This window comes from Treponema bryantii NK4A124, from assembly GCF_000421345.1.
Taxonomy (GTDB): domain Bacteria; phylum Spirochaetota; class Spirochaetia; order Treponematales; family Treponemataceae; genus Treponema_D; species Treponema_D bryantii_B.
Genome location: NZ_ATWV01000005.1, coordinates 55,066 through 112,736 on the forward strand (window position 1 = coordinate 55,066; position 57,671 = coordinate 112,736).

Genomic DNA, 57,671 nt, shown 5'->3' on the forward strand with positions numbered 1-57,671 from the left:
TGCAAAGATAGGCCCACCTGCGGAAACAGGCAGACCACAAAGCGTAGTGCTACTGCGAAGCAGATGCACGTAGCGACTGGGCTGACTGTGCTTTCATTGCTCTCTTGCGAGCTTGAACAAAGGCCACCGTGCGAGCCCACTAGTAAATGCAAACAGTGTGTGAACGAAAGAAGCGTAACGAAGTGAAGCTGAATGAGTGAACACTCTGTTTGCTACCTTTCTTCACCGACGCACGCTTCCTGATTAACAAGAAATGTAGTGAGCGGAAACGGTACGAAGTACGGTTGGAGCGAACGGCTCTAACCGATACCTTTTTATTTATGCGCTTAAAATATTGTCCCAGGTAACCTGCATAATGTTTCGCATATTCTGAAGCTTCTCTTGTGTTTCGTGATCTGAATAGTGCTTTGTCATGTCTTCGCTTCTGTGGCCCATTACTGCCTGAACTGTTTTGAGGTCTGCACGCTGACTTAAAATGGTTGCGCAGAAATGTCGGAGGCTGTGGAATACAATGTTTCGTTCTTTGCGTTGTTCCTTGCTTATGCCGATTTTTTCTAGAGCTTCGTAAAGTCCGTCTACATAGTATGACGGCCAGTAAGGCTGGTCCGGTTTTACCGGTGAGAAGAATACATAACTTAAATCGCTGAATAAAGGATTTTGTTTTGCCATTATATAAATCTGTGTCAAAGTTTCATGGTCGATTGGTAAGTCTCTGATGTCTGAATTCTTTGGACACTTTAAGCCATCTGTATCGTTCCAGCTGTGGCGTACATGAATTATGTCTGCATCCAGATCCAAATCGCAGACACGTAGTCCGCTTATTTCTCCGGCTCTTAAGCCACAGAAGGCACCAAGCTTAAATGCCAGCTTATAGACTTCGTTGCTCCATTCAGTTTTGAGTAATTGTTTTACTTCGCTTTCTGTCGGAATTCCTCGCTCAAGTTCTTCCGGATTAAAGCGTTCAATGCCTGCCATTGGATTTGTTGTGATTTTTTTGTTTTCGAAAAGATAGCGGTAAACTCGACTGCCACAATTTATAGCCTTATTGACGGTTCCACCTTTCAAGCCTTTTTCTGTATGCAGGTAGAAAAAGAAATCGTCTAAAGCTGCGCGGTCCAATTCTTCCACTGTGATTTCGTTTCCAAAGTACGGTTGCCAGTAATTGCGTACAAGGCTGAGCATATTGTCTGTATGGCGTTTTGTCATGTTGTGGCCGTGAGCAAGATAACGCTGGATGAATTCTGATTTCTCGTAGTCCCAGAAGTTGAGCATATATTCTGAAAGCGGGATGCCTTTTGTTTGAGGTTTTGCAACTACAGTTTTTGTAGGCTTTTTGATTTCTACAGGAGCCGGAGTTTCTTGTGTTTGTGGGATTGTGATTTGCTGAGGAGTAGAGAGAGTGTACTTCTGGCAAAGCATATTGATTAAAGTCTGAGCTTCTTCCTGGGAGAGCCTTTCACAAATGTCTTTTAGATTTAGTGGATTATCTGTGCTTGTGGCCGAGAAGTTTCTTGAATTACTTCTGGTTTGAGGAGCTCCTGACTCAATCCATTTTTGCGCAATGATTGTTGCCTGGATTTTGTCTTTGGTGTGAGTGCTTTTGTCTGTGCCTTTCTTTCCGCTGATAGGGTCAACGAAAACCGCATTGTAATAGCCGGAACTGTTCTTGTAGAGATAGAACTGACGCATAAAACCTCCTCAGAATAACTGAAGTTTGACCACAAGAGGCTTTGTGTCTTTCTGAAATGATTTCTGAAACTTTTACTGAAATCATTACTGAAATCCACACCTTTTGTGGAGATTCTATCGCCCGTTCCAGAAAGGTAGGGAAGATAAAATTGTTATACAAAATCGCCTAAATACTAGTAATAACAGGATTTAGGCACAAAAAAAGCTCATCCTACGATGAGCTATTAAAGTTGAGACTGACACGATTCGAACGTGCGACCCCCACCTCCGCAGGGTGGTGCTCTAATCCAGCTGAGCTACAATCTCATTCAAATGTGTGCAGTAGAACTGCTTTCTCGGAAGCGACAGGAGTTGAACCTGCCCACCCCTTACGGAAGTGACGGATTAGCAATCCGTTGTATTACCGCTCTACCACGCTTCCATTTTAGCGGAGCGAGAGGGATTCGAACCCCCGGACCCGTGAAGATCAACGGTTTTCAAGACCGCCCCAGTACGACCGCTTTGGTATCGCTCCATTAAGTGTTATTAATTTATAGGTTTTATGGGGTTATGTCAAGCGGTAAATGAGAAATTTATTAAAAAAGTCAAAAAAACATTTTTCTTGACTTTATAACCTTATGAACATAAATTTGTTAATATATAGTAGAAACTCCGGGACAAGCCCGGAATGACAGTGGAATTGGAGGAGCATTTATGAAACGGTGGTATCTTTTTTCGGGTATTCTGGCAGCTTTACTTGGTATTCTTATTATAATTTTCCCTGCTTTCTGGATTAAGCTTGTAGTTATTATAATTGGACTTGCGGCTATAGCTTATGGAATTTACAGCCTTAAGTTTACAAAGGTAATTTCTGAGGATATATACTATCGCAGGACAATACTCATAAAAAGCATTGTAAGTATTATTGCGGGCCTGATGGCAGTGCTTTTCCCTCTGGCAATAGGAGGGGCAGCATGGACAGCAATGATCTGGATGCTGATAATCTATCTGCTGGCATCTGGTGCAATAGGCTTTTATGCTGCTGCTCTTTTAAAGGATGCCGGAGTTGAAAGAAAGCGGTATATAATAGAAAATCTTTTGCTGCTTGCAATTGCTGTTGTATTAATCCTGATTTCGCCAAGAGCACTGGGTAATGCAATTATCCGCCTGATTGGAATTGTTGTACTTATTGCAGGCCTTGGACTGATTCTTTTTGATGTATTTTCAAACAAAGGTGAAGTTGAAGTAATCATAAAAGATGAAAGCCCCGCAGCTGCTACTGAAGAAAATGTAGTAAATCATGATGGCGACGCCGCGGTAGATACCGGCGCAAATGATACAGACTTGTAAACTTATATAGAATCTTCTTTAATTAAATTCCGCTGAGATGATTAAAAATGATTTGCGTGAGCAGAGGCAGGGGCGAAACGCACTCTTGAAGTTTTTGGCGCTTAGCCATAAAAATAAAAAATCACTTTTGCTTGCAAAAGTGATTTTTTATTACCCAAAAAACTGAAAGCCGCGCGATTTCGCTCATGCCGCCGCGGAAGCAAATCATTTTTAATGAGAACTCTTGTAATTGATTACAACGAAAATTTAAGATAAAATACAAAAATAATTTTGATTAAAGAGGATTAATATGGCACATTGTATCGTTCCTGAAGCAGAAGAAATTTTGGATAAAGAATACCCGGTTTTGGACAAAGGTTTTGTACGACTTGTAGATTATTATGGCGGAGACCAGAGAATTGTTCAGTCGGCACGTGTTTCTTACGGTGAAGGAACCAAATCAGTGAGCCAGGATGGAGCGCTCATCGATTATCTTTTGCGCCATCAGCATACATCTCCTTTTGAGCAGGTTGTAATGACCTTCCACGTAAAGATGCCTATCTTTGTTGCCCGCCAGTGGGTACGCCACCGCACAGGTCGTATGAACGAGGTTTCTGGACGCTACTCAATTATGAAGGATGAGTTCTATGTTCCGGAGGCAGACAAGGTTGCTCCACAGAGTACAGATAACAAGCAGGGCCGCGCTACTGAAGCTTTTGATAAGGCAACTGCAGATAAGATAATCGGACAGCTCGAAGCAGGTCAGAAGGATGCTTACGAAAATTACAGCGAACTTATTGATTCTGGTCTTGCCCGCGAAATTGCCCGCATCAATCTTCCTCTTTCTCTTTATACAGAATTCTACTGGGAAATGGATTTGCACAATCTCTTCCACTTCCTGAAATTACGCCTCGACAGTCACGCTCAGTATGAAATCCGAGTGTATGCAGAGGTTATTCTTGAGATGTGCCGCAAGGTTGCTCCTATGGCAACTGAAAGCTTTATTAATCATATGAATCATGGTGTAAACTTCAGCGGCGAAGAAATGGAAGCTTTGCGTGCCGTTATGGAAGGAAAGCCAAATCCTCTCGAAGGCAAGAAACTCGACCGCTTCAACGAAAAAATCAGAACTGGGGTTCAGCTTTAGAAATCCGTCATCCTGAAACAAGTTCAGCATGACGTAATATGTATACTATGAAGAAACTTTTTGTACCTTTATTTTTCTTATTATCTCTGATATTCACATCCTGCGCCGATAAAATTATGGGTTATTCTGTTGTGCTCTGGACTATTCCTGAACAGCAGATTAAGAGCGGCGATATTGTTCCGGTTTACATCAAATCAAATATTTCTCATGTATATGTAATTGGAACAGCGCAAGGGGAAAAAATCGAAGTTGCTCTCTGGCAGCTTACTGACCCTGTAAAAAAGGGAAAGGTAAAATCGATTGCTGCAAGATATGAAGAAAATGCTGCAACCTATGCATCAGTAAAACTCGATGGACTTCCTTGTCGTGCAGAACCGGTGAATACTGCAAAACAGGTTTACCGCTTGCGAAAGGGTGAAGTTATTAAAATCCTTTACAAGGGAAAAGGTCAGGCTCCTATGGCAGGTAAAAATGCTCTGGAGGGAGACTGGTACAGAATCCTTACAGACAACGGAACTCTGGGCTGGTGCTTTTCTTACAACCTTAATCTTTATGAAACCGATGCCAGCGGCCAGAGAGTTGGTGGCGCGGAAATTGTAGAGGAAGTAGAAGAGGATAAGCACTGGCAGACTATTGCGGCAAGTGTATGGTATCCGGATTATTTCCGCACTATGATTGATGGCGGCAATATTGACCTTGCACTTATTCATCCGCTTTATAAATTTACAATTGATGAAGAAGGCAAAAAGGTTTCTCTTAATACTGCTGTTATTCATGAGAACTGGGATTATGACGGCTTTACAAAAACTGATGATAATGAATATTCGTTAAACGGTATTTCATTAAAAATAATCTACCGCCGGGCAAACTATATTGTTCTTCGTTATACAGATTCCAGCGGTAAGCCTCAGGATCTGAACTTTGTAACTTTGTCTGAAAACGTTGCTGATATTGTGAATGCAGAAAAGACCCGCCGTACTCAGGCTTACATGCAGATATACACACATGGACCGATTTTCTCAAGTTCAAGCTATGGAAAGGTTGAGTTTAAGGAAGACGGTTCTTTCCGCTGGACAGGCTTTAAACTGCTGGTTCCTTCTGTAATAGATGCCGGTACAAAGTCTACCGGTTCTGCTCAGGTTAAGTATTCACTTTCTAAGGATCTGGCAACATCTTACGATGGAGTTCTTACAATGAAGTTTGATGGAATGAGCCGTGAGGTAAACTTCCTTTATAAGCTGGATGGCGGTGCTTTGCGTATGGAAGATACAAGTGGTGCAGAGTTCAGCGGAAGTCAGCTTAGAAGCCGCGGTGTAAGCCCGGTAATTATTTACTTAAAGAAATAGAAATCCCGGGAAGGGCACGATGGCATTTGTACAATTCTCACAGGTGTCGCTGGCATTCGGCGACCGCGATATTCTCAAAAACGTTACAATCAATTTACAGACTGGTTCTAAGGTTGCCCTTACTGGTGCAAACGGAGCCGGTAAATCTACTCTCATAAAGGTTCTTGCTGGTCTTACTCCACCTGACAGCGGTAGCCGAGCCGTTCAGAAGGATAGCCGCATTGCTTATCTGCCACAGAGTGGTCTTACTCACCACGGCTGCACACTTCTCGAAGAAGCTGATAAGGCTTTTGAGTTTGGATATGAAATGCAGCGTCAGATAGACGAAATCGGTTCTCAGCTTGAAAAGGGCGAGGGTAATACAGACGTTCTAGTTGAAAGGCAGGCAGAATTAATTCAAAAGCTGGATGATTCCGGCTGGCATCGCCGCGACGCTATGGCAGAATCGGTTCTGCTTGGTCTTGGTTTTTCGCGCTCTGATTTTGACCGCGACACTGCAGAGTTTTCCGGCGGCTGGCAGATGCGTATTGCACTTGCTAAGGCTCTTATGCAGGGACCTGATATTCTTTTGTTAGACGAGCCTACCAACTATCTTGATATTGAAGCAAGAAGCTGGCTTGAACAGTTCCTGCAGAATTTTAAAGGCGGCTTTTTACTTGTAAGTCACGACCGTTATTTTCTTGATGTTACAATCAACGAGGTCTACGAACTTTTCAACGGCGATCTTAAGCGTTATCCTGGCAACTTCAGTCACTATGAAAAAGTACGCGAGGTTGAGCTTAAAACTCTGATTGCCGCTTACGAACAGCAGCAGGAAGAAATCAATAAGCTGGAAGATTTTATCCGCCGTTTTGGTTATAAGGCTACAAAGGCAGCTCAGGCTCAGGAATATCAGAAAAAACTTGAGAAGATGGAGCGGATTGAGATTCCTGAATCGCTTAAGAAAATACATTTTTCTTTTCCGCCGGCACCTCACTCAGGTCGCCTTGTTTTGAGACTTCACGATATAATAAAGTCTTACGACGGTGCGCACAATGTTCTCGACAAACTCGAGCTTACTCTTGAAAACGGCGAGCGTCTTGTTGTTGCAGGACGTAACGGTGCGGGTAAGTCTACCTTGCTCAGAATTATTGCCGGTCAGGATAAAGACTTTACAGGTGAGCTTGTGCCGGGCGCGGGTGTACAGATAGGCTACTTCTCTCAGGATAACGCGGAGACAATTAAAGGCAAGGAAACAATTTTAGATTACCTCGAAGCCCGCGCGCCTCTGGAGCTTATTCCAAAGCTGCGTGATATGCTGGGCGCTTTCCTCTTCCGCGGCGACGATGTATATAAGTCTTTGGACGTTTTGTCGGGCGGTGAAAAATCCCGCATTGCTCTTTTGCAGCTTTTGCTCAGCCCTGTAAATCTCCTCGTTCTCGACGAACCTACCAACCACCTCGACATTCATTCAAAGGATGTTCTTTTGCAGGCCCTCCGCGATTTTGGCGGTACCGTAATTTTTGTAAGCCATGACCGCGGATTTATCGAGCAGCTTGCTACCAGAGTCCTTGAGCTCAAGCCTGGACAGTTTAAGAACTTCCCGGGAAACTACGAGTTTTATATGGAGCAGCTGGCAAAGCTTGAGGGCCAGGAAAATAATCAGCCAGTAGTTGAAATTCGCGAAGAAAAGCCTACAAGCTGGGAAGAACAGAAAAAAATCGAAGCGGCTCGCCGTAAGGCAGAAAAAGAAGTTGCTAAGCTTGAAGAAAAAATTACTGAGCTGGAAGATAAAAAATCTGAGCTTGAAAATAAACTTGCCGACCCGGCCGTATATTCTAACGGCGAAAAAGCAAAGGCTGTTCAGCGAGAAATAGAGGCTGTGGCTGCCGAAATAGAAGAAACTACGGCCGCCTGGGAAGCCGCCGCTGAAAAGTTGGGATAAGAAACGAGCGTAGCGAAGCAATCTATATTTATGTTATACTACTTCCAGGAGGCTTCTTATGGATAACAAGGCACTTTATAGTTTGCAGTATGGTGTTTTCCTTTTGGGAACTAAATGTGGTGACAAAATCAATGCTTGTATAACCAATACATGTTTTCAGGCTGCTAACGGGCCGACCCGAATTGCAATTTCAGTAATTAAGCAGAATCTCACCTGCGAGATGATAGAAGAAAGCGGTATTTTTACTCTCTCTGTATTAGCAAAGACCTGCAGCCTTGAAACTATAAAACGCTTTGGTTACCAGAGTGGCCGTACAGCAGATAAATTCGAAGGCTTTGAATATTCTACTGCCGCTAACGGTTGTCCCTATATCAAGAATGAAGCCTGTGCTGTAATTGAGGCAAAGGTCTGCAATAAAATGGATCTTGGAACCCATATGCTTTTTATTGCCGAGGTTACAGATGCCCAGCTTTTGAGCGACAAAGAAGCTCTTACTTATGCATACTATCAGAGTGATATAAAAACAAAGGCCGCAGTTACTACAGCAGGAGTTGGGCCTGAAAAAAAGATAAAGGGCTGGCGCTGTAAAATCTGCGGTTATGAATATGTGGGCGCAGAATTACCGGATGGATTTGAATGCCCTATCTGCGGACATCCTGCTGATGATTTTGAACCGATTTATGAAGAATAGATTGCTACGCATCCTGTGCTCGCAATGACGAAGCAATCTGAATAGGAATATTATTATGGAAACTGCACTTTATCTTATTCCCGTGACACTTGGTGAAACCGAGATTTCTCAGGTATTGCCACCTTACAATCACGACATCATAGTTGGAATCAAACATTTTATTGTTGAAAATATCCGTTCGGCACGCCGCTTTTTGAAGAAAACAGAAAAGGCCATTGATATAGATGAGCTTACTTTTTATGAACTCAACCGTCACACAGACCGAAAGTTTATAGGCGAATATCTTGAGCCGCTGAAAAAAGGTCAGCCTGTTGGTATTATCAGCGAGGCGGGCTGTCCTGCCATTGCAGACCCTGGTGCCGATGTAGTTGCAATTGCTCAGCAGCGGGGCTATAAGGTTGTTCCTCTTGTAGGACCTTCTTCTATTATAATGTCTGTTATGGGAAGCGGCTTTAACGGCCAGAGTTTTGCCTTTAACGGTTACCTGCCTGTGGAAGTGCCACAGAGAATTAAGGCGCTCAAAAAACTTGAGCAGAAGGTTCAGAACGAAAATCAGACCCAGCTTTTTATTGAAACTCCGTATCGTAATGCCAAAATGATTGAGACAATTCTTGGCGCCCTTAATCCTAAGACAAAGCTTTGTATTGCAGCCGGAATTACCTGTGCCGAAGAGTATATTAAAACCCGCACTGTTGCCGAATGGAAAAAAGAAAAACTGCCGGACCTGGGAAAGATACCGGCAATCTTCGTTATCGGTAAATAAGCCGACTCCGGTGGTTGAGTGCCGCGAAGCGGCGTATCGAAACCACCTTTATATACTGGTCAATTCTTCTGCCTTAGCCCGGACTGCCTTGTAAAGCGCATCCGGGTTATTTTTATTTTCTGTAATAAGGCGGACAAAAACAGAACCTGCGACTATAGCTTCTACCTGGTCTGCCAGTGCTCGGGCCTGACTGCCACTAGAGATTCCAAAGCCTCCGTAGATTTTACTGCCACCGGCTGCAACTGCTTCGAGGAAGCGGCAAGTGTTGTCGTTGATTGTTGTATCTGTGCCGGTAATGCCGGTGCGAAGGGCTGCGTAGATGTAGGGGAAGCCGGCGCGGGCGAGAAGGTCTAAGCGGGCCGGAGACATACTTGGAGCGGCCACGGGAATGTTTTCCATTCCGTTGGCGCGGCAGGCGGCGGTAAGGCCTTCGTCGTGGTCGAAAGGAAGGTCTGGAATAATCATTCCTCTTACGCCTGCGGCTGCTGCACGTTTACAGAAATTTTCTACTCCAGGAGTATAAACGAGAGAACCGTAACTCATAAGATAGATTTTTACCTGTGGAAAGCTTTTGTGGAGGCGCTCAATAAAGGCGAGTCCGTCTGCTGTGCGGTAGCCGCGCTTTAGGACCTCGGTGCAGGCTCCCTGAATGGCTGGGCCGTCTGCGCTTGGATCTGAAAAAGGCAGCTGAATTTCGAGTATATCTGCTCCGCCGTCTACCAGGGCACGGGCTGCTGTAAATGAAAGTTCGTCTGTGGGGTAGCCGGCAACTAAGTGGCTCATCAGTTTTATTTTGCTCATTTTGATTCTCCTTTGATTGGATCCCCCGGTCAAGCCGGGGGATGACAGTGTTTGTCATTGTCGGGCTTGACCCGACAGTCTATTTTGCGCTGTGAATATCTATGTTACTCTCTAATCGTTCAATTTCTTCGTGAAGGAATTTTATCCATTCATCTCTTCGGAAAACGGGGCAGGTAATGAATACATCCTTGTCGCCGCGGCCGCTCATATTTACGATGATGGCTTTGTTTTTTGGCAGTGTCGGTGCAAGTTTAATTGCTTCTGCTCCGGCGTGGGCACTTTCCATTGCAAAAAGAACTCCTTCATTTCGCGCAAAAAACTTTACCGCGTTTAGAGCTTCTTCGTCGCGCGCGTATGTAAACTCAACGCGTCCCTGTCGGCCAAGTGTCGCAAGCTGTGGTCCGATTCCGCAGTAGTCCAGACCCGCAGAAATTGAGCGGGTCGGCAATGCCTGTCCATCTTCATCCAGCAAAAAGCGAGACTTATAACCGTGCATTATTCCGTCACGGGCAGCTTTGCCGCTCATACGAACTGCGTTTTCACCGATACCAGGTCCTATTCCGCCTGCCTCTACACCAATAAGGCGGGGAGCAGGCTTATCAATGAAAGGCGCAAAAAATCCGATTGAGTTTGAACCGCCGCCGACGCAGGCTATCATAGCCGCTACGTCGAGCTTACGGGCAGCGGCCTGTCGTTCAACCTCGCGGCCAATCACAGACTGGAACTCGCGGACCATATCCGGGAATGGGGCAGGGCCCAGGGCACTTCCAAGTACATAATGGGTTGTATCCGGATTTGCAGCCCAGTCTCGCATTGCTTCGTTTACGGCATCTTTGAGAGTGCGGCTTCCACTTGTTACGGCGTGAACCTTTGCTCCGTAGAGCTCCATTGCGGCAACGTTTGGCTGCTGACGGCGAACGTCTACCTCGCCCATATAAACTGTACAGTCCAGCCCCAGCTTTGCGCAGGCTGCGGCAGTTGCAACTCCGTGCTGACCGGCACCTGTTTCTGCAATGATTCTTTTTTTACCCATGCGCTTTGCAAGCAGACACTGGCCGATTGCATTGTTGATTTTGTGAGCACCTGTGTTTGCGAGGCCTTCGAGTTTTATGTAAATTTGAGCGCCACCGAGCAGCTTAGTAGCAGTTTCTGCAAAAAGCAGTGGTGTTTCGCGGCCTATGTAGTCCCGTTGAATTGTTTCGAGTTCTTCTATAAAAGACGGATCTTTCATTGCTTCGTTAAAGGCAACTTCGAGTTCGTCGAGCGGGCGGCGTAAAACCTCCGCTACATATTTTCCGCCAAAGCTGTCGAAAAATCCATTATCTGAATGTGTCATTTTTACCTCCGTTGTCATTGATTCTGAATATCGTCATTGCGAGCGCAGCGAAGCAATCCATTTAATAGATTGCTTCGTCGCTACGCTCCTCGCAATGACGAAATTAATTGTTTCATCTTATTTAAATTTTTAATTCCGGGTTTGTCTTCATCTTCTATACCACTGGAAATATCTATCAGCTCTGGTTGAAACTTTTCTGCCAGCCCTGCTGCATTTTCCGGAGTTACGCCTCCAGCCAGCCAGAGCTTATGTTTGATAGCATAATTCTGAGCTTTTGAATCCTGCAGAAAGCGTGGCTCTCCCATAAGAAAAAGCTCTTCGGCTGCCTCTTCCGGATTGCCGGATTTTTCTGTGATTGCGAAATAATGGGGCAGGTCCAGAAGCTGCTGTGGTACTTCCCTGTATGGAATCCCGTGAAACTGAAGGCAGTCTAAGATTCCCTCTTCAACATAGCGGGCAGCCATTTCTGCTTCGGGTGACAGCGGGTCTGTAATTACGGCGACCTTTTTTGCCCGGATATTTTTTAATGACGGTAAGATTTTTTCAAATCTTTCTCCGCAAACATTTCTTGCAAAGCCTGCGGCAAATATAAAGCCCACGAAATCTACACCAAGGGAGTCTGCAAAGACAAGATCTTCGGCGCGGGTGAGGCCGCAGATTTTTATGAGTGGACGATAACTGTCATTCCGAACTTGTTTCGGAATCTCATTGGAAGGAGATGCTGAAACAAGTTCAGCATGACTTGTGGTTGCAGAGTGACTAGCATAGCTGTTCCAGAAGTCTGCATTTTTGGTTGGCGCGGCATCTACAAAAGATTTTACCAGTTGGCTACGCAGCTCAAGATTTTTTGTCGCAGCTTCTCCCAGCAGCATTCCACAAAAGCCGAGGCTGCCGGCAAAAGAGGCTGCCTGTGGGGTGCGGATTCCGCTTTCAAAAACAACCCGGGCATCGTCTCCGAGTATTCCACGGATTTTTGCCAGCAGACTAGAAGGCTTCAGTAAATCAATTTTGAAAGTTGCCAGGTCGCGTGAATTCACGCCGCAGACGAGATATTTTTTATCTACGGTCTCCGCAATAGCGGACAGTTTCTCAAGATCAGCTGGGCTTCGAACTTCTACCAGACAAGTCATTCCAAGAGAGGTTGCCTTCTTTGCCATTTCAACAATCACAGCTTCGTCTAGAATTCTTGTAATCAGAAGAATTGCATCGGCACCGGCGCGGTATGAAATTTCCACTTCTTCCGGATATAAAAGAAAATCCTTTCGTAAAACTGCGGGGGCTGGCTTTCCGCTTACTTTTTCAAAATCATCTGCTCCCTTGCATACCTTCATCAGATCTTCCAGATTTCCCTTAAAGAAATTGCTTTCTGTAAGACAGCTGATTGCGGCAGCTCCGGCACTGGCATAAGAGCGGGCTGTTTCAGCTGAATCCAGATCCGGTGCAATATCGCCCTTACTTGGAGAGGCTCTTTTTACTTCGAGGATAACTCCCTTGTTCGTAAGAAAATCATGCACAGGACGCTGGCGTTTTTCCGGAATCTCAAATCCAAAAGTCATGCCCAGCTGCTGGATATCAGCTTTTCTTTTTTCTACTATTGTTGTAAGGATGTCCGCCATTATGCGCATTTCTCCCCGTTGAGTTCTGTGCTTACTCTCTGAATTTCCTGGAGTTTTGCCAGAGTGTTTCCGCTTGAAAGTGCGGCAAGAGCCATATCGTAGCCTTCTTTAAGTGTTTTTGCTTTTCCGCTTAAGTAAAGTACGGCACCGGCATTTAAGCCCACAGCGGCGCGAATCGTCTTACGTCCACCACCTTTCATTACCTCCATAGCAAGTCTGGCGTTATCTGCGCCGCTGCCACCTTCGAGCTCTTCTTCAGAAACTCCGTTGATTCCAAATTTAGCCGGATCAATTACATAGCGGTACTCTTTTCCGTCTTCGTTAATCTGGAAAACGTCGGTTGGTTCAATAGGTGAAATCTCATCAAAACCGTCACGGCTGTGAATTACCATAACACGTTTTGCACCCAGAGCCTTTGCAGCCCGGGCATAGTCCTGCATTAAATCTGCACTATAAACTCCAAGTACTTCATATTCAGCTCCGGCCGGATTCAAAAGAGGACCTAGAACATTGAAAATTGTTTTAATTCCAAGCGCCTTTCTTACCGGGGCTGCAAAACGCATTGCCGCATGATAAACAGGAGCCATCAAAAATCCAAAGCCTGTCTGCTCTACAAGGCTTGCAGTTTTTTCCGGTTCTGCCATAATCTTAATTCCGAGATTTTCAAAAAAGTCTGCAGCACCGCTCTTAGAAGAAACAGCTCTGTTGCCGTGTTTTGCAACATTCTGACCGCAGCTTGCTGCAACAAGTGCCGCCATTGAAGAAATATTAAAGCTGCCTTTTTCGTCTCCACCAGTACCAACAATTTCTGCAAGACCGTTATGAGAGAGAGGGAATGGAGTTTTCTTTTTAAGCAGGGCATCTGCACAACCTGCCATTTCATCTGCAGTTGGCAGACCACGGCAAGCCATGGCTGTAAGAATAGATGCAGTTGCTTTTTCGTCCATTGTGCCGTCTGTAAGATTTTCCATAAAGAAGGAAGCCTGCTCCTGAGTTAAAGGCTTTTTCTCGTCAATCAGCTGGCGAAGGTATTCTGAAACAGGAAGATTGTCGCGACGGTAATTTAAGAAGGCTTTAAAAAGTTCCATGCAGGCCTGGCTTGCAATACTTTCCGGATGGAACTGAACTCCTTCGATTGGCATTGTCTTATGGCGGATTCCCATAATGTCTCCGTCCTTTGCACGGGCAGTTACTTCAAAATCTGCCGGCAGAGTCTGCTCATCAATAACTAACGAATGGTAGCGTGTGAATTTTGCAGACTTACCGATTGTGCGGAAAATTCCGCGGCCGTCTAAATCAATGTCTTCTACGATTCCGTGCTTAATGAATTTTGCACCAACGATTTTCGCACCAAAGGCTTCACCTATTGCCTGATGTCCAAGACAGATTCCAAGAATAGGAATTTTTCCTGCAAAGCTTCTGATGGCTTCTACGCTTACGCCAGCCCCTGCAGGATTTCCCGGGCCTGGTGAAATAATCAGCTTGGATGGATTCATTGCCACTAACTGTTCAATAGTAGCCTCGTTGTTTCTTACAACCTTAATTTCTTCTGAAGTTGCGCATTCAAGAGCCTGCACAACATTAAATGTAAAACTGTCATAATTGTCGATTACTAAAATCATAAAAAATCTCCTTATTTTGTCAAAGTATCTATTAATGCACCAAGCTTTTCGCAGGTTTCTGTGAACTCGCGCTCCGGGTCAGAATCATTTACAATGCCGCCGCCAGCCTGCAGGTTCCAGACCTTTCCCTGGCGCAGTGCACATCTTATTGAAATACAGAAATCCAGGTCTCCGCTTGGCTGAATGTAGCCTACAGCACCCGCATAAAAACGGCGCTTTGTTTTCTCAAGACCGCTTAAAATCTGCATGGCGTTAATCTTTGGAGCACCGCTTACGGTTCCTGCCGGGAAGGATGCTCGCAAAACCTGAATAGGCTTTACACCTTCGCGAACCAGACCTTCTGTTGTACTTACAAGATGAATTACATGACTGAAAAGCTCGCATTCCATATACTGGGAAACTTCAACGCTTCCCTGTTCGCATACACGGCCAAGGTCATTGCGCGCTAAATCAACAAGCATCAAATGTTCAGCCTGCTCTTTTGGATTATTGCGAAGTTCAAGCTTAAGCTTTTCATCTTCGGCCTCACTCTTACCACGGCGGATAGTTCCTGCAATCGGGTGAATTATTGCCTTACCCTTGCGGACTCTTACAAGACTTTCCGGTGAAGCACCTGTGAACTGGAAATCACCAAAATCAATATAGAAAAGATATGGAGAAGGATTTACCTTGCGGAGCTTTCCGTACACAGCCAGAGCCGCTGCCTCGCATTCAATCTGAACGCGGCGGCTTGGTACAGCCTGAATCAGGTCACCGGCTACAATATGTTTTTTGAGCTCAGTAACTTTCTGAATGTATTCGGCCTTGCTGGCTTCCATATCAGTAAGCAGCTTATATTTAAAACTCTGATTATCTTCTTCGACGTAGGAAAAATCCATATCGTTCATGCGCTTGAGAATGCGGTCCATAGCGGCACCTAGATCAATCTGATGCTCGTTATAGTTGAGACCAAAAATATGAATCTCTTCGGTAAAGTGATCAAAGATGATGTAGATGTGTCCGGTAATAAAAAGACTCTCCGGGATATTCAGATCATCCTTCTGTTCAAAAAAGCGGATGTTATCGCAGTGTTTTGCAAACTCATAGCTGAGATAACCAAGTCCGCTGGCAGGGAGGGGGAGCTCGCATAAAGGTCCCGGTGGAAGAACGTTCTGACGGGCAATGTAGAGCAGAGCATCCAGAATATCCGGAGCCTTTTCGTGCCCAAGGGCATCTAAACTCTTTTCGCCTTCCATAGCCTTTTCCATATCAAAGGGCTCTTCCTTTCCGTCTACAATCAGCGAAATGCTTTCTTCATCCTGCTTAATTTTGAAGGCTTCCTCTGTCATCAAAATTGAATAGCGTTCGCGTCCCTTTGCAAAGCTTGCAGATTCCAGAATCGCGGTGGCTCCAATTTTCTTTGCAAGAAGATATGGTGTGTAGCGCGAGTTCGGAATGCATTTATAAATCAAGTCCATCCGATTCTTCATTTTTTACCTCTCTATTTTTTTAACATCTCATCGAGTAGTACAGTGTTTCTATAAGTAGAAACGTTACTATATGTAGTAACATAACATGAGATGATGTTACTGTCAATAGAAACATCTATAAAAATTTGTTATTCTTATTTTTTTTAGCAATTTGAATTCCTTGACTCTGGGCGCGATTTTATGTTACATTTTTATTGGACCAGATGCCCTTCAAGTGTCTTGCGCAAAACCCCGTCAGAGGAGGAATCCAGCAGCGGTATGCGTTTAGAGCTGTGCTTGGGATTATCTGGTCCTTTTTTTTTATCTATTGAATTCAAATAAAAAAAGCGTTAAATTATATCTTGGTGTACGAGGGTCTCTTGGAGAGGCTTTAGTACATACAGAAAATGGTCCGGTTTTTCCGGGCTAACAGGAGTTTTTAATGAACGTTTCTGATATTAAACATGCTGGAATTAAAGCATGGGTTGAAGAATGTGTTAAGATGTGTGAACCTGACAATGTTGTTGTTGTTGACGGTTCTACAGCTGAATATGACCGCCTTATGAAGAAGTGTGTAGACGCTGGTCTCGCTACTCCTTTGAAGGCAAAAGAGAACTGCTTCCTTTTCCGTTCTCTTCCAAGCGACGTTGCTCGCGTTGAATCACGTACATTCATTTCTTCTAAGAAGGAAGAAGATGCTGGTCCTACAAACCACTGGATTGACCCAGTAGAACTCAAGGCTACAATGAAGGGACTTTACACAGGTTGTATGCACGGTCGTACAATGTATGTAATTCCATTCTGCATGGGTCCACTCGGTTCTCCAATTGCTAAGTATGGTATTGAACTTACAGACTCTGAATACGTTGTATTGAACATGGACATCATGACTCGTGCCGGTGAAAAGGTATGGCAGTACCTCGGTACAGACGGTGACTGGGTTCCATGTCTCCACTCTGTTGGTAAGCCACTCAACAATGGCGAAAAAGACAACGGAATCTGGCCTTGTGCTGATGTTGAGCACAAATACATTTCTCAGTTCCCAGAAGAGCACCTTGTTTGGTCTTACGGTTCTGGATACGGTGGAAACGCTCTTCTTGGTAAGAAGTGTTTCGCTCTTCGTATTGCAACTGTTATCGCTCGTGAAGAGGGATGGCTTGCAGAACACATGCTTATTCTTAAGCTCACAAACCCTAAGGGCCAAGTAAAATACGTAACAGGTGCTTTCCCAAGTGCCTGCGGTAAAACAAACCTCGCTATGTTGATTCCTACTATCCCAGGATGGAAGGTTGAAACTGTAGGTGATGATATTGCATGGATGAAGTTCGGAAAAGACGGACGTCTCTACGCTATCAACCCAGAAGCAGGTTTCTTCGGAGTTGCTCCAGGAACTTCTGCTGAATCTAACAAGAACGCTCTTATTTCTGCTGAAAAGAATACTATCTATACTAACTGTGCTCTTACTGAAGACGGTGATGTATGGTGGGAAGGAATTGGATATCCTGCAAAGGGTAAGCTTGTTGACTGGAAGGGAAATACTCGTGATGCTCTTCCTAAGGACAAGTCTCCTAAGGGTGAAGAATTCGCTCATCCAAATGCACGCTTTACAGCTCCTGCTAAGCAGTGTCCATGTATTGCAGATGAATGGGAAAATCCAGAAGGTGTACCTATTTCTGCTATCCTCTTTGGTGGACGCCGCCCTTCAACTGTACCTCTCGTACATCAGGCTCGTTCTTGGAACCACGGTGTATTCCTTGGATCTATCGTAGGTTCAGAAATTACTGCTGCTTCTACAATCAACGCTGCTGAAGTTGGTAAGATCCGCCGTGACCCATTTGCTATTCTCCCATTCTGTGGATATAACATGGGTGACTACTTCCAGCACTGGATTGACGTAGGTGCTAAGGCTGATCAGGACAAGCTTCCTAAGATCTTCTACGTTAACTGGTTCCGCAAGGACGAAAACAATGCTGACCTCCCAGGTGGATTCATGTGGCCAGGATACGGTGACAACAGCCGCGTTCTTGAATGGATTTTCGACCGCTGTGACGGAAAAGACAACTACGTTGATACACCAATCGGATATATGCCAAAAGAAGGTGCAATCAATACAGACGGTCTTGCTGACTGCTACAAGAAGACTCTCCCAGAAATCCTCAAGGTTGATGTTGAAGGATGGAAGAAAGAGGTTAAGGATATTCGTGAAAATCATTATCCTAAGTTCGGTAAGCACCTTCCAAAGGAACTTACAGCTATTCTCGATGACCTCGAGTCACGCTTGAACAAGGCTTAGACTGACACCTGCGGTGCAGTCTAACCCGCTATGATAACGACAAAAGGGGAAGCCTCTGGCTTCCCCTTTTGCGTTTCAAACTAATTTCGTGCCGACAAACTCGCTGCGCTCGTTTGCGGTACAAATCATAGAGTATATGCGAGTTTTGCGAAAACTTTTTGTCTGCTTTTCACTTTCTTTTGTTTTTCTCTTTGCTGGGTGTGCCAGTCTGGCGCGGCCGGAGCTTTCTGCTGAGGAAGAGGCTGTCTTATATCCTGTGGCGTCTTATGTGCCGGAGTTTTTTGATTGGGAAGAAGTCTGCCACGGCATTTCGCGTTTTGATTTTGATAACTCAGAAATCCCACTTATCTATCATGCAGTAAAAATTGACCTGACTCTTGCTGATGTCGTTTGCAGCCGCAATGAATCTACCGCACAATTTGCCGCCCTCACCCAATGTGCTGTGGCGGTCAACGCCACACCTTTTACGAGAAGCGGCCAGCTGGCTGGTATTCACAAGGAGGAGGGGGAGCTTTTGTCACAGCCAGTGTCACGATATGGAGCAGTTGCTTTTAAGGTTGCCGGGAATGATGGGGACTGTGGTTATGTAGCCCGTATTTTTGCATCTCAGGCGGATGAGGAAATAGAAGACTTCGATTATGCTTTTGGTGGTTTCTTTGTGGTACTGCGGGATGGCCTTGTTTGTACGGAATTTATCCGCCGCGGGGATTCGCGGACGGGAGTGGGGCTTTCTGCAGATGGCAAAACACTTTACCTGCTGGTCGTAGAAGGTGAGCGGCTAGACCAGAGCAGGGGCTTGTCTTATCCTCAGTGCGGAGAGCTTTTCCGTGCCATGGGCTGCAGCGATGCCCTTGAATTGGATGGAGGCAGTTCATCTGAACTCTGCATTAATGGAAAATCAGTTTTATCTTATAAAGTGCATACACGGCAGTCAAATTCTTTTGGATTCAAAGTTAAATAAAATTGCCCGGTTTTTTATTACCGGGCATTACAATAAATCTACGTTTTTAACTGAGGGTTGAAGCTAAGCTGTCTGACAGTTGTAGAGATAGAACAGTGTGAGCTGGAAAATCTCTTCAGGTGAACCGCAGTTTGAAATAAGTTTTTTGATGTACTTCTTCATGTTCTGTGGGTAGTTTGTGTTGTCTACAGCCAGATAATAAGCTTCCTTTTTTGCATTTAAACTCTGCATTTTAACTCTCCTAATTACCTACATATATTATCGGAAAATACAGAGAATTTCAATAGTTAAAGTTAGTTAAAGTTAGAACATGTGGTTTCGATACGCCCTCCGGGCTACTCAACCACCGGAAAACGGTTAATGCGTGTGAATCCAGGTGAGCTCGTGCTTGTTGTAATTCAGGTGTACAATGCGGCTGCCCGGAATATCAGCAAATTCCTGAATAAGCGGCCAGTTGATTTCGCCCTGCATTTTAATTGTGCAGATCATATTGAGTTCCGGCTTATATTCCAGCCACTTTTTAATCCATTCAAGAAGGCGTTCCGGATAGCAGATTACATCAGAAAAGACCCAGTCTACAGGGCCAAGCTCTTCCGGCTTAAGGGTAAAGGCATCGTGGGCCTGGAAGGTTACCAGCGGATTATTCATCAGAGATTCAGCGAGAGGGGCACGGTCAACGGCGTATACCGAAGCTCCCAGTCCAACCAGAACCCAGGTCCAGCCACCAGGGCAGGCTCCGGCTTCAAAACAGCGCTGACCGGCCGCAGGTAATTCTGTTCCGTTCAGGATGTTTGCCATGGTAAGCGATTCCTGAATTTTTAAGTAGGCGCGGCTTGGCGGATTTTCATGGTCTTCTATAAAGTGCAGGGTACCTGCCGGCAGAGTGCTGTTTGTGCGGGCACTTGCAATCATGGTGTGTTCATCAATTAAAGTGTAAAGGCCCATCGGGGATGAAGGGATTTTTACGGGGAAGCTGCGGTCTTTAAGATTGATGTAAGGCAGCTTTTCCTGAATCAGCTGGGCACGGCGAAAACAGGTGTACTGATAAGGTGCCCAGTTTCTCTGAAGCTTTTTGAGTTCTCCGGCGGCTTCTCCAATCGAATCAAACTTTAAGAAGAAAGGCTCCAGCATAACGGTGCGGGCCCAGTAGGGCAGGCGATTTTCTGACATGCTGCTGCCGTTGTCGCCGTTATCATCAAAATCAAGATTTTCATAATAGAGAAGGTCGCCGTAGCGATTGTCAGGTTTTCGGGTAATTCCAAATCGGCCGGCCAGTTCAGAAATAAGTAAATCAGCCTGCTCAGGAAATGCAAGAAATGCAAGGTTTCTGGTATTCATAAGGTGTCCGTTTTAGACTATATCCGGTAAATCATCTTTTAGAATTGATTCAAGATGTTTAATAAAATCTTCGAGTTTATGTGCGTCCGGGGAATAGTTGATTTTAAAACCGATAAAGGTATTGCCTTCCTGTTCTTTTACCCACTGAGGTGTGCAGATTAAATTGAGAGGAGTTCCGTTAGCACCGTGTAATGGGGAAAGCTTTACATCATATTCATTTTCCAGATCTACAACTACAGGAAATGAATAATGAACTTTGCATCCTGTGAGACTTATATCGTCCAGAATGCCAGGGAGAGCGCAGATTTCCGGTGCAGTGATGCGGCCGATTTCTTCATACCGTGTATGCAGTCGGTTTTCTTGTTCCATTCATTTAGTATAGATGATTTTTCTTATGTCGGCAAGCACAGCGAACTTGTTTACTTGACAACCATAACCTTACGGGTCTCGTCTATACCGCCACCCAGGACTCGAACAAAGTACATACCTCGGGCAACTGCTTTGCCGTTTCTGTTTTTACCGTTCCAGGTGTAGTAATATTCTCCGGCTTTTGTGTTGCCCCGGTTCAGGTAGGTAATGATGTTTCCATCCAGAGTCATAACACAGACGGTAAGGTTTCCATCCTCCGGCATATCAACTATAACTACAGTTTTTTCTTCATTACTTGCGTTGATTACATTGTTCAAAATGGTAACGCCGCCACGCTGAGAAGTAATTGCCTTTATCTTGAATGACCACAAATCAAGCGTGTTCAAATCAGTTGTGTCCTGCATTCGCAGACTGTAAAGAGGAACCGGTATGCTGAGTGAAAGATTAAATTTATCTGTCGAAACATCATAATAAGGATTGTTGTAAATTCTAACAGGATTGTTCTCATCTTCCATAAGACCAAACATAAAACTTATCTGACTTTTATTTTCCCAGGCAGAAACAGTTTCTTTTGAGAGATTGAATATTGAGTTTGCAGAGTTTTCTTGTGTCAGGCTTCCGTCTGTGTAAACAAAATTTGTGTTGTTTGCAGCCGCAAGAGCTCGGAAAGATCCGTCAGTCAAATCCGGGAGCCAGATTCTGAAATTAGTTCCAAAGTCTGTATTCATCTGGCTTGAGACTGATTCTGCATCCGGAGAAGGGGAGAGGTAAATTCTGATTTTATCATTTGCCTTTGTGTCTGCAACAATGGAAGCTGGATATCCTGCCGGTAGAGTTCCGTAATTCTGCTGGTCTGCATTCCAGTTGTGTACGGCCCAGCTGCCCGCTTCATAAAGACCATTCATAATAGGCTCGCCTTCATAAATCATGTCGGTAGAATAAGCGTATAGCGGATTTACATAATTAACTGCAAAATCCGAAAGGGCGTGGGCACTGTACATGCTCATGTAGTTGCCAAGATAATCTTGGATAAGAGTTACTCGTGAACCGGTGTTGTTGGTGAGTGGGTCGGAACCGGTCTGTGGATATTCTGCTGGTGTAATTAACTGCACGTAACAATTCTTAAGACTTTCAATATCAATTTCTTTTATCGTAGCGAGCTTGATACAGGTGAATGAATCATTTGAGAAGTTTTCAATGATTTCTGCAGGCACAGAAGTGTCTATTTGATTTTCTGTGCTGACAATTGTATTTCCGCCGGCATCAATTGAGATTATGCGGAAACATCTTGGAAGAATGTTTGTAAAATCAGGATAAGGGGTATTAAAAATAGCTGTTCCTGAGTCATCTCGGAATTTTACTTTTGAAGAATCTGTGACAATCTGCTTTACAAAAATAATGTAAATTGATTTTGAATCCACAGGACTTATAATAACATCGAATGACGGAGGCGTTCGGTCAATTGTCTTAGAGGTCTTGTTACGCAGACGATTTCCGGCAAGGTCTGTAAGATAGCCAAGTAAATCATTATAAGAGAAGGCAAAAGTTGTATCAACAGAAAGATTTGAGTCTGAAAGACCAAGACCAAGATAAAGTCCATCAGGATCGTTTGCAGGACGCATTGGTGCTGAAGATCCTGTAAAGAGCTGAGAAACTACAGTTGTATGAAGGTTTGCAATTCCAGTCTGGAAGTCTGTCGAAGGCGATGGATTATTCGGGCTGGTTGAATATTTGAAAGCAGGAGAAATATTTGCCTTTGTTGAGAAGCGGATTCCTCCGGTGGTACGGACTGCGTCTGATGCGAATGGACGGGCTCCACCGATTATGTCGGCAGCATAGGAGTAGTCTGGTGCTTTAAGATTTGCCTTTGAAGCTTCTGAGCCAGGATTACACCATCCGATTTCTGTAAACCATTCTGCCTCATCACTTGTGGTGTAGCTAGGCGTATTATCAAAGAAGTGGAAGTCAATTCGGTCGAGGGTAGAACCAGAACCGTTTGTGTTTCCGATTGCCTCTGACATTTCCTGTTCACCCCATTCTGTTTCCTTTGAGAAGCGGAGTGGGGTAAAGACTGGTGAAGAGAGGTCCCATTCACTGTAAGTATCTGGAGAAGGTGCTGCGAGTAGTCCTGTAGAGTTTGCTTGTACATGAGGTTCTGTTGGATTCACAGGATATTTAATCTGACTGTTTGGAATGACAGCTTTGTCTTGTACCATAGTATTTGTATCAGAAATTGCAGAAACGACTTTTCCTGTAAACTGACTTGCATACTCAATATAACCCGGCCATTTTTTGTATTCGTTTCCAGCGTAATCTGTAACTGTTCCATCCGTCCAGCCTGCAATAGAAAGACGAATGGAATAGTCATCATTACGGTAAAGGGCATTCATGTATTTATTTGCTGAACCCTGAGAGCCGGTGTAAAGAATACTGTCTGAAATTTTTGCAAGTCCTGCAAAAGAAAGAGTCTGTGGTGAGCTTGTAGCAATGTTTTCCTGAATTGCTCCAAAACTGTCTGTTACCTGAATGTTTTCAGCATTGTTTGAAATACTGTCAGAGTTGAAGGTAACCGGCTCTGAATATCGGAATTCCAGGAAGTTATGTGAATCATAAGAGTGCTGGCTTGCTTCGCCGGTGGCTGTGTCGTAGGCATCGTGCAGCTCCTGGCCGGTACGGACTGTCCAGAGAACAGGACCGGTTTTGTCTTCAACGTCGTGAGTTGAACCTGTACCACCATAAGCAGGTTCTGTTGCAGTAGCGGAGGGTCTTACGCTGTAGTTGTTGAGACGCTTGCCCCAGATATCTGTAAGGATAAATGGCATTGTTGAAAGTGCACGCGGGAAGTCGAGGCAAGGACGGGTAGTGTGATGTACGCCATTGCGGTCTGAGCTATTGCTGTTTGGTTCTCCGTTCTTTCCTGTTGCATCTGTGTTCCAGGCTCCAAGAGGAGAAGAGTTCTGATTGCTGGCCTGGATATAACAATAGTAGTAAGTTGTTCCTGCAATTTCTTCATGAGGGAAACTTGCTCCTACTGCGAGTGAACTTGAACTTGTGCAATCCGGCTGAGAGAAAAATCCTGTGAAGGTTCCATTTGCGTTATCATTCTGGTCATGGAATTTCAGGTTCTCTATAGTATGTGAATGGAAACGTACCGGTCTGTTAAAGTTTATGCGGATTGCATTGTCGCGAACGGTATAGGCTGCTGTGATTATGAATTCATCAAAATCTACATTATGATTTGAGTTCGCAACACCTTCTGTACAATCAAGCGTAACGAGGCGAGCCTTTGAGCCATCAGTATATTGTGTAGATGTACCGCCATTGCAGATAACATTACAGTAAGAAACTACCGAATGGTAGGCTTCTGCAAAACCGTTTGTCGGAGTTGTGAGGTCCGGAAGTTGAAGTTTCCAGGTTCCTGTACCAGTAAGACTTGTTCCATTTGCATAAAAGTTTTTGCCGGCAGAAATTGTTGTTCCGGCAACAACCGAAAGTGTAGCAGAGTAAGTTGAAGTTGCCGGCAAGCTTGAACCATCTGGAAGGTTTGGATAGCTTTCAGGTATATAATTTGCCTTGCTCCAGCTAAGACCCTCGGTCCAGCTAAGACTTGATCTGTTTGCAATATACGAGTATTCATTAGCAACACCAGTGGTGTTGTTGGTTTCTGAATAAGGGTGTCCTGTTTCATTTCCTAAAACAAGAATATCTTTTGTTACGTTTATATCAGCATTTGCTGTTACCGGGCCTTTGTACAATACAAGATTTTCGCTTACGTTTGTTTTTCCCTTAATTGTAATGCCTGCAGTAGAGCTGCCGGTAATTATAAGGTTTTCACTGATGCTGATGGTGTCGTGTGTAGTTCCAACAGCTGCAACGTTTCCAAAATCAGCATTTGAAGAAGGTGACAGCTGAACAAAGCAGTTAAGGTTTGCAGTACCGTTACCCGAAGTACTTCCAAAGCTTCCGCTGAGAATCAAATTGCTGCAGTTGATTGTAACTGGAGTTCCTGTTGTATTTGCGAGATAAATATTTTTGCCGGTAGCGGTAAGAATTCCTGTGATATTTGTTGGACCGGCTGTGTGTGTAAAGTTACTATCGAGCGTTAGTGTCGGTGTTGTTGAATCACCAATGGAAACTGTTCCGTTTGTATAAATTGTTCCGGCGGCACCAGTTCCAATTGTTGTAATGCTTCCGCCTTTGTTGAAACTGATTGCACCGGTGTGTGAAGCATCATCCTTGAAGTTGCTGATAGTTACTGAACCGTTGAAGCTTGTACTTGCTGCAGTTTTTATAGAAAGGGTAGAGGCATTAACTGTGCTTCCAAAGGTGATGTCTGTGGCATTATCCAGATTAAGTGTTGCAGAGTTAACTGCACCAGTGTAATTTTGAGTTGTTGTTGTACTGATTGTTGCAGTGCCTGTTGTAGTGAGGGCTGCTGTTGTAAGGGAACCAGTAACCGAGAAGGAATTGGTCAGATTAATTAATCCACCAGTATAAGAAAAATCGCTGCCAAGATTTCCGCCCTTAGAAAATGTCAGATTTCCGGTAGTTCCGGTTATTACAAGCTGATTAAGCTTTGCAGCTGCAGTACCGGCTGTTCCACTAAAGGTTATTGGTTTTGTTCCTGAAGAAATGGTAAGTGTGTTAGCTGCACTTGAAACATTTGCTGAAGCGTTTGTGAATGAAACTCCACCGTTTGCTGCGTTTATTGCAGTAAGCGATAAGTCTTTATTGAGATTAAGAGAATTCTTAAAAGTCAGGCTGCCACTGGTTGAACTGATGGCTGGAGCTGACGTTGCAGTTGACTGAACAGTTACCGCATTATTATAAATCTGATTTCCAGAGGTAGTAATTGTTGAGCAGCTTCCATCAATAAATACTGCGCCAACAGTTTCCAGAGTTGTTGAAGCAGCAGTACCATTAATATTTCCCTTAAAGGTAATGCTTGTGCTTGCATCAATTTTTGTTGTACCGGTTAAAGTCAGAGCGCCGGTTTCTACGGTGCCGGTAACCTTAAGAGTTTCTTTCAGGCTTGTAGGGCCAGCTGTGTATGTAAAGTTGTTTCCAAGAACTCCGCCCTTATTAAAGGTGAGGAGGCCGGTAGTGGTATTGGTTATTACAAGCTGTCCAAGAGAAGCCGTTGTAGTTCCTGCCGTGCAATCAAATGTAATTGGTTTTGTTCCTGATGAAATTGTGAGAATCTTATTTCCGGAAACATTTTTAGTTGCATCAGTAAAATAAACTCCGCCGTTTGTTCCGTCAGTTGCCGAAAGAGTAAGGTCCTGTGCAAGTGTAAGTGAATTATTAAAACTAAGCTTACCGGCAGAAGAGCTGATGGTTGGCTCAGAGGTTGTCGTACTCGCAATACTAACCGCCCCATTATAAGTCTGGTCGCCGGTGGTAGTAATTGCAGTACAGTTTGCATCAATAGTTAGAGGACCTGTTATTGAAAGTTCTGCTGATGAACCTGACGCTTCTGTTACAGCCCCATAAAAGGTTGTGCTTGAAGCTGATATTGAAACTTGTGGAGCTCCTAAGCTGACTGTTCCATCATAAATTTGTGTTCCGGAGGTAGTAATTGAAATATCAGAAGCACTGTCAAATACCACATTCTTTGTAGAAAGCGAAACAAGACTGGAAACATTTCCTTTGAAGGTGGTTGCTGCTGCTGTGCTTCCCCCTGCAGGATCTGCAATTGTAAGGGAAGCCGATGAAGCTCCTGTAACTGTGCCATTAAACTGAATGGTTTTAGATGCAGGTGCTTTGAGTGTGGTAGTACCAGAAATTGTAACGGCGCCGTTATATGTATGGTCTCCGGAAGTTGTTACATTCTGGATTTTGATGACAGCACAATCAATATTCAGACTGTCGGCATTTGCTTTGTCTGCTATCGTAATTGATGTTGCTCCCTTTAATGAAACAGCACCTGCAATAAAAGCAGGGGAGTCAGTTGAGCCAGCAGTCACGGTTCCTGAGAACTGGTTAGAGCTATTACTTAATTCTACGGCTTTTCCAGTTCCCGCTTTAATTGTTGTAGTTCCATTTACAGTTAATGCGCTGTTAGTGGTTACAGGTTTTGAAATGATGAGATTGTTGAATACTCCGCTGTTCCAGTTGGTAAGAGTAGATGAAACAGCGTCATCATAATATTCTACAGAACCGGTTCCGTTATTTATTGTACCTGTAACAGAAACAGTTTCATTTCCCTTAAGAAGAACTTTTCCGTTATTTGTGATGCTGTTTACTGAGAGGTCTTTACCATTCAGATTCAGGCTGCCGGTATCGGCAATAGTTATTGTTCCAAAATCATCGGTAGCATATGAGATATCAACATCATCCGCTAATTCTGGTGTTCCGCCAGCCGGTATACTTATGATTGTGCCTTTTCCTGGAACAGAAGCAGGTGACCAGTTGCCTGCAATAGCCCATGAGGAATCTACATTTCCTGTCCAGGTATAAGTATTGCCAGGGAAAGCCCAGTTTGAGTTTCCGCCGTTATCTGTACTTCCAGTTGTGGTAAAGATAACTCCACTTGTAGTAGAGTTGTTGTTGTATGAGTTTGTTACAGAAAGATTTTCTAAGGTTGCTGGATTAGCACAAATAATGTTCCATGTTCCTGATCCTTCTGGAACAAGATTCAGTTTATTTCCGCTGGTTCCTGAAAGTGCAAGTGTACCATTTACAGTTTGAGTTTTTCCTGCTTCAAAAGAAATAGTTTTTCCACCAAGACCTGTAGCCGTAAAATCATTAAAGGAATTATCGCCGTTAATGATAAGAGAACGTGATGTTGAAAAATTATAAAAACTTTGAGGTGAGGCGGGGCCTGTAACAGTTACGGCGCTGTCAGCTGTTCCTCCAATCTGGACTGTGCCGCTTGAGTGTGTAAAAGTTGTTCCCGATAAATCAAGATTTGATTCAAAAATACTTGTGCCGCTGGAAAGGGTGAGATTTGCGCTTGTTCCAGAATAAGCGCCCTTAAAGATTGCAGCACCGTTACAGGTAATTGTTCCACTTGAATTGTTAACAGCGTCACCAAAAGTAACTGCTCCAGGACAAGTAATTAAACCACTGTTTGTTACAGCAGGTGAAACAGTAATTCCAGCTTTAAGCTCTGCTTTTGAACCAGAAGAAAGAGAAATAGTTTTTCCTGTTCCACTTATAGCAGAAACATCAAAAGTAAGTTTTTGTGAATTGGTCTGAATTGAAGTAGTAGTGGCAGCAAATTCAATTTCATCAAGGGTGATGCTGTTATCACTTGTAGCTGTGCTTTTAAAAAGCGGTGTGTCTATTATTAGTTTTTGGCTGCCTGTTATGGTATTTGCAAAATCAATTTCTGAATCTGATTTTATTGTAGCAAGATTATTTATCTGAAGAGTATTGTTGTAAGTTTGAGTACTGCTTGTTGTAATGCCTGTACATCCGGAAGCAAGACTAGCCGGGCCGTTTACTTCAAGACTTGTAATTGCCGTGCTCGCACCAACAACTCCGTTGAAACTAATCGAAGAAGATCCTGAATTGAGGGTCAAAGAGCTGGCGCCATTAATGGCAGAAAAAGCTTGAGTTCCTGTAGTAGTAATTGCGTTGCCGCTTCCGGCAAGTGAAAGACTTCCAAGTTCAACTGAAGTTGAATCAATTATTCCTGATGAAAGAATTACTTCTTTTGTTGTGCTTCCTAATTGAACAGCCTGTGCCTGTAAAGTTCCTGTAATTTGAGTAATACCATTTGTGTGTGTAAAATTACCGTTTATTTCAGCACCAGCATTAAATGTGATTTTTCCTGTATGAGTTGCGGCATTTGTAAATGTAGTAAATTCCGGAGTGTTGGCAAATATGGTTTCTGTACCACGTGTGATTGTAAAAGCATCAATCTCGCAGCTGCCGTTTATTGTAAGTGTACCGGAACCTGTTTTGTTTTCCTGTATGTTTGAGTAGTGATTATTTCCAGCCGCGAATACCTGATTTTCGGTTCCTGTAAAAATCAGATTTCCTGTACCTGTAATATCTGCGGTAGAAGTTACATCCTTTGAAACAGAAATATTTCCAGAATTATTTATTGCTGCGTTATTTGTAAAGTCTCCGGCTGTGATGCTTCCGGAATTTGCGAGTGTGCCTTTATTAATTAAGGAGTCTGTTTTGATTTTTCCACCGGCTCCTATGGTAAGTTCAGAGCCTGTTGCATTTAAGTTTACAGATTTTAATGCAACTGCAGATATATCACTTGTAAGATTTGGATAGGAAGAAACGCCGCCTGGAATTATGGCATTCATATTCTTTGCAGGAATACCATTTGTCCAGTTTGAAATATTATTCCAGGCGTTGTCTCCGGCCGAACCAGTCCAGGTAGTATCTGCTGACTGTTGTGTGTAAAAGAGCGGAGTTCCAAGAAGCGTTGCTGTTGTTGTTCCTTCGTATAAAGCAAGACTGATACCATGACCTGGTTCTATTGATTCTGGCAATTCTACAGTAATTGTCATTGTGCTGGCAGCCGGGGAATTTGATAAAGTTGTTGCATCGGTGTTTATTGCTGTTCCATTGACTTTATAAGTTTCTCCTGTGCCGGTAAAAGTTGCCTTAAAAGTAATATCTGTAAAATCTACAGGTACTGGAGGTGTGTCTGAGGTCTGACTTGAAATAGTGATTGTTATAGTGGCACCTGGGGCAGGTACTCCGCTTGAAGTAATAGTGTAAGTGCCGCTCGCAACTGTAGGTTGTATAGCACCTGTAAATGTGAGTGTATTACCTGTTCCGTAAGAAGTATTATAATTAGCTGGTATTGTAAATGAGCTTGAACCGGTTCCATCAACAGTTGTTTTTCCTTCACCATTTGTAAGCAGCATATCCGAAACCGAAATATTTGTGTTATTAAGATAAAGGGAGTTTTCTCCGTCATCATTTGTATCGAATTGAGATGTGGTCAAAGAACCGTTTTGTAAAACCAGATTTCCGACGTCAGTTTGTCCAAGTCGAAGTCTTGTATTGATATCTAAGGCTTTCCCATTAAGATTAAGAGTTACTGTATTAGCAGCTCCTGTTAAAATAAACAGATTGTCAATTTCTACATAATCTGAAAGTGTGATAGTTACATTAGCTGATAATGTAACAGTATCAGTAGCTTGAGGAACACCAGTAGGGCTCCAGTTTCCGGCAGTATTCCAGTCGTTATTACCAGCATTACCGGTCCATGTTCTATCTGCTGCGCTCAAGCTCACACACAACATCATAAAAATGGTGATAAAAACGAGGAGTTTTGTTGAGAAATGAGCTTTTATTTTTTGCAGACAGTTATCCATATCTTCTATATTATTATCGGCTATTTATTGTATCATATATAGAAGATTTTTCTACAATTAACAGGGGAAATAGGGGACTTTCCTTCTATAAAAATAATTCAGATGGTGGTATTCTAGTATTATACAAAGTCATTCCGAACTTGTTTCGGAATCTTTTATAATAGATCCTGAATCAAGTTCAGGATGACGCCTGAATCAAGTTCAGGATGACGGTTATTTTGAGGATGTCATGGCCACACGTATTATCAATCCAATTCTCCCGGGATTTTATCCGGATCCTTCTATATGTGAAGCGGGGGGGTATTATTATCTTGTATGCTCTTCTTTTTCTTATTTTCCGGGGTTGCCGGTATTTAAGAGCAAGAATCTTGTTTCCTGGGAGCAGATTGGAAATGTGATTGACCGGCCGGAGCAGCTGGATTTTACCGGTCAGGGTGTTTCTCGGGGGCTTTTTGCGCCTACAATCCGCTTTCATGAGGGAAAATTTTATTGCATTTGTACTCAGGTTGATAAAATCGGGAACTTTTTTGTTACGGCTGATCATCCGGAAGGTCCCTGGTCTAATCCAATCCAAATTGAAGGCGCGGAAGGTATAGACCCGTCTCTTTTTTTTGATGATGACGGTACAGTCTGGTATGCGGGAACCCGGCCTGCTCCGGAAGGTCCTAAGTATGAAGGCAACTGGGAAATCTGGATTCAGAAAATTGATTTGAATACGGGTAAGCTTTACGGCGACTCAAAAGGAATCTGGCGGGGGGCGCTGAAAAACTGTGTCTGGCCCGAAGGTCCGCATATCTATAAAGTAAATGGAATGTATTATCTGCTGCATGCGGAAGGCGGCACAGGGGCTAATCATGCTGTTTGTGTTGCCCGCTGCCAGACTATAGACGGGGAGTGGGAAGGTAAGCCTTCTAATCCGATTTTGACCCATCGAAATCTTGGAAATACTGCCCGCATCCGCAATGTTGGCCATGCCGACCTTGTCTGCGCTGATAATAAATGGTGGATGTGCTGTCTTGCAAGCCGGCCTTATGGTGAAGCTGGACACCGTTTCTGTAATATGGGACGGGAAACCTTCCTTGTTCCTGTTATCTGGGAGGATGACTGGCCGGTTGCGAGCTGGGAGACAGGCCTTGTTGAAAATGCCTACAGTCTTAGCGGCCACGTTGTAGCGCGTGATTATGATGATGCGGATGCTGTTTCTTTCCCTGCTGTAGATGATTTTAATTCAGATGAACTTGATTCTTACTGGTTGAGTCTTCGCAGACCTGCCGGCGACTTCTGTAATTGCAAAGAAGAATCAGGAATGCTAAGAATTTATGGCGGAGAAAGTGTTACAGGAAATGGAAATGTTTCTATGATTTTACGCCGGCAGACAGGTTTCAGTTATGAGGCTAGTGCAAAGCTTACAGCTCATTTTGATGAAAATGAAGATGCTACGGGTCTTATTCTCTTCCAGAATGAAAGTTATAACTACCGCCTGCAAATTGTTCTTAAGGGAAAAATTATTGTTCTGCAGCTTGTAAGAACTCAAGGCGGGGAAGAGACTGTTCTTGCAGAAGAGGTAATGACTGGGGGACGTAAGGTTGCACCAATTACTCTTCGTATAGTTGCAGAGCATCAGAAACTGCGTTTTGAGTATGGCCCTGATGAACGTAACCTTATGCTGCTTGCAGAAAATATTGATGCTACAATTTTGAGTACAGAGGTTGCTGGTGGATTTGTTGGAACTGTTGTCGGTATGTTTGCAGTATGTGGCGGCGACTATAAAGAAAAAAAGTTCTATGCAGATTTTGACTGGTTCCGCTACGAAAATAGTGGCAGAGAATGGATTTGTTAATGTATAATGATATATGGTGGTTGAGTAGGCGAAGCCGTATCGAAACCACCATTGTCCTATAGGAGAAAAAACGTGAAAGGTACTTTTAAGATTAAAGGAATTGTTGGCTCTGGAATGGTTCTGCAGCGAAATAAGATTAACTGCATTTATGGAACGGCGGAGGTCTACTCTGACGTTATTATGGAATTCCGTGGCACTACTTCAATTACTCAGTCAGACGAGGACGGAAATTGGAAAATCGAATTCAGTCCCGGAGAAGCTGGGGGACCTTTCAGCATGAGAATTAAATGCGATGAGCATACCGTTGAGTTTAAGGACATCTACGTAGGCGAAGTCTGGGTAAGCTCGGGACAGTCGAATGCACAGCTGCCAATGGAGCGCCTTAAGTTTTCTTATCCGGAAGAATTCATGCAGCCAAGAAATGAGCGAATCCGCATGCTCACTGTGCCAATCAACTGGTCTCTCGATGGCGAGAAAGATGAAATAGTTGATGTTGGCTGGCAGTCTAATGCGGACGAAGGCACTAAAGCAGAAGGCTTAAGCAGCGGCGTAAACTGGATTTGTGCTTCTCCGGAAACTCTGGGCGGAATGTCTGGTACCGGTTACTTTTTTGCAAAAAGACTTTCCAGCGAACTTGATGTTCCTGTTGGAATTATCAATGCCAGTCAGGGCGGTTCTCCAATTGCATCCTGGCTTAGTCAGCAGGCCCTGGAAGAAATGGGCGATAAAAAAGAATATTTGAGTCAGATTGTTGAATATCTGGCAGAAGGCCGTGCTGCAGCAAAGCAGAAGGAAATGACCGAAAATAATGAGGAGTGGAACAAAGAGCTTTACGGCGCTGCTAGCGCTCCTGAAAAAATGTACGATGAAGTTTGCGAGGAAGTTGACGGCTGGCGTGCTGTTCAGATTCCGGGTAATTTTGATGTTGAAAGTGCAGGCTTCTACTGGTTCAAAAAAGTAATTGAGCTTACAGCAGAACAGGTTCAGCATTTTAATACATTTAAAACCTGGCTCTGGATGGGAACTATTGTTGATGCTGATACGGCCTGGGTAAATGGTGTAAAGGTTGGTGAAACTCCTTACTGTTATCCTCCTCGCCGCTACCTGGTTCCGGCCGGTACTTTGCACGAGGGTAAAAACGTAATTGCACTTCGTGTTCAGAAAAACAGCAAAAACGGGCCTCTCCGCTTCTTTACAGAAAAGCCTTATTACTTATTTACTGATAATACTTTTGTTGCTCCTTGTGCTTACAGAAATCTTGAGGAGCGTACAGAATCCTTGTATCCGCTTGATGGGGAGCGAATTGATTTGAGCGGCGAGTGGAAGATGAAAGCAGATGCTCAGGTGCGAGATTGTCCTCCGGGGATGTTCTTTGAATGGCTTCCTACAGCTCTTTACAATTCTATGCTGGCACCTTGTTTTAAGCATGCAATTGCAGGCGCCCTCTGGTATCAGGGAGAATCTGATGCCGGCCGTCCTGCTGAGTACAAGGATCTGCTCCTTAAACTGATTGATTTGTGGCGTCATAAGTTTGTTTACGGTTCAAAGAATCTTCCATTTGTGATTGTTCAGCTTCCTAACTGGAGCGATGGCTGGAATGAAGATTCTGCAAATAAAGATGGCGGCTGGGCAAATATCCGCCAGGTTCAATCTGATGTTGCAGAAATTGCTGGAGACACAGGCCTTGTTGTCGCAATTGATGCGGGTGAATGGAACGACCTTCACCCGGAAAAGAAAAAGACTATCGGTTCCCGTGCGGCTAAAGAGGCCTTGAGAATTGCCTACGGTAAGAGCTTTATCTCTCCTTCGCCAAAGGCTGACTACTGCGAATATAAGCATGGCCGCTACCGAGTTCGCTTTGACTGCGGAAACTCTGCCTTAGTGGCTCACACTGTGCGCGGCAAGCGTGCCGACCTTAATACAGAAAGCAAGGATAAGGCTGTTTACGGCTTTAGCCTTTTGTACAGCAAGAAGGGCGTAGAAGGTGTAATCGAAGCCGATGCCAAACTGATTGATGATTACACAGTTGAAGTTGATGTGCCTCGCGGAATCGGCGACGTGCTCGAACTCCGCTACCTCTGGGCAGACAGCCCGGCTCCGGTAAACCTCTATTCAAGAAACCAGCTGCCGGCCGTACCGTTTAGAATCATTCAGAAGTAAAAAAAATAGCCGGCTCACATCAGTGAGTCGGCTATTTTTTACTCTTTACCATTCCAGCAGTAAGTACACAACTTCTCATGTGGAAGACCTGTACTGTCCAGCATGTCGTCGAGGCGATGGAAGCGCAGGGTTGTAAAGTGCAGCTGCTTGCGGATTTCTTCTACCATCTTTGCATACTCAGGAGTGTCTGGGTCGCAGTATTTCTGCAGAGTCTCTTCGCTTACATTGTCGCCTTCAAACTGCTTGATAACTCGTCTTGTAATCAAATCCATTTCGCTCTTTGAACGGCTGAAGTTTAGATATTTACAGCCGTAAACAAGAGGAGGGCAGGCAGGACGGATGTGTACTTCCTTGGCACCGCTTCTGTAAAGATAATCTGTAGTTTCGCGAAGCTGAGTTCCGCGAACAATCGAATCATCAATCAAAAGAATCTTCTTGCCTTCAATCAGCTGCTGAATAGGAATCAGCTTCATATGTGCAACCTGATTTCTGATATCCTGATTTGTAGGCATAAAAGAACGAGACCAGGTTGGAGTGTATTTAATGAAGGGACGGGTGAATGGAATTCCGCTTTCGTTAGCGTAGCCTACCGCGTGGGCAGTTCCGCTGTCTGGAACACCGGCAACAGCATCCGGGTGAACATTGTCCTTGTCACGGCGGGCAAGGAAGCGGCCGCAGTTGTAGCGCATGGCCTCAACGTTAACGCCTTCGTAGCAGGCAGTAGGGTAGCCGTAGTAAATCCAGAGGAAGGTACAAATCTTCATCTCTTTACCAGGCTGCTGAAGAACTTCCATTTTGTCGGCATTAAAGAAAACAATCTCGGCAGGGCCAAGCTCGTGGTAATCCTTGTAGCCAAGATTCATGTAAGCATAGTTTTCAAAGCTGGCACAGAAAGCGCCGTCCTTGTGACCAATTTCAACCGGGGTACGGCCAAGCTTGTCGCGGGCAGCATAAATACCATCGGCAGTCAAAATCAGCATGGAAATGGAACCCTTGATTTTTTCCTGAACAAACTTGATTCCCTCAACGATTGTGTCCTTGTGATTAAGGAGGGCAACAATGAGCTCGGTCTGGTTGATTTCGCCGCCGCTCATTTCCAGGAAGTGTGTGTAGCCCGAGTTGAGAACTTCTTCAACAAGCTCGTCTTTATTAGTCACGATTCCGACAGTTGTAATTGCAAAGTTTCCAAGGTGAGAGTGCACCAGCAGAGGCTGTGGCTCAAAATCAGAAATACAGCCGATTCCCATTTTGCCGTGCAGGTCTTCCATATCATTTTCGAATTTAGTTCTGAAAGGTGAGTTCTGAATATTGTGAATTGAGCGCGAAAAGTGGCCGTCCGGAGTAACCACAGCAATACCGCCGCGTCGTGTGCCAAGGTGGGAGTGATAGTCCACTCCAAAAAACAAATCCAACGAACAGTCGTCTTTAGATGCAACACCAAAATATCCGCCCATTTCAAATCCTCTTATAAAAGCCGCGTCATCTGCGGTAAAAAATATGCGGATAGTATAGTGATTTTGATGATTTATTTCAATTAAGCGTCTATCTGGAAAAGTTCTCCGGCCATAGGCTGAGCCCCGGCAAGAAGGAAAGACTGCTGAGCTACTGTCTGCTGAATCTGCTTCTGGTACTGTTCGATGAGGGCCTGAGCCTGGTCGTCGCTGATGTCAGAAATTGATTCTTTTGGCTTATTCTGAATTGCAGAAATGCGGTCTATAAGAGAGTTTAAGATTCTGATTTTGCTGATTGAAACACCCTGCTGTCCGTTGCCTGCTGCAACGCCTGAAACATGGTCAAAGTGTGAATAAAGGAGTGCATTGCGGCTTACAGGAACATAAAGCTTACCTGCCGCACCACCAATGGCACCGCTGTATGAATAAGCATTGCTGAAATTTCCTATTGCACTTGTCATGATATTCTCCAGTCCCTTCCACTTTTTAGATTCTACCTAAATTGTCGGAAGCTGAAAAAAAAAGATTAGAAAAATATCATCATAACATCTGGACTGACAGTCAGCCCGCAATATGATATTATCATCTCATGTTTTCAGATACTCACTTTCATTTTAAGATGATGACTACAGAGCGGGGTGTGGATGGCGTAGAAACTCTTTCTGCCATGGCGACCCGTAATGTTTTTTTTGGACTTGATATAGGAACTCATTCTGATGATTTAGCAGAGCGGCAGGCTTGCGTGGAGAAGGCTATTGCAGGAATTTCTGACAGCAAGCTGGCTGCAAAGGCCCGCGACTTTATGTATTTTACGGCTGGAATCTGGCCGGATGTTGGCGCAATTCATGACAGGGAAAATCAGATGAAGATTTTGCGTCAGTCGATTGAAACTGCTGCTGCCGGCGCAGATCAGGACACCTTGCACCGCCGTATTGTTGCAGTTGGCGAGTGCGGACTTGACCATCACTGGAACCCGAGCGGGGAAGATGGCCGCTGCGAATCTGATTTTGATGAGGCAACCTACCGTGGTGAGCGCGAAATGTTTGAGGCTCATCTTGAACTGGCCCGCGAACTTAAACTGCCCGTAATTGTTCACAGTCGTGATGCCTTTGAAGATTCTCTGGATTGTATAAAAAATGTCGGTTACGATAATGGAATCATTCACTGCTATAGTTATGGAATTGACGAGGCCCGTGCCTTTCTTGACCGGGGCTGGTACATTGCCTTTGGCGGCGCAATCACCTATAACAAAAAGGCAAAGCTTGAAGCGATTAAAGAACTGTTGCGTTTTGTTCCTGCGGACCGCTTTTTGTGTGAAACAGATGCGCCTTACCTGGCGCCTGTGCCATTGCGTGGCACAGTAAATACACCGGTAAATGTTGAGCATGTTTACAAGTTTGCAGCAGAGGTGCGTGGTACAAGTCCGGAAGAACTCAGTAATCTTGTGGATGAAAATATAAAACATCTTTTTTTCGACAAGTAAAAATATCTGTGCTATCATTAGTATATATATTGAAAAAAAGGAGTTTATGATGAAAAAGTTAATTTGTTTTTTCAGTGTTTTGATGGTTGCAACTTGTCTTTTTGCGGCAGGTGCAAAATGGAAGTCTGCAGATATTTATCATCAGAAAAAGCTTGATAAATTGATTGAAACTTATAATCTTACAAAGACTTATGAGAATAAGGGTGTTCAGCTTTATAAGAATGAAGAGACTTCAGATTATATATACATCATGAAGGATGGCAGTGAAGAGAATAATGATAAGCGTACTTTCTTTGTAAGCTTTGCCTCTCTTGGAGGAGTATTTGATTCCTGTTCAGTTTATGGTGGTTTCACAAATTTTTCTCAGAATGTAAAATATATGTATTCCTTTATTAATGAAGGTAATACAGCAATCCAGAAGGGTGATTTTACCGGAAAATCTACTTATGTGTGGAAAGATCCTCAGTATGTTTATTATATTATCTTTGTTAGAAGATTGATGGCTTTCCGAGATATGCAGACTCTTCAAAATGAATTAGGTATTACTCCTCCAGAAGATGTTGCTGAAAGATATGCTTATTTTGGAAACTGGCTTACTGAAAACAGTAAAGATGAAAAGGTTCATATAAAACTTGCAAATGAGTATAAAAAATACTTAAAGGAACATAAGTAATTCTTTTTCGTCATCGGTAAGAGGACGCCACTGGCCGGCTTTGAGGTCTGGCGGCAGTTCGAGTTTACCGATGGCAAGACGTTCGAGTTCTGTGACCTCGTTGCCGAGGGCACGGAAAATGCGGCGCACCTCGTGGAACTTTCCTTCGGTCACGGTAATTTTGCAGATTGAAGCAGTTTCGAAAATAATTGTGGCGGGCAGAGCTTTCTGCTCGCCATATTTTTTTTCTGGGGGAAGGATCAGGCCGGTGGCGGCGCGGTTTATGTATTCTTTTTGATTTTCCACAGAGACCGGCGCTGCAAGTTTTGCCCGATAGGTTTTTGTTAAACGGTGGTTGAGTAGGCCAGAGGCCGTATCGAAACCACCCGGGGGTACGACTTTTTCGAGGTTTACGGTGGTTTCGATACGCCCTGTCGGGCACTCAACCACCGTACTTTCTGGCTTAACCACCGCACCGGCGGTAATTTTGTTTGAAAAATTTCCGTCGTTAGTTATTAATAACAATCCGCTGGTGTCGCAGTCCAGGCGGCCTACGGTGTGAAGCCGGCAGCCCCGCGGCGCCTCGCTAACCAGCTCCTGCAGTTCCGGTGTCAAAAGTTCGTAAACTGTTTTATGAGAATCCGAAGCCGCCGCACAAACATAACCGCAGGGTTTATTCATTATGAGATAATAGTATTGTGAAGGCTTTGTGCATTTTCTCACGGGACAGACTCCGCGGGTCGGGCCGCTTATTTCTTCTGCAGTGCCGCAGTGTTTCTTTCCCAGAAGACCCCGTCGCTGTAGCCCTGAATTGATTTATCGCTTTCTGCCAGTTCAAGTCTTTTTTCCGCAAGCAGACAGTACTCTTCGCTCAGTTCAACTCCGCACCAGTGGCGGCCGAGTTTTTTTGCAACAACGCTCGCTGTACCGCTTCCGAGGAATGGATCAAAAACTACATCACCCGGCTTTGACGAAGCCAGAATCAGTTTTGCATAAAGCTTTTCCGGCTTCTGGGTAGGGTGGTCTGTGTTTTCCGGCATAGACCAGAAGGGCACGCTTATATCATCCCAGAAATTAGAAGGGCAGGTTAGTCTGAACTTACCGTCTTCGCTGTCGTCCCAGTCCTTTGGCTTTCCACCGGCGCCGCCCTCTCTGTAAGGCGCAATTACCCGGCGCTTAATCTTTACGGCTTCTAAATCAAAATAATAATCAGCCGGATTTTTTACTGCATACCAGATATCTTCCATTCCGTTTTTCCAGTTGGCCTTTGCGCCCCGGCCTTTTTCTCTCTGCCAGGTGATGCGGTTTAAAATTGTAAGCTCGCGCTCAATAACCCGCTGCAGGGCGGCAGTGCACTTCCAGTCGCCGCACATGTAAAGAGAGCCGTTTGGCTTGAGCTTGCGGCAAACTTGAGGAAACCAGGTCATAAGGTATTCTTCATAAGCGTTATCCTTGCGCTCGTTAAATACCTTACCGCCAAAGTTCTTTGTGAGGTTGTAGGGAGGATCAATGATGATTAAATCTGCAAAGGAGTCCGGCAGGTGGGGAAGGGCCTGTAAGAGGTCGGCATTTATTGTACGGTCGAGTACTGTACGGTGGTTGAGTAGGCCAGAGGCCGTATCGAAACCACCCGGGGGTACGACTTTTTCGAGGTTTACGGTGGTTTCGATACGCCCTGTCGGGCACTCAACCACCGGATTCAACGTAACCAGCCGCCCACGCAGCCTTGTCCTGTCTTCATCACTTAATGTAATTGTCCGGTTTCTTCCCGCTCGGATTTTTTCTTCCATAAATATCAGCTGGCCGCTACTTTAGCTGGAAGTTCATATAAACCGGATTATGATCTGCGTTCTGGAAATCTTCATCAATAACATTCATAGAAAGCTTTTCAACATTCGGCGAAATGATAAATCCGTCAATTACATAATACTGCCACTTGTGGGCACGGGCATTTTCATCATTGTAAGGTGCTTCGAGAGAACGGCAGGTAGGTTTTGAATCATCATAAACAAAAGCCCAGCCCGGAGCGAGCATGTCTGCATCGAGCTGTCCCGGAATCCAGCCGTCTGGTGCAATTACAGGGAAGGCTTCAGAGCCCGGGAATTTCTGATTAAAGTCGCCGCCGGCAATTACATAATTTCCCTTTGCATATTCCGACTCAAGGAATTCCTTAAGCATATTAGTCTGAGCAATTTTACCCTCTCCGCTGTCATAAGCTTCCAGATGGAAGTTTACAAGCACAAGCTCGCGGCCGGAATCACCACCGTTTTCATAGACAGGGATGCGGGTAACCAGCATACAGCGCTTGAGGTTTGCAACGCGGATAGGCCACTTAAAAGGAACCGGAAGGGCACGGCGCTGGGCAGAAGTTGTTTCAAAGCTTGTGTGAATTGAAACGCCGCTTCCAACGAGTCCCATAGGAGGGAAAGGAATAGGAACAAAAAGACATTTGTAGTTGTAGGCAAAGGCACCGCCCTTTCCTGTAAGATTATTGATTCCTTCAAACTGATTGATTTTATATGAACGTTTTGACTTTACATCAATTTCCTGAATAAAAAGAATATCAGAATAATGAGTTCCAATAGTTTCTTTTATTCCTTTATAATACTGCTCTACATTTTCTTTTGATTTTGGCAGACTTGTCTTTCCGCCATCCATAAAGAAGTCCTCATTTTTACCAAGACCAGAATAACCGATATTCCAGCTCATAATAGAGTAGCTTTTGCCTGGAATGAGCATTTCATTTTTACTGGTAAAAGGCAGGTCTTCAACAGCTTTAGGTCTGTATTCAACAACAGTCAAAAACAGAAAAAGAAGAATAACAAATAAAAGTACTGCGCCAACAAGGGCTGCCGGAATAATCCAAAAAAGATGTTTTCGCTTCATAATGATTTATTATAGCGCACTTTTTTAATACTAGTAAATAAAAGTTTTTTTTGTTATTATACATAGTATCATGATTATAAAACTATCTTTACTTATCGTTTTCTTCGCCGTTTTCATTTTTGTAGGTATTAAATGCCGTGCAGTTTCAAACAATGTAAACGGTTATGTTTTGGGAGGCAGAACCGTAGGTCCCTGGCTCACCGCTTTTGCTTACGGTACCTCTTACTTTTCTGCCGTAATCTTCGTTGGTTATGCCGGACAGTTCGGCTGGAACTTTGGTGTTGCTTCAACCTGGATTGGTCTTGGAAATGCCTTCATTGGTTCTCTTATGCCTTGGGCAATCCTCGGTCGCCGCACCCGCGTTATGACCCAGCACTTGAACTCAAAGACCATGCCTGATTTCTTTGGTCAGCGCTATGAATCAAAGGGTCTCAAGGTTGCTGCTTCTGCAATCACTTTCCTCTTTTTGATTCCTTATACAGCATCGCTTTTCAACGGCCTTTCACGCCTTTTCCGCATGGCTTTTAATGTTGACTATTCAGTTTGTGTAATTGTTATGGCTGTACTCACTGCAATCTACGTAATCGTAGGTGGTTATATGGCAACTGCTGTAAACGACTTCATTCAGGGAATCATCATGCTCATTGGTATTGTTGCAGTAATCCTCGCAGTTCTTTCTAAGAACGGCGGTTTTATGCAGTCTATGGCTTTGATGTCTGAAATTGAATCTCCAGTTATGAAGGGGGCTTACTCTTCCTTCCTGGGACCTCAACCTTTCTACCTTCTGATTGTAGTTCTTCTTACTTCTCTCGGAACCTGGGGACTTCCTCAGATGGTTGGAAAGTTCTACGCAATCAAAAATGAACGCTCTGTAAAAATCGGTACAATGATTTCTACATTCTTTGCCATCATCATCGCCGGCGGTTGTTACTTCCTCGGTGGCTTTGGCCGTCTCTTCCTTACACCTGAGCAGGTTAAGACAGAAGGTTTTGATGCTGTTGTTCCTACAATGCTTTCGGGACTCGGAGATGTTCTTATTGCTGTAGTTTTGATTCTTGTACTCTCTGCTTCTATGTCTACTCTTTCTTCATTGGTTTTGACTTCAAGCTCAACACTTACTCTCGACTTCATCAACTCATTTAAAAAGAAGGAATCATCTGATAAAAAGAATCTTTTTGTACTCCGCATTTTCGTTGCAGTATTCATTGTAATTTCTGCAGTAATTGCAATTGTTCAGGCTAAGTCAAAGGTAACCTTTATTGCTCAGCTCATGGGTGTTTCATGGGGTGCTCTTTCAGGTGCCTTCCTTGCTCCTTTCCTTTACGGTCTCTACTGGAAGAAAACAAGTAAGGCTGCTGTTGCAACTTCTTTCTGCTTCGGTGTTGTAATGATGATTATTCAGCTCAGCATTTCGCTTGGTCTCTGCCACGTATCAGGACCTGTTCTTGGTTTGATTTTCAAGAACTCACTTTACTCTGGTGTATTCAGCATGCTGGCTTCTCTGATTATCGTTCCTCTTGTAAGCTTCTGTACATCAAAGACCCGCCCAACCGGCGTAGACAAAATGTTCGACTGTTACAACACAACAGTTACAGTTCATACAACTGAAGCTTTGACAGAGGAAGACTAATAAGTTATTAACGGAACGAAATCCAATAACACGCCCGGAAAAAAAGCCCATCAGCTACGCGGCTGTGACTACGCTGACAGCAAGTCAAGCTTGCTGCAGCGCACCACAGAGTGTAGCTGATGGGCAATTTTTTTTCCGGGCTTACTGTTATTGGCTTTCGCTACTTAATAGACGAAAGATTAAACGGCGTTGCCTGATAAACGTAATAGTTCAGCCAGTTTGAATAGAAGAGGTGTGCCGTTGCCCGCCAGTAACTTGTAGGCATGCGGTTTACGTTGTTTGTAGGGAAGTAGTTCTTTGGCAGCGGAACCTTCATGCCCTTGTCTGTGTCGCGGTAGTATTCCTGAGCCAGAGTCATTGTATCGTATTCAAGATGACCGGTCATAAAGATTTCACGGTTGTCTTTTGATTTCAAAATTGTAACGCCTGCTTCTGCACTTTCTGCAAGAATTACCAGTTCAGGATGTTTTAAGATATCTTCTTTTACAAGAGTAGTATGACGGCTCTGCGGAATAGGGAAGGTGTCATCAAAACCTCGCAGCAGAGGGTCGCCGTCAACACAGCGTTCATTCATAAAAATGCCTGACATCTTTCTTTCGAGTCCATGCTTTGGAATTCCATAATGATGATAAAGCCCCGCAAAGCAGCCCCAGCATAAATACAGGGTTGAATAAACATTCTGTCTTGCGTAATCCATGATTTTGCAAAGCTCATCCCAGTAATCAACATCAGTAAATTCAATCTGCTCGAGAGGTGCGCCGGTAATCAGCATTCCGTCGAACTTCTGATTGTAGAGCTCGCTGGAAGGAATGTAAAAACGGTCCAGGTAACTTTCATCAGTATTTTTGCTTGTATGATTTTCCATGTGAACAAGGGAGATTTCAATCTGAAGGGGAGTGTTACCCAAAAGGCGAAGGAGTTGAGTTTCTGTAACTTCCTTGTTAGGCATAAGATTTACGATGGCAATTTTAAGAGGACGGATGTCCTGCTCCAGGGCCCGTTTTTCGGTCATGACGAAGATATTCTCTTTTTCAAGTATTGAACATGCTGGTAAATCTGACTGAATTTTAATTGGCATAGAATATCCTCCTGTTTGTGTATTGACGCCTATTGTAGCAGAACACAAGATTTTTTGCTATAATAATCAGCTATGGAAAACAAAAACGACCGCAAAGGTGCAATTAAAAAGCTTAAACTGCTTACCTTTGGATCAAAATCAAATGTAGACACTTTCCGCGCAAAACTCGACGAAGGCTTTAAAACTGTATTCCTTCCAAACGGAGTTGAGCGTACTGAATATAAATACGGCAACGTTGAATGCGACGTGCTGGCACCGGAAATCTATTCTTCAAACAGGGTAATGCTTTATATTCACGGAGGCTCTTTTGTGGGCGGCTCCCGCCTTACTTATGCCAGCTTCTGTGCATCTCTTGCAACAAAATGCTTTTGCCGCGTAGTTGTTCCAGAGTACCGCCTGGCTCCGGCTTTCCCATTCCCTGCTGCTAACGAAGACATTCAGAACGTATTCAAATCTCTTTTTACAGAAGAACAGATTGCCTGCTCTCTCAATGCAGAAAAAGGAGCAAAGCCTCAGCTGCCGGAAATCATTATTGCCGCCGACAGCTCAGCCGCTCCAATTGCCTGTTCGCTCATTTTTAATTTACGTGAACGCTACCGTTCCTGTATCAAACAGGTAATTCTTTTTTCTCCATGGCTTGATGTGTCTGAATGTTCAAAGTTGATTCAAACAAAAAAAATCAGCGATGAGGTTATGAGCGGCGACGTCCTTCGCAAGAGCTCTTCTATTTATACTTACGAATCAAATACAAAAAGCCCTATGGTTTCTCCTCTGCTTGCGGGAGATGATTCTCTTCAGAATTTCCCTCCGGTATTTATTCAGATGGGCGAAAAAGAAATACTTCTGGATGATGCAAAAGAGTTTGCCTTTAATCTGCAGAATGCGGGAAATGAATGTGTACTTGATATCTGGCCAAACATGATGTTTATGTTCCAGATGGCAGATGAATATCTTCACGAATCTCATCTTGCTCTTGATAAGGTTGGTAAGGTTGTAACTGAAGGAACTATGGACAAGGCTGCAGTACAGATAGAAAACAAGCCAAAGCTTGAACACAGTTTGAAGTCTGAGGCTTAGGACAGAGGTACCTTATGGAACTTTTATCGCCGGCCGGCAATGTTGAAAAATTATATTATGCTTATGCCTACGGAGCAGATGCCGCTTATATCGGTTTAAAAAAATTTTCTCTCCGCGTAAAGGCAGATAATTTTTACGAAGATGAATATAAAAAGGTGCAGGCTCTTAAAGAAAAGTTTCCCGGCCGCCGCCTTCACTGTGCCTTAAACATTTCTTTTCACGATGAAGAAATTGATGCCCTTAAAGCTAACCTCGATTATTTTAAGCAGTATCCTATAGATGCTTTTATTGTTCAGGATATTGGTATTGTTCCTCTGCTTCAAAAAGAATTTCCTAATGCCCAGCTTCATCTTTCGACACAGGCCAGCTGCGTAAACAGCGAAGCGGTTAAGATGTATAAGTCTCTGGGCTTCAGCCGCATTGTTCTTGGCCGCGAAATTTCAATAGAACAGATTCGCCGCATTAAGGACGCTGTGCCTGATATGGAGCTCGAAACTTTTGTTCACGGGGCAATGTGTATTGCCTACGCGGGCCGTTGTCTTATGAGCGCCTACCTTACAGGCCGCTCAGCTCAAAGTGGTTTTTGTTCGCATACCTGCCGCTGGAATTTTAAGGTGGACGGGAAGGCTTGTGCCGAGAACTTAGAGGCTGCGCGCGCCCTTGCCCAGAGCGGTCTTCTTACTTTGGAAGAAGAGCAGCGGCCTGGCGAAAAGTTTCCGGTTTTTGAGGGCGATGGCTTTACGGCAATTCTTTCTTCTAAAGACCTGCGCATGATTGAGCATCTTGCAGACCTTCGCGACGCCGGAGTTGATTCCCTTAAAATTGAAGGCCGCATGAAGAGTGTTTATTATGTTGCCATGGTAACACGAGCTTATAGAAAAGCACTGGATGCCCTGGAAGGAAAACTCAGTCAGGAAGAGGCTGCTCCTTACATAGCCGAACTCGACAATGTTGCCCACCGCGAAAGCACAACCGGTTTTTATTATGATAAATCTAATGCTGATGAAACTACTACCGGTGCCAGCGATAGTAAATATCAGCTGGCGGCAGAAATAGGCGAGGAAATTACCGGTGCCGCTTTTGATAAACTTTATACAGAAGGTCACGCCCGCTACGATGCTGCACAAAAAGAACTCGAAGCTATGCACCCTGCGGCCCGCGAAGCCCGCTTAAAAGATTACGAAGTTCATCCGGATCGCCGCATCATCAGCTTTGAAAAAAAAGAGGGCTGGCACATGTACGACTGCAAGGGTATGAATATGATTCGTGCCGGCGAAGTAATTGAATTTGTTTCTCCGGAATTCTGCTCTCTCAAAGTGCCAGCAGACGAATGGGAAATCATAGACTCAGAAACCGGGCTTAAAATGAACTGGACCTGCGACGGTCATCCAACAGCACTTTACCTTAAGCATAAGCTGCCGGATGGAACTCTGCTTAGAACTCTTGACCCGGATTATGTAGAAGGAAAAATCCGGGATACCGGAAGATGAAAATGACTGCCTGCAAAAAAATCTGTAAAAGAAACTTTCTGATAATCTGCTTCATGTTTTTTTCTTTTTCTGCTTTTTGCCAGAACGTGAATTTTTTTACAAAAGGTAAACCGGAAATGTCCCTTTCAGGAGGATTTTCTCTCTGGTTAAAAAATGATTTACACGCCGGCCCCTTCGCTTTCGATACTTCTTTTACTGCAGATTGTAAAGAACTTTATTTTGACTGCGGTAGCGTATTTCAACCTCATACATTTGATTTTACAGGCAACGCTTTTTATATGCCGACTTTCTATGGTATGTTCAGAGCTGGCCTTGGCTTTACTTATCATTTTACAAGATATTATAATGAGTTCTCAGAAAATGATTTTCTTCCGTCTCTCAGATTCTGCTGGTGCAAGACTTCCTTCTTTAATGTAAATTTTGCAATTGGTTTAATGCTAAAAAAATCAATTATTGATGAAGTGAATAATTATCAGCTGAATCTTTTTAAGAATTCTTTTTTCCTTGGATTAAGATTCGACTGGAACATCAACTCAGCCTTTAATGTATGGTGTTCAATTGCTTCTGTTGATTATTATGATTATCCTCTCTTAGGAACTCCATTTTTTAAGTTTGGAGCAGACTATAAGTTTAGGGATAATGTAAGTTTAGAATCAACTTTATCATTTAAATATGTTGATATGATAACAAGTGCAGTTTATTTGAGTGAATGCAATTATAAAACAGCAATTAAGGTGTATTTCTGATGAAAAAAAACTGGCTTAAGATTTTTACAGTTATTACGTCTCTTCTTTTTACATCCTGTTACGGCAGCTGGAATATTTTCTATGACGGAAACAATGTTGACTGCAGATCAAAAGAAATGCTTTGTCTTGATGATGAAACAGATTCTGTCTTTGCAGAGTCAGGAATTTCCTCTCTGACAGGGAGCTATAATGTTTTAATTATAACTGACTCGCATTTTGGTTATAAATTCAAGGAAGCTCCTCTTGAATGCCTTTATAACTGGCTTGATTCTGTAAAGGGAACTGCTGCTGCACCTGAGTTTGCAATCTGTCTTGGAGATGCTGTTGATACAGGATGTCAGGCAGAATATGATGAATATCTTGATTTTTGCCAAAACTTAAAATCTCTTTACGGAATAAAAATTGTTTTTAATACCTGTGGAAATCATGATATATATCAATCGCATTGGGGAAACTGGCAGAAAAACTGTTATCCTCATTCATCATTTTATTCCTTCAAAACTTCAAGCTTTTCCTGGTATAGCTTCGACACAGGTGATGGTACTCTTGGTACAAAACAATATGATATTTTAAGAAAAGCGATTGAAAATGACCCTTCACCTAAAATCGTTTTTTCGCATTATCCGCTCACGGAATATCGTCTTGCCTTTGGCCTTGGAGATACAACGGAAAGAAATCTTTTAATTAAATTATTTTTGCAGAATAAAGTTTGCTGTTATTTTGGCGGTCATGATCATTGCTGCAATTATAAGGACATTGGTCTGAAAGATTATTGCTGTCCTTCTTTCAGATTCAATGAGGCCTGGACTATTCTTCATATTGATGAGGAGAATGGAAAGGCTGTTGCAGAGTTCATCGGTGACTGAGTGACACGAATCATTATGAGGAGTTTTTCGGTGGTTGAGTGCCGCAAAGTCGGCCTGTTGAAACCACCTTCATCTTTTATTCATCCCACTGTACTTCAACGCTGCGTTCTTCTTTATGAGGAATACGCTGGTAAATGAGACAGTCGGCGCGGTGAATTGAAACTCCTTTTGTTCTTGTTACGTAGCCCGCAATCAGATCTGGATATTCCGGTTTACAGCACTGGGCAATATTGTAAAGAACCCTGCGTTCTCCCTGTACAAGTACTCCGCATTTTTTATGAGGTCTCTGTTCTGGAGCCGCTTCCGGCTTTCCCTTTTTAGGACGGGATTTTTTTGCCCGGATAAAGTGTGTTGCTCCACCGCCTGCAAGTCCTACTGTTCCTTCAATGCCTGCGGCATTTGCCTGTTCTTCTGCCTTAAGGGCCAGTCGTTCACTGAAGGTAGGGTCGTTTGCCATAAGCCAGGAGTGAATCTTCTGGTGAGCCTTTGTAGTTTTTACAAGCTTAAGCTGAGACTCAGTAGGATGAGCCTGAGGATTTGTGATTACTTCAATAATCTGTGTATTTTGCAGGGGGCGGGAAAGAGGAATGATTTTTCCGTCAGCCTTAGCGGCAATAATTTTTTCGCCGACAGCTGTATGAACCGCATAGGCAAAGTCTATCGCGGTTGCTCCCATAGGAAGTTTTTTTACATCACCCTTTGGTGTGAAAACGTAAATCTCGTCGCCAAGCAGTTCGTTTTTTAGGGTTTCAAAATTGTTGCCTTCTGTAAGACTGTCTTTAAACTGCTGGAGTTTGTTGTAAATGGCAAGACGGTCTTCTTCAATCAGCTCGCGGGAAGATCCTTTTTTATAGAGCCAGTGAGAAGCAATTCCGTGCTCAGCCATGTTGTGCATGTCGTGGGTACGAATCTGAATCTCAAGAGGCTTTCCTTCACACATAACTGTTGTATGAAGTGACTGATAACCGTTTGCCTTTGGCATAGCGATGTAGTCCTTAAAACGACCATCCAGAGGCTTCCACAGTCCGTGTACAATTCCAACAAGGGTGTAGCATTCAGCCGGAGTATTACAGAGAATGCGCAGGGCAAGCAGGTCAAAAAGTTCTCCGGCCTCTTTATTGCGCTTTCTCATCTTCTGATAGATTGAATAAAAGTGCTTTGCGCGGCTTTGAATCTCAATCTTCATACCCATCTTATCAGCTGATTTATAGATGCTGTTAACTGCCTTTTCCAGATAGCTGGCCCGTTCATCTTTTTTCTGAGAAACAATTGCCTTAATCTGCTGGAAAACAGAAGGGTTAGTATATTTAAGGCTCAAATCTTCAAACTCATTTTTTTCTGCCTGCATTCCAAGTCTGTCTGCAAGTGGAGCCCAGATTTCTATAACGGCGCTGGCAATCATGTGCTGGTCGGCTGCTGTAAAGCTCTTGATATTGCGGATTCGGTCCAGGCGGTCTGCAAGGGTAATTAGAATAATACGCGCATCGTCGCACATGGCAAAAAGCATATTGCGGATGGCATCTGACTGATGCATTGTCTTTGTGTTTATAGGCAGATTGAGAATCTTATTTACTGTAAGAACGATTTTACTGATGTTTTCGCCGAACTCTTTAGCAATCTCTTCATCGCTTACATCAAAATCCTTTATGGAATGAAGGATGGCGGCTACCAGGGTAGGGCTGTCGAGCTTGCTTTCGGCCAGAATGTTTGCAACCCTGAGAGGGTGGAGATAGTAAGGCTTACCGCACTCGCGCACTCTGTCGCCTGCTTTTTCTACAAGAAGAGACCATGCTTTTGTTACTTCAGCCTTTTCTTCGGAAGAAAGATATTCGTGTTTTGAGAAAAACTCTTCCAGAAGTGCAGCTGTATTTTTTACATCAGATGAAAAAACTTTCTCGCTGCTCATTTTTTTTCAGTCATGCTGAACTTGTTTCAGCATCTATATAAAAAATAACAGATTTTTCTAAAATGATATAGTAATTTTCTATAAAATAATTTGTTATTTTGTTATATTGTATATGAGTATATATAATGGAAAGAATATGAAACGTATAATTTTTGCAGCAATTGCTTTATTCTGCGCTTTTTCCCTGAATGCACAGGCTGGTTCAGAAAAAGTCAGATCTATCACTGTAGATGAGGCCGTTATTCTGGCAGCGGATAATAATATTTCGTTAAAACGCCAGAGAATCAGCCTTGAAACTCTGGAACGCCGCAATAAAACCTCCTGGAACGGGGTAAGTCCTTCTGCTAGTTTGAGCGGAAGTTTTACTAAGCCTCTGGATGGCATCGTTACAGATATGGAGGCAAAACAGAAATATACCTATCAAATGGGGGCTTCTGTAAGCCTTTCTCTTACACCTTCTTTGTACACTTCAATAAGGGCCGCAAGTCTTCAGTACGAAAGCGGAAAAACTTCCTATGAAGATGCTGTTCGCCAGATAGAGCTGAATGTTCGTAAGCTTTTTTACAGCCTTCTTTATACTAAAGAGAGTATGAATCTGCAGCGCCGCAATATGGAAACTGCACGCATCCGTTATGAAAATAACCGTGACAAGTATAACCGTGGTCAGCTTTCTGAACTGGATCTTTTGCAGTCTCAGTACAGCTACGAAAGCCTTCGTCCTAATATTGAATCTGCAGAAATTGCTTATCAGAACAATATTGCTTCATTTAAGCAGACTCTTGGCCTTTCGCAGAATGAAAAAATTGAGCTTTCGGGTTCTCTTTCAGATGCAGTTCCGCCGGAATCTTTTTCTGTAAATCAGACTGTTGAGGAACTGCCTTCCATCAAAAAATTAAAGGCCAGTATAGAGCAGCAGGAAAACTCTTTACTTGCAACAAGATTTTCAGCCTACGGACCATCGATTTCTGCAAGTTATTCCTGGGGCTTGGGTGGAAACGATAGTGTAGAAGATTTTAAACAGAATCAGGAAAGTCATTCTCTTTCTTTAAGCCTTCGTATTCCTCTTGACGGCTATCTTCCATGGTCAAATGGAGCCAACAGCATTGCCAGTCAGAAAGCCACTTTGCAGGACTTAAAACTTCAGCTGGAAAATGAGCGCACAAGTGTCCAGCTTAATCTGCAGAACAGCATCAAAAACATCCTTCAAAAGCAGAGTCAGATGGATTTGATTGACCGCAATGTTGAGCTGGCTCAAAAGACTTATGATATGACACTTACTGCTTACAATCATGGTTCCCGCGACCTGCTTACCCTGCAGAGTACGGCAGATGCACTTTTAAAGGCTAAAACAGACAGAGAATCTAAAAAGTTCGAGCTTATCAGCGCAGTACTTGATTTGGAAAATACACTGGGGCTTCCTTTTGGTACCCTTGGAAAAGAAGATAAATAGAAATATTGAGGTTTTGATATGAGCGGAAAAAAATCTTCCACATGGATTATTGTGATTGTTCTTCTTGCTGTTACGGCAGCAGGTGTTTTTTTGATTAATCTTTCTTCAAAAAAGAAAAAGGAAGCTGCAGGCGGGCCGGGCGGCTTCGGTGGCTTTGGTGGAGGCCGTGGTCAGCAGACTGCAACTGCGGTTCGTACTACCGTAGCCAAAAATCAGACTATTACTGATTTTGTATTAACAAACGGCGAAATCGAAACCCAGAAATCTATAGAAGTTTTCCCCTCAATTGGTGGTAAGGTAGTTGATATGAAGGTGTCGCTCGGTTCTCCAGTTAAGGCCGGAGATGTAATTGCCTACATCGACCCTTCAGAACCTGGAAGCTATTATGCAAAGAGCCCGGTTACTGCCCCAATCGACGGAAGTATTATTACCTCTCCTGTAAAAATTGGACAGAAGGTCAATATGTCTTCTGTAATTACAAAGATTGGCGATATCAATAACCTTCAGATTACCGCAAAGGTTCCGGAGCGCTATGTTGCAGATATTGCAATCGGCCAGAAGGCAGAAATCACCCTGCAGGCTTACGGTGAAGAAAAGTTCATGGCTTCTGTCGTACGCATTTCTCCTGTAGTTGATCCTTCTACCCGAACAAAAGAAATCATTTTGAATTTTGATAAGCATTACGACAAGGTTAATGCCGGTATGTTTGCTCGCGTAAAACTTTTCACCGTTGATTTTGGCGGCTACCCTGTAATTCAGCAGGATGCCTTTGTAGAAAACAGCGATGAATATTACCTCTACATCGTAAAAGATGACAGCACTGTTACAAAGCGTAAGGTTACCCGAGGTAAGAGTATAGACGGCTACAATCAGGTTGTTGAAGGCCTTTCCGCCGGTGAAGTTGTAGTACTTGAAGGTATGCTTTCTTTGTACGAAGGTGCTAAGGTAAGGGATATCAGCGGAAACGTTGAGTTTGTAGAAGCAGCTCCACCAGCAGACAAAGGTGGCGAAAAAGGCCCAAAGCCAGAGGGTAAAAAATAATGAGTTTAAGTCGCAAAACCCTTGAACATCCGGTTCTCATTCTTATTGTATTTGCTCTTTTCGGCATGCTGGGAATCTTTACTCTGAGTAACGTTGCAACAGCTCTCCTGCCGGAAATGGAAAATCCTTCTCTTTCTATAAATACAACTTATCCGAATGCAGATCCTGAATCAGTAGAAAAATCTATAACCAGGCTGATTGAAAGTGCGGTTATGAGTGTAAACGGTCTTAAGAATCTTACTTCTACTTCCAACGAAGGTTCTTCAAACGTTTCTCTTGAATTTGAATATGGAACAGACCTTACCGCGGCCATGAATGATGTCCGCGATAAACTGGACCGTGTAAAGCGGGCTCTGCCGGACAATGCCGGCACTCCTACAATCTTCCGTTTTTCGGGAGATAACGGCGAAATCATGCGAATTCTTATCCGCGGTAACCGCTCTGTAGATGACCTTAAATCAATTGCAGAAAGCAATGTAGTAAGCATTCTTGAGCAGGCCGATGGTGTAGGTGAAGCTGAGGTTTACGGAGGCCGTGCCGCCCAGGTAAACGTAAAACTGGACCAGAACCGTATGGCTGCTTACGGCTTTACAGTGCCTACAGTTACAAGTGCTCTTTCAAGACAGAACATGGAGCTTGGCGGCGGTAAGGTTCAGGAAGGACACAAAAATTACATTGTCCGTACCACAGGTGAATATACCAGTCTTGATGAAATTAATGATACTGTTATTGCAACAATAAATGGTTACAGTATCCGTCTTCGTGATATTGGTGAAGCTTCAATCGGATATGGAGATACAACCCAGGAATCCTTTATCAATGGCGAAAAGGGTGTTTACATAAGTGTTTCAAAGCAGTCTGATGCAAACTCGGTTACTGTTGCAAACAATGTCTACAAAAAAATTGAGCAGGCAGAAAATAATCTTCCGCCGGATGTAACTCTTCAGATTATTCAGGACTCAACTGATGCCATCCGCGAAACAATCAATACTTTGATTACTTCTGCCTGGCAGGGACTTATTCTTGCGGTAATCATTCTCTTTATCTTCTTACAGAACTTTAAGTCTACAATCATCATTTCAATTTCTATTCCGCTTTCCATCATCATTACTCTTTTTGCAATGAGTATGTTCGGACTAACTTTGAACATGATGACTCTTACAGGTTTGATTCTGGGAGTTGGTATGATTGTAGATGCCTCAATCGTAATGATTGATAATATCTACGCTTACCGGCAGCGAGGTGCAAAGCCGCGAACCTCTGCAATTCTTGGTTCTCAGGAAATGCTGATGTCGGTAATTTCTGGAAACCTCACAACAATCTGTGTATTCCTTCCATTTATTTTCTTTATCAAGGATCTTGGCTTTATGGGACAGATGTTCAAGGCTGCAATTTTCACTATCGTAATTGCCCTTGTTTCTTCTCTGCTTGTTGCAATCTTCCTTGTACCGGTTCTGGCCGGAAAATTCCTGCCACTTTCAAACCGTAAAGAAAAGCCTGTAACAAATCCTGTATTAAAAGCTATATACGGTTTTTTTGAAGGCATCATTCAGTTCTTTACAAGAATATATGCAAAGGTTTTACAAAAGGCTCTTGATAATCGCCTTATAACTATAATTGCCGCAGTCTGTGTACTTATAATTTCCTTTGCTTTTATTCCGACTATGCAGATTAATCAGATTCCTGCCGGTCGTGATGATCAGGTTCAGCTGAACATTAATATGGCAACTGCAACTCCTTTTGAAGAAACCAAGGAAGTTGTAATGGCTCTGGAAGCTTATGCAAAAGAAGAGTGTAAAGGTGTAAAAACAATTACAACTTCTATCGGCGGTAGAAATACAAACCGCGGTTCCATCACAATTGCCCTTCCGGAATCTGCCAAGCAGATAGATTCAGCTCAGGAAATGCAGAATAAACTCCGTAAGCATTTTGCAGAATTCCCTAGTGCCCGTCTTTCCTTCAGTGAAGGCTTCCGCGGCCAGTGGATGGGCAGCAGTGTTGATATTGTTCTTCTTTCAGATGATCTGGACGCCGCTCTTGATACTGCAGAAGAAATCCGCGATGTTATTTCTGCTAACAAGAAAATCAGTGAGCCTTCTGTTAGTATGGATAAAGGTTTGCCTCAGGTTGAAATTGTAATTGACCGTGAGCGAGCCTATAACATGGGCGTAGATATTGCAACTGTTGCCCGCGAAATTAACTATGCTATCAACGGTTCTACAGCCTGTACCTATAAAAGCAATGGTAAAGACTACAGCGTAGTTGTTGCTTACCGTCCGGAAGACCGCAAGACAATCAACGACCTTGAGTCAATTTACGTTCGTGGTAATGGCGGAATGGTGAGCGTTGCAAACTTTGCTTCAATCAAAAAAGGTCTTGGACCGGTTTCTATCCGCCGTGAAAGTCAGAAGCGAATCATTCACGTTCGCGCAAGCAATCTTACTGAAGAAAACGACAACGTAATTGAAGAAGAAATTAAGGCCGCTATTCAGGAAAATGTTATTATTCCGGATTCTGTTGTTGTAAACTACAAGGGTGCCTGGAAGGATACAATGGAGCAGTACAGCTTCTATGCAAAAATTGCAATTATGGCAATCCTTATGGTATTTGGTGTAATGGCTGCAACCTATGAAAGCTTTAAGGCTCCTTTGATTAACCTTGCAACCATGCCATTTATTGTAATTGGTGTAATTTTGATTCATAAGATAATCGGCGAAGCACTTTCTTTCATGACAGCTGTTGGTGTTATCATGCTGATTGGTATTGTAGTAAACAACGGTATTATCCTGGTAGACTACACTAACATTCTTGTTGGTCGAGGCTATGAGCTTAAAAAGGCCTGCCTTGAATCCGGCAAGAGCCGTTTCCGCCCTGTATTGATGACAACCCTTACAACAATTCTTGGTATGCTGCCTATGTGCTTTACAACAGAAGGTCAGTCAAGCATGGTTCGTCCTATTGCCATTGCGGTAGTTGGCGGTTTGATTTCTTCTACCTTTATTACCTTGCTGGTTATTCCGGTTTTATATAGCCTGGTAATGCGTAAGCGTGAAAAGAAGCAGGTTGGTGCGGTGGTTGAGTGCTCGCGTAGCGAGTGTATCGAAACCACCCTCCATGAGGAGGACGAGTAATGGCAGATTTATATCGTGCAGAAATAATTTCAAACCAGTCGGTTCAGGAAGATATTACAGAACTCCTTGAACAGGAAATTCCTTCGATTCAGTATACTGTGATTCCGGAAATCCATGGCCGAGGTGGACGCACAAAAAAACTCGGCGACACTGTATGGCCGGAAATGAACTTTGCACTTTTTACATATGTAGAAAAGGAAGATGCATTAAAAGTGAAGGCTGTTGTTGAAGCTGTAAAAAATCGCTTTCCGAATGAGGGAATCAGTTTGTTTTTTACAAAAGCCGAAGAATTGTAATGGATTGCTTCGCTACGCTCGCAATGACACAGGCTTCGTCATTGCGAGGAGCGCAGCGACGTGGCAATCCATGCTTCAACAACTCTCAACTGCCCCTCAAGATCTTTATGAATCTCCGTATTAAAACCCATTCCTTCTGCAATTGCCGCAGTTGCCTCGGCGTTGTATTCCCCTGTCTCCATAAGGACAGTGCCTCTCGGTGCTAAATGTGCCTGGGCCTGCGGAATCAGGTTTCTTATAATTTCAAGGCCGTCATCTTTTGCCTGCCCGTCTGCTTCGCGGGCCCGGTCTCCTGTCAGAGTTATGTCTCCATCCAGAGCAAGGCGCGGTTCGCTGCGGCCGTCGCGTAAAAGCTCATCTACCATTGTGTGTGGAATATAAGGCGGGTTAGAAAGAATTACGTCGTATTTTATTGCCTCAGAAATTGCATCGAACAGATTAGTGCGTACAAAGTTGAAGCGGGACATTACAAGAGAGCCGAGGTTAGAGAAGAGGGCAGCGGCATTGCGGCGGGCAATGTCCAGTGCTGGCTCGGAAATGTCTGCAAGAGTGAACTTTGGCAGGTGCTCTGGAGGAACTCGTTCGTCTTCCAGCAGAGTCTTTGCCACCGCAAGAGCAATACAGCCGCTTCCGGTACACATGTCGCAGACAGTCAAAAGATTTTCCCCGCGGGCATACATCATAGAAAGAATAACGTCTACTGCGCGTTCAACCAGAATTTCTGTGTCGGGCTTTGGAATTAAAACGTCGGGAGTTACAAGAAAGTCGTAGCCGTAAAATTCCTTGTGGCCGGTGATGTATGCGATGGGCAGTCCTGCAGCACGGCGGGAAACGGCGTCGTTGAGCCAGGCCTCTTTGTCGGCAGGAACTTCGTAATCTCGTTTGAGCAAGAGATCTGTTTTTGAAAAACCAAGACAGTATGATAATAAAACTTCGGTATCAAGTTTTGGACTTGGGGATGTTTGAGAAAGATCTTTTGTTATTTTGGATTTTAATTCTTGTAATTTCATAAAGGCGGGGGCGTTGCGGGGGTGTCCCCCCGCAGAGAGGGTAGAATAACACGAGGGGGAGGACCGCGGTTCAGGCATAGCCTTCACCGAGACTCGCTAAAAACAGTCCACTGGACTGTTTTTACCCCACTTCGTGGGGCCGCTCCCTATCTCCTAATTAAAGCTCTGTAATATCAGACTTCAGCTGCTCTTCCTTAGCGTAAACGTTAAGCGCGTCTAACATATCGTCCATTTCGCCCATCATGAAAGAAGGGAGATTATGAGCCGAATAGTTGATGCGGTGGTCTGTTACGCGGTCCTGAGGGAAGTTGTAAGTACGGATCTTTTCGGAGCGGGCACCTGAACCAACCATGCTGGAACGTGCAGCGGCGCGTTCTTCCTGCTTCTTGCTTTCTTCAAGGTCAAAGAGGCGGGCACGCAAAACGCGGAAGGCCTTTTCCTTATTCTTAATCTGAGACTTTTCATCCTGCTGAATAACAACAAGACCGGTCGGAATATGAGTAAGACGAACGGCAGAGTCAGTTGTATTTACACACTGTCCGCCAGGTCCACCGGCACGCATAACGTCAACGCGAACATCGCCCGGCTTAATTTCAATTTCAGTTTCTTCGGCTTCTGGAAGAACGGCAACAGTTGCAGTCGAAGTCTGCAGACGGCCCTGCGACTCAGTAGCAGGAACACGCTGAACGCGGTGAACACCAGATTCCCAGCGCAAAGTTCCGTAAACAAACTTACCGCTGATAGAAGTTACGATTTTGTTGAAACCACCGACCTCAGTTTCCTGAGCTTCCATAGTTTCAGTTTTCCAGCCCTTGCGTTCTGCCAGGTGAGTGTACATTTCCCAAAGGTCGCGTACAAAAAGCGAAGCCTCATCACCACCGGCAGCCGAACGGATTTCAAGAATAATGTTCTTTTCATCAAGAGGATCAGGCGGAACAAGTTTAAGTTTAATATCTTCCTCAAGCTTAGGCTGTTTTTCTTCCAGTTCCTTAAGTTCTTCGCGGGCCATCTCGCGCATATCAGCGTCGTCTTCGTTAGTAATCATTTCTTTAGCATCAGTAATGCCCTGGAGAACTTTTTTGTACTCATCATAAAGCGCGCACAATTCAGTCAAATATCCGTGCTCGCGCATTGTGTCCTTGTACTTCTTAGGGTCCTTTACGAGGTTAGGATCCATTACAAGGTCGCTTACTTCCTTAAAGCGTTTTTCGCATTCATCAAGCTTCTTAATCAAATCCATAGTGAAAGTATATTATCATAGAAAAGAAAATGTGAAAATAGGGAAGGAGGGAGGAGCCCCTCCCTCGCTCGCACTTCGTTGCTCGCTACCTACCCAACGGGGGCCAGCCCCCGTAACGCCCCGTTTACTTCAGAGTGTACTTTATTGTTTCAGTTCGACTCGTAATTTCATACTTGCCTTTAAAGCCGCTGACTTTTACGTAGCCTTCTGCGTCTGTTTCTGCATCGTACTCGGTGTGCCATTCTTCTTTAATCAGATGGTGGAGGGCCTTGTATGATGGTTTTAGCGAACCGTCT

Annotated in this window: 41 protein-coding genes, 3 tRNA genes and 1 other RNA gene (1 of these 45 running past the window's edge); 22 read left to right on the plus strand and 23 right to left on the minus strand. The window is 43.9% G+C overall.

Annotation, left to right across the window (positions count from 1 at the left end; translation table 11 throughout):
• Positions 1-318: 318 nt before the first annotated feature.
• The 4 genes from G626_RS0106315 to G626_RS0106330 form a co-directional block, all read right to left on the minus strand.
• Positions 319-1,689, minus strand: a complete 1,371-nt coding sequence (locus G626_RS0106315) for a tyrosine-type recombinase/integrase (RefSeq protein ID WP_022931945.1) — start codon at positions 1,687-1,689, stop codon at positions 319-321.
• A 231-nt stretch (positions 1,690-1,920) separates the two neighbouring features.
• Positions 1,921-1,995 (minus strand) — tRNA-Arg (locus G626_RS0106320).
• 30 nt (positions 1,996-2,025) lie between these two features.
• A tRNA-Ser gene (locus tag G626_RS0106325) sits at positions 2,026-2,110 on the minus strand.
• 7 nt (positions 2,111-2,117) lie between these two features.
• Positions 2,118-2,203, minus strand: a tRNA-Ser gene (locus tag G626_RS0106330).
• Between the two features lie 179 nt (positions 2,204-2,382).
• On the opposite strand from G626_RS0106330, the gene G626_RS15630 reads away from it, so the two are divergent.
• From G626_RS15630 to G626_RS0106360, 6 genes are all read left to right on the plus strand, one after another.
• On the plus strand, positions 2,383-3,018 hold the full coding sequence (locus G626_RS15630; RefSeq protein ID WP_022931946.1) for a DUF308 domain-containing protein: 636 nt from the start codon (positions 2,383-2,385) through the stop codon (positions 3,016-3,018).
• Between the two features lie 289 nt (positions 3,019-3,307).
• A complete protein-coding gene (gene thyX / locus G626_RS0106340; protein WP_022931947.1) occupies positions 3,308-4,144 on the plus strand; it encodes an FAD-dependent thymidylate synthase in 837 nt (278 codons plus the stop codon).
• Between the two features lie 47 nt (positions 4,145-4,191).
• Entirely contained in the window at positions 4,192-5,490 is a 1,299-nt protein-coding gene (locus G626_RS0106345; RefSeq protein WP_196800462.1) for an SH3 domain-containing protein, read from the plus strand.
• Positions 5,491-5,509: 19 nt separating this feature from the next.
• Complete coding sequence (locus G626_RS0106350) at positions 5,510-7,414, plus strand: ABC-F family ATP-binding cassette domain-containing protein (protein ID WP_022931949.1); 1,905 nt, start codon at positions 5,510-5,512, stop codon at positions 7,412-7,414.
• 58 nt (positions 7,415-7,472) lie between these two features.
• Positions 7,473-8,105: a flavin reductase gene (locus G626_RS0106355; protein ID WP_022931950.1), complete on the plus strand. Its 633-nt coding sequence runs from the start codon at positions 7,473-7,475 to the stop codon at positions 8,103-8,105.
• A 55-nt stretch (positions 8,106-8,160) separates the two neighbouring features.
• Complete coding sequence (locus G626_RS0106360; RefSeq protein WP_022931951.1) at positions 8,161-8,868, plus strand: SAM-dependent methyltransferase; 708 nt, start codon at positions 8,161-8,163, stop codon at positions 8,866-8,868.
• Positions 8,869-8,916: 48 nt separating this feature from the next.
• On the opposite strand, the gene trpA is transcribed toward G626_RS0106360, so the two are convergent.
• From trpA to G626_RS0106385, 5 genes are all read right to left on the minus strand, one after another.
• On the minus strand, positions 8,917-9,669 hold the full coding sequence (gene trpA / locus G626_RS0106365) for a tryptophan synthase subunit alpha (RefSeq protein WP_022931952.1): 753 nt from the start codon (positions 9,667-9,669) through the stop codon (positions 8,917-8,919).
• A gap of 79 nt (positions 9,670-9,748) precedes the next feature.
• Positions 9,749-11,005, minus strand: coding sequence for a tryptophan synthase subunit beta (trpB, locus tag G626_RS0106370; RefSeq protein ID WP_022931953.1), 1,257 nt, complete (start codon positions 11,003-11,005; stop codon positions 9,749-9,751).
• A gap of 80 nt (positions 11,006-11,085) precedes the next feature.
• Complete coding sequence (gene trpF / locus G626_RS0106375) at positions 11,086-12,621, minus strand: bifunctional indole-3-glycerol phosphate synthase/phosphoribosylanthranilate isomerase (RefSeq protein WP_022931954.1); 1,536 nt, start codon at positions 12,619-12,621, stop codon at positions 11,086-11,088.
• Positions 12,621-14,243, minus strand: coding sequence for a bifunctional anthranilate synthase component II/anthranilate phosphoribosyltransferase (locus G626_RS0106380; RefSeq protein WP_022931955.1), 1,623 nt, complete (start codon positions 14,241-14,243; stop codon positions 12,621-12,623). Before G626_RS0106380 ends, trpF begins: the two co-directional genes overlap by 1 nt.
• Positions 14,244-14,254: 11 nt before the next feature.
• Complete coding sequence (locus tag G626_RS0106385; protein ID WP_027727015.1) at positions 14,255-15,712, minus strand: chorismate-binding protein; 1,458 nt, start codon at positions 15,710-15,712, stop codon at positions 14,255-14,257.
• Positions 15,713-15,909: 197 nt separating this feature from the next.
• On the opposite strand from G626_RS0106385, the gene ffs reads away from it, so the two are divergent.
• From ffs to G626_RS0106395, 3 genes are all read left to right on the plus strand, one after another.
• Positions 15,910-16,007, plus strand: an RNA gene (ffs, locus tag G626_RS17855) — signal recognition particle sRNA small type.
• 126 nt (positions 16,008-16,133) lie between these two features.
• The gene (locus G626_RS0106390; RefSeq protein ID WP_022931957.1) at positions 16,134-17,984 is read left to right on the plus strand and encodes a phosphoenolpyruvate carboxykinase (GTP); all 1,851 of its coding nucleotides are present in this window, start codon (positions 16,134-16,136) and stop codon (positions 17,982-17,984) included.
• A 145-nt stretch (positions 17,985-18,129) separates the two neighbouring features.
• Positions 18,130-18,945 carry a phosphodiester glycosidase family protein gene (locus G626_RS0106395; RefSeq protein WP_196800463.1) on the plus strand — a complete coding sequence of 272 codons (816 nt, stop codon included), beginning with the start codon at positions 18,130-18,132 and terminating at the stop codon, positions 18,943-18,945.
• A 63-nt stretch (positions 18,946-19,008) separates the two neighbouring features.
• Here the strand turns inward: G626_RS0106395 and G626_RS18035 are convergent, their stop codons facing one another.
• The 4 genes from G626_RS18035 to G626_RS0106415 form a co-directional block, all read right to left on the minus strand.
• A complete protein-coding gene (locus G626_RS18035; RefSeq protein WP_022931959.1) occupies positions 19,009-19,176 on the minus strand; it encodes a hypothetical protein in 168 nt (55 codons plus the stop codon).
• Positions 19,177-19,302: 126 nt separating this feature from the next.
• On the minus strand, positions 19,303-20,283 hold the full coding sequence (locus tag G626_RS0106405) for an SAM-dependent methyltransferase (RefSeq protein ID WP_022931960.1): 981 nt from the start codon (positions 20,281-20,283) through the stop codon (positions 19,303-19,305).
• A gap of 12 nt (positions 20,284-20,295) precedes the next feature.
• Positions 20,296-20,652 carry a PilZ domain-containing protein gene (locus G626_RS0106410; RefSeq protein ID WP_022931961.1) on the minus strand — a complete coding sequence of 119 codons (357 nt, stop codon included), beginning with the start codon at positions 20,650-20,652 and terminating at the stop codon, positions 20,296-20,298.
• 50 nt (positions 20,653-20,702) lie between these two features.
• A complete protein-coding gene (locus G626_RS0106415) occupies positions 20,703-29,861 on the minus strand; it encodes a hypothetical protein (protein WP_196800464.1) in 9,159 nt (3,052 codons plus the stop codon).
• A gap of 310 nt (positions 29,862-30,171) precedes the next feature.
• Between G626_RS0106415 and G626_RS0106420 the strand changes: the two genes are divergently transcribed.
• Positions 30,172-31,782 (plus strand): glycoside hydrolase family 43 protein, encoded by a 1,611-nt coding sequence (locus tag G626_RS0106420; RefSeq protein ID WP_022931963.1) that lies wholly within the window; start codon positions 30,172-30,174, stop codon positions 31,780-31,782.
• Between the two features lie 72 nt (positions 31,783-31,854).
• The gene (locus tag G626_RS0106425) at positions 31,855-33,942 is read left to right on the plus strand and encodes a sialate O-acetylesterase (protein WP_022931964.1); all 2,088 of its coding nucleotides are present in this window, start codon (positions 31,855-31,857) and stop codon (positions 33,940-33,942) included.
• A 38-nt stretch (positions 33,943-33,980) separates the two neighbouring features.
• Here G626_RS0106425 and G626_RS0106430 read toward each other — a convergent pair whose 3' ends face one another.
• Positions 33,981-35,396, minus strand: a complete 1,416-nt coding sequence (locus G626_RS0106430) for an amidophosphoribosyltransferase (protein ID WP_022931965.1) — start codon at positions 35,394-35,396, stop codon at positions 33,981-33,983.
• Positions 35,397-35,476: 80 nt separating this feature from the next.
• The gene (locus G626_RS15635) at positions 35,477-35,854 is read right to left on the minus strand and encodes a hypothetical protein (protein WP_022931966.1); all 378 of its coding nucleotides are present in this window, start codon (positions 35,852-35,854) and stop codon (positions 35,477-35,479) included.
• Between the two features lie 128 nt (positions 35,855-35,982).
• Between G626_RS15635 and G626_RS0106440 the strand changes: the two genes are divergently transcribed.
• Both G626_RS0106440 and G626_RS0106445 read left to right on the plus strand, forming a co-directional pair.
• Positions 35,983-36,876: a TatD family hydrolase gene (locus tag G626_RS0106440; RefSeq protein WP_022931967.1), complete on the plus strand. Its 894-nt coding sequence runs from the start codon at positions 35,983-35,985 to the stop codon at positions 36,874-36,876.
• Between the two features lie 49 nt (positions 36,877-36,925).
• On the plus strand, positions 36,926-37,549 hold the full coding sequence (locus G626_RS0106445; RefSeq protein WP_022931968.1) for a hypothetical protein: 624 nt from the start codon (positions 36,926-36,928) through the stop codon (positions 37,547-37,549).
• On the opposite strand, the gene G626_RS17350 is transcribed toward G626_RS0106445, so the two are convergent.
• The 3 genes from G626_RS17350 to G626_RS0106460 form a co-directional block, all read right to left on the minus strand.
• Positions 37,532-38,209, minus strand: coding sequence for a pseudouridine synthase (locus G626_RS17350; protein ID WP_156003216.1), 678 nt, complete (start codon positions 38,207-38,209; stop codon positions 37,532-37,534). The genes G626_RS0106445 and G626_RS17350 overlap by 18 nt on opposite strands.
• 68 nt (positions 38,210-38,277) lie before the next feature.
• On the minus strand, positions 38,278-39,318 hold the full coding sequence (locus G626_RS0106455; protein ID WP_027727016.1) for a DNA-methyltransferase: 1,041 nt from the start codon (positions 39,316-39,318) through the stop codon (positions 38,278-38,280).
• Positions 39,319-39,334: 16 nt separating this feature from the next.
• Positions 39,335-40,414 carry an endonuclease/exonuclease/phosphatase family protein gene (locus G626_RS0106460; protein WP_022931970.1) on the minus strand — a complete coding sequence of 360 codons (1,080 nt, stop codon included), beginning with the start codon at positions 40,412-40,414 and terminating at the stop codon, positions 39,335-39,337.
• 70 nt (positions 40,415-40,484) lie between these two features.
• Here G626_RS0106460 and G626_RS0106465 point away from each other — a divergent pair, with 70 nt between their 5' ends.
• A complete protein-coding gene (locus G626_RS0106465) occupies positions 40,485-42,044 on the plus strand; it encodes a sodium:solute symporter family protein (RefSeq protein ID WP_022931971.1) in 1,560 nt (519 codons plus the stop codon).
• Positions 42,045-42,204: 160 nt separating this feature from the next.
• On the opposite strand, the gene G626_RS0106470 is transcribed toward G626_RS0106465, so the two are convergent.
• Entirely contained in the window at positions 42,205-43,122 is a 918-nt protein-coding gene (locus G626_RS0106470) for a homoserine O-succinyltransferase (RefSeq protein WP_022931972.1), read from the minus strand.
• Between the two features lie 72 nt (positions 43,123-43,194).
• Here G626_RS0106470 and G626_RS0106475 point away from each other — a divergent pair, with 72 nt between their 5' ends.
• The 4 genes from G626_RS0106475 (at position 43,195) to G626_RS17355 (ending at position 47,301) form a co-directional block, all read left to right on the plus strand.
• Entirely contained in the window at positions 43,195-44,199 is a 1,005-nt protein-coding gene (locus tag G626_RS0106475) for an alpha/beta hydrolase fold domain-containing protein (RefSeq protein WP_022931973.1), read from the plus strand.
• 14 nt (positions 44,200-44,213) lie between these two features.
• On the plus strand, positions 44,214-45,689 hold the full coding sequence (locus tag G626_RS15645) for a peptidase U32 family protein (protein WP_022931974.1): 1,476 nt from the start codon (positions 44,214-44,216) through the stop codon (positions 45,687-45,689).
• 116 nt (positions 45,690-45,805) lie between these two features.
• Complete coding sequence (locus G626_RS0106485; RefSeq protein ID WP_156003219.1) at positions 45,806-46,435, plus strand: hypothetical protein; 630 nt, start codon at positions 45,806-45,808, stop codon at positions 46,433-46,435.
• Complete coding sequence (locus G626_RS17355; RefSeq protein WP_022931976.1) at positions 46,435-47,301, plus strand: metallophosphoesterase family protein; 867 nt, start codon at positions 46,435-46,437, stop codon at positions 47,299-47,301. The genes G626_RS0106485 and G626_RS17355 overlap by 1 nt, the downstream gene beginning before the upstream one ends.
• 76 nt (positions 47,302-47,377) lie before the next feature.
• On the opposite strand, the gene G626_RS0106495 is transcribed toward G626_RS17355, so the two are convergent.
• Entirely contained in the window at positions 47,378-49,207 is a 1,830-nt protein-coding gene (locus tag G626_RS0106495) for a RelA/SpoT family protein (RefSeq protein ID WP_022931977.1), read from the minus strand.
• Between the two features lie 136 nt (positions 49,208-49,343).
• Between G626_RS0106495 and G626_RS0106500 the strand changes: the two genes are divergently transcribed.
• From G626_RS0106500 to G626_RS0106515, 4 genes are read left to right on the plus strand one after another with little or no spacing between them, the layout of a single operon-like run.
• Positions 49,344-50,657 carry a TolC family protein gene (locus tag G626_RS0106500; RefSeq protein ID WP_022931978.1) on the plus strand — a complete coding sequence of 438 codons (1,314 nt, stop codon included), beginning with the start codon at positions 49,344-49,346 and terminating at the stop codon, positions 50,655-50,657.
• Between the two features lie 18 nt (positions 50,658-50,675).
• Positions 50,676-51,698 carry an efflux RND transporter periplasmic adaptor subunit gene (locus tag G626_RS15655; RefSeq protein WP_022931979.1) on the plus strand — a complete coding sequence of 341 codons (1,023 nt, stop codon included), beginning with the start codon at positions 50,676-50,678 and terminating at the stop codon, positions 51,696-51,698.
• Entirely contained in the window at positions 51,698-54,829 is a 3,132-nt protein-coding gene (locus G626_RS15660) for an efflux RND transporter permease subunit (protein ID WP_022931980.1), read from the plus strand. Before G626_RS15655 ends, G626_RS15660 begins: the two co-directional genes overlap by 1 nt.
• Complete coding sequence (locus G626_RS0106515) at positions 54,829-55,125, plus strand: PG0541 family transporter-associated protein (protein ID WP_022931981.1); 297 nt, start codon at positions 54,829-54,831, stop codon at positions 55,123-55,125. The genes G626_RS15660 and G626_RS0106515 overlap by 1 nt, the downstream gene beginning before the upstream one ends.
• 38 nt (positions 55,126-55,163) lie before the next feature.
• On the opposite strand, the gene G626_RS0106520 is transcribed toward G626_RS0106515, so the two are convergent.
• The 3 genes from G626_RS0106520 to G626_RS0106530 form a co-directional block, all read right to left on the minus strand.
• The gene (locus G626_RS0106520) at positions 55,164-56,135 is read right to left on the minus strand and encodes a N5-glutamine methyltransferase family protein (RefSeq protein ID WP_022931982.1); all 972 of its coding nucleotides are present in this window, start codon (positions 56,133-56,135) and stop codon (positions 55,164-55,166) included.
• Between the two features lie 157 nt (positions 56,136-56,292).
• Positions 56,293-57,369, minus strand: coding sequence for a peptide chain release factor 1 (gene prfA / locus G626_RS0106525; protein WP_027727018.1), 1,077 nt, complete (start codon positions 57,367-57,369; stop codon positions 56,293-56,295).
• Between the two features lie 130 nt (positions 57,370-57,499).
• Positions 57,500-57,671, minus strand: partial view of an endo-1,4-beta-xylanase gene (locus G626_RS0106530; RefSeq protein ID WP_022931984.1) — the 3' portion only. The gene runs 1,010 nt beyond the window's last position; 172 of the gene's 1,182 nt are visible here — the last part of the coding sequence; its start codon lies beyond the right edge, outside the window; the stop codon is at positions 57,500-57,502.

What these genes read in the sequence shown, in the direction of transcription:
- G626_RS0106315 (WP_022931945.1), bottom strand. Translation starts at nt 1,689, where the DNA reads ATGCGTCAGTTCTATCTCTACAAGAACAGTTCCGGCTATTACAATGCG.
- G626_RS15630 (WP_022931946.1), top strand. Translation starts at nt 2,383, where the DNA reads ATGAAACGGTGGTATCTTTTTTCGGGTATTCTGGCAGCTTTACTTGGT.
- thyX (WP_022931947.1), top strand. Translation starts at nt 3,308, where the DNA reads ATGGCACATTGTATCGTTCCTGAAGCAGAAGAAATTTTGGATAAAGAA.
- G626_RS0106345 (WP_196800462.1), top strand. Translation starts at nt 4,192, where the DNA reads ATGAAGAAACTTTTTGTACCTTTATTTTTCTTATTATCTCTGATATTC.
- G626_RS0106350 (WP_022931949.1), top strand. Translation starts at nt 5,510, where the DNA reads ATGGCATTTGTACAATTCTCACAGGTGTCGCTGGCATTCGGCGACCGC.
- G626_RS0106355 (WP_022931950.1), top strand. Translation starts at nt 7,473, where the DNA reads ATGGATAACAAGGCACTTTATAGTTTGCAGTATGGTGTTTTCCTTTTG.
- G626_RS0106360 (WP_022931951.1), top strand. Translation starts at nt 8,161, where the DNA reads ATGGAAACTGCACTTTATCTTATTCCCGTGACACTTGGTGAAACCGAG.
- trpA (WP_022931952.1), bottom strand. Translation starts at nt 9,669, where the DNA reads ATGAGCAAAATAAAACTGATGAGCCACTTAGTTGCCGGCTACCCCACA.
- trpB (WP_022931953.1), bottom strand. Translation starts at nt 11,005, where the DNA reads ATGACACATTCAGATAATGGATTTTTCGACAGCTTTGGCGGAAAATAT.
- trpF (WP_022931954.1), bottom strand. Translation starts at nt 12,621, where the DNA reads ATGGCGGACATCCTTACAACAATAGTAGAAAAAAGAAAAGCTGATATC.
- G626_RS0106380 (WP_022931955.1), bottom strand. Translation starts at nt 14,243, where the DNA reads ATGATTTTAGTAATCGACAATTATGACAGTTTTACATTTAATGTTGTG.
- G626_RS0106385 (WP_027727015.1), bottom strand. Translation starts at nt 15,712, where the DNA reads ATGAAGAATCGGATGGACTTGATTTATAAATGCATTCCGAACTCGCGC.
- G626_RS0106390 (WP_022931957.1), top strand. Translation starts at nt 16,134, where the DNA reads ATGAACGTTTCTGATATTAAACATGCTGGAATTAAAGCATGGGTTGAA.
- G626_RS18035 (WP_022931959.1), bottom strand. Translation starts at nt 19,176, where the DNA reads ATGCAGAGTTTAAATGCAAAAAAGGAAGCTTATTATCTGGCTGTAGAC.
- G626_RS0106405 (WP_022931960.1), bottom strand. Translation starts at nt 20,283, where the DNA reads ATGAATACCAGAAACCTTGCATTTCTTGCATTTCCTGAGCAGGCTGAT.
- G626_RS0106410 (WP_022931961.1), bottom strand. Translation starts at nt 20,652, where the DNA reads ATGGAACAAGAAAACCGACTGCATACACGGTATGAAGAAATCGGCCGC.
- G626_RS0106420 (WP_022931963.1), top strand. Translation starts at nt 30,172, where the DNA reads ATGGCCACACGTATTATCAATCCAATTCTCCCGGGATTTTATCCGGAT.
- G626_RS0106430 (WP_022931965.1), bottom strand. Translation starts at nt 35,396, where the DNA reads ATGGGCGGATATTTTGGTGTTGCATCTAAAGACGACTGTTCGTTGGAT.
- G626_RS15635 (WP_022931966.1), bottom strand. Translation starts at nt 35,854, where the DNA reads ATGACAAGTGCAATAGGAAATTTCAGCAATGCTTATTCATACAGCGGT.
- G626_RS0106440 (WP_022931967.1), top strand. Translation starts at nt 35,983, where the DNA reads ATGTTTTCAGATACTCACTTTCATTTTAAGATGATGACTACAGAGCGG.
- G626_RS0106445 (WP_022931968.1), top strand. Translation starts at nt 36,926, where the DNA reads ATGAAAAAGTTAATTTGTTTTTTCAGTGTTTTGATGGTTGCAACTTGT.
- G626_RS17350 (WP_156003216.1), bottom strand. Translation starts at nt 38,209, where the DNA reads ATGAATAAACCCTGCGGTTATGTTTGTGCGGCGGCTTCGGATTCTCAT.
- G626_RS0106455 (WP_027727016.1), bottom strand. Translation starts at nt 39,318, where the DNA reads ATGGAAGAAAAAATCCGAGCGGGAAGAAACCGGACAATTACATTAAGT.
- G626_RS0106460 (WP_022931970.1), bottom strand. Translation starts at nt 40,414, where the DNA reads ATGAAGCGAAAACATCTTTTTTGGATTATTCCGGCAGCCCTTGTTGGC.
- G626_RS0106465 (WP_022931971.1), top strand. Translation starts at nt 40,485, where the DNA reads ATGATTATAAAACTATCTTTACTTATCGTTTTCTTCGCCGTTTTCATT.
- G626_RS0106470 (WP_022931972.1), bottom strand. Translation starts at nt 43,122, where the DNA reads ATGCCAATTAAAATTCAGTCAGATTTACCAGCATGTTCAATACTTGAA.
- G626_RS0106475 (WP_022931973.1), top strand. Translation starts at nt 43,195, where the DNA reads ATGGAAAACAAAAACGACCGCAAAGGTGCAATTAAAAAGCTTAAACTG.
- G626_RS15645 (WP_022931974.1), top strand. Translation starts at nt 44,214, where the DNA reads ATGGAACTTTTATCGCCGGCCGGCAATGTTGAAAAATTATATTATGCT.
- G626_RS0106485 (WP_156003219.1), top strand. Translation starts at nt 45,806, where the DNA reads ATGTCCCTTTCAGGAGGATTTTCTCTCTGGTTAAAAAATGATTTACAC.
- G626_RS17355 (WP_022931976.1), top strand. Translation starts at nt 46,435, where the DNA reads ATGAAAAAAAACTGGCTTAAGATTTTTACAGTTATTACGTCTCTTCTT.
- G626_RS0106495 (WP_022931977.1), bottom strand. Translation starts at nt 49,207, where the DNA reads ATGAGCAGCGAGAAAGTTTTTTCATCTGATGTAAAAAATACAGCTGCA.
- G626_RS0106500 (WP_022931978.1), top strand. Translation starts at nt 49,344, where the DNA reads ATGAAACGTATAATTTTTGCAGCAATTGCTTTATTCTGCGCTTTTTCC.
- G626_RS15655 (WP_022931979.1), top strand. Translation starts at nt 50,676, where the DNA reads ATGAGCGGAAAAAAATCTTCCACATGGATTATTGTGATTGTTCTTCTT.
- G626_RS15660 (WP_022931980.1), top strand. Translation starts at nt 51,698, where the DNA reads ATGAGTTTAAGTCGCAAAACCCTTGAACATCCGGTTCTCATTCTTATT.
- G626_RS0106515 (WP_022931981.1), top strand. Translation starts at nt 54,829, where the DNA reads ATGGCAGATTTATATCGTGCAGAAATAATTTCAAACCAGTCGGTTCAG.
- G626_RS0106520 (WP_022931982.1), bottom strand. Translation starts at nt 56,135, where the DNA reads ATGAAATTACAAGAATTAAAATCCAAAATAACAAAAGATCTTTCTCAA.